The 57,671-nt window shown below is 70.5% G+C and carries 45 protein-coding genes, 5 tRNA genes and 1 other RNA gene (1 of these 51 running past the window's edge); 23 read left to right on the top strand and 28 right to left on the bottom strand.

The genetic code is table 11. The features are described 5' to 3' along the window. From JJ683_RS02450 to dprE1, 4 genes are all read right to left on the bottom strand, one after another. Positions 1–2,399 carry the 5' portion of an arabinosyltransferase domain-containing protein gene (locus tag JJ683_RS02450; RefSeq protein WP_307810639.1) on the bottom strand. The gene continues 883 nt to the left of window position 1, outside the view, so only the first 2,399 of its 3,282 coding nucleotides appear in the window; its start codon is at positions 2,397–2,399; the stop codon falls past the left edge of the window. A 73-nt stretch (positions 2,400–2,472) separates the two neighbouring features. After that, positions 2,473–4,455, bottom strand: a complete 1,983-nt coding sequence (locus JJ683_RS19565; RefSeq protein ID WP_372435223.1) for an arabinofuranosyltransferase — start codon at positions 4,453–4,455, stop codon at positions 2,473–2,475. 112 nt (positions 4,456–4,567) lie between these two features. Beyond that, entirely contained in the window at positions 4,568–5,344 is a 777-nt protein-coding gene (gene dprE2 / locus JJ683_RS02440) for a decaprenylphospho-beta-D-erythro-pentofuranosid-2-ulose 2-reductase (protein ID WP_200171076.1), read from the bottom strand. Continuing rightward, on the bottom strand, positions 5,341–6,813 hold the full coding sequence (gene dprE1, locus JJ683_RS02435) for a decaprenylphosphoryl-beta-D-ribose oxidase (protein ID WP_200171075.1): 1,473 nt from the start codon (positions 6,811–6,813) through the stop codon (positions 5,341–5,343). Before dprE1 ends, dprE2 begins: the two co-directional genes overlap by 4 nt. Positions 6,814–6,904: 91 nt before the next feature. Between dprE1 and JJ683_RS02430 the strand changes: the two genes are divergently transcribed. From JJ683_RS02430 to JJ683_RS02405, 6 genes are all read left to right on the top strand, one after another. Next, a complete protein-coding gene (locus tag JJ683_RS02430) occupies positions 6,905–7,384 on the top strand; it encodes a GtrA family protein (RefSeq protein WP_307810638.1) in 480 nt (159 codons plus the stop codon). A gap of 128 nt (positions 7,385–7,512) precedes the next feature. After that, positions 7,513–9,402, top strand: a complete 1,890-nt coding sequence (locus tag JJ683_RS02425; RefSeq protein ID WP_200171074.1) for a glycosyltransferase — start codon at positions 7,513–7,515, stop codon at positions 9,400–9,402. Positions 9,403–9,586: 184 nt separating this feature from the next. Beyond that, positions 9,587–11,308, top strand: a complete 1,722-nt coding sequence (locus JJ683_RS02420; protein ID WP_200171073.1) for a sigma-54-dependent Fis family transcriptional regulator — start codon at positions 9,587–9,589, stop codon at positions 11,306–11,308. Positions 11,309–11,429: 121 nt separating this feature from the next. Beyond that, positions 11,430–12,938 (top strand): aldehyde dehydrogenase family protein, encoded by a 1,509-nt coding sequence (locus JJ683_RS02415; RefSeq protein ID WP_200171072.1) that lies wholly within the window; start codon positions 11,430–11,432, stop codon positions 12,936–12,938. Between the two features lie 31 nt (positions 12,939–12,969). Then, the gene (locus JJ683_RS02410; protein ID WP_158726799.1) at positions 12,970–14,082 is read left to right on the top strand and encodes an NDMA-dependent alcohol dehydrogenase; all 1,113 of its coding nucleotides are present in this window, start codon (positions 12,970–12,972) and stop codon (positions 14,080–14,082) included. A gap of 89 nt (positions 14,083–14,171) precedes the next feature. Then, a complete protein-coding gene (locus tag JJ683_RS02405; protein ID WP_200171071.1) occupies positions 14,172–14,576 on the top strand; it encodes a YjbQ family protein in 405 nt (134 codons plus the stop codon). A 279-nt stretch (positions 14,577–14,855) separates the two neighbouring features. Here JJ683_RS02405 and glfT1 read toward each other — a convergent pair whose 3' ends face one another. The 4 genes from glfT1 to JJ683_RS02385 all read right to left on the bottom strand — a co-directional run bounded on the left by glfT1 (position 14,856) and on the right by JJ683_RS02385 (position 18,274). Then, positions 14,856–15,806 carry a galactofuranosyltransferase GlfT1 gene (gene glfT1 / locus JJ683_RS02400; RefSeq protein ID WP_307810637.1) on the bottom strand — a complete coding sequence of 317 codons (951 nt, stop codon included), beginning with the start codon at positions 15,804–15,806 and terminating at the stop codon, positions 14,856–14,858. Continuing rightward, complete coding sequence (wzt, locus tag JJ683_RS02395) at positions 15,799–16,626, bottom strand: galactan export ABC transporter ATP-binding subunit Wzt/RfbE (RefSeq protein ID WP_200171070.1); 828 nt, start codon at positions 16,624–16,626, stop codon at positions 15,799–15,801. Before wzt ends, glfT1 begins: the two co-directional genes overlap by 8 nt. 108 nt (positions 16,627–16,734) lie before the next feature. Next, entirely contained in the window at positions 16,735–17,601 is an 867-nt protein-coding gene (wzm, locus tag JJ683_RS02390; protein ID WP_443733831.1) for a galactan export ABC transporter permease subunit Wzm/RfbD, read from the bottom strand. Between the two features lie 64 nt (positions 17,602–17,665). After that, positions 17,666–18,274, bottom strand: coding sequence for a bacterial proteasome activator family protein (locus tag JJ683_RS02385; protein ID WP_200171069.1), 609 nt, complete (start codon positions 18,272–18,274; stop codon positions 17,666–17,668). A 281-nt stretch (positions 18,275–18,555) separates the two neighbouring features. On the opposite strand from JJ683_RS02385, the gene JJ683_RS02380 reads away from it, so the two are divergent. Beyond that, a complete protein-coding gene (locus JJ683_RS02380; RefSeq protein WP_200171068.1) occupies positions 18,556–19,782 on the top strand; it encodes a cysteine desulfurase-like protein in 1,227 nt (408 codons plus the stop codon). A 37-nt stretch (positions 19,783–19,819) separates the two neighbouring features. Here the strand turns inward: JJ683_RS02380 and JJ683_RS02375 are convergent, their stop codons facing one another. The 3 genes from JJ683_RS02375 to JJ683_RS02365 are packed head-to-tail and all read right to left on the bottom strand — an operon-like array spanning position 19,820 to position 23,763. Continuing rightward, a complete protein-coding gene (locus JJ683_RS02375) occupies positions 19,820–21,316 on the bottom strand; it encodes a glutamate-cysteine ligase family protein (RefSeq protein ID WP_200171067.1) in 1,497 nt (498 codons plus the stop codon). A gap of 48 nt (positions 21,317–21,364) precedes the next feature. Then, positions 21,365–22,372, bottom strand: coding sequence for an NAD(P)H-quinone oxidoreductase (locus JJ683_RS02370; RefSeq protein ID WP_200171066.1), 1,008 nt, complete (start codon positions 22,370–22,372; stop codon positions 21,365–21,367). A 59-nt stretch (positions 22,373–22,431) separates the two neighbouring features. Next, the gene (locus JJ683_RS02365; RefSeq protein ID WP_200171065.1) at positions 22,432–23,763 is read right to left on the bottom strand and encodes an arylsulfotransferase family protein; all 1,332 of its coding nucleotides are present in this window, start codon (positions 23,761–23,763) and stop codon (positions 22,432–22,434) included. A 408-nt stretch (positions 23,764–24,171) separates the two neighbouring features. Here JJ683_RS02365 and JJ683_RS02360 point away from each other — a divergent pair. Together JJ683_RS02360 and JJ683_RS02355 are read left to right on the top strand one after the other, a co-directional pair. Further along, positions 24,172–24,256 (top strand) — tRNA-Ser (locus JJ683_RS02360). A gap of 131 nt (positions 24,257–24,387) precedes the next feature. Then, positions 24,388–25,353, top strand: a complete 966-nt coding sequence (locus JJ683_RS02355) for an alpha/beta fold hydrolase (RefSeq protein WP_242474344.1) — start codon at positions 24,388–24,390, stop codon at positions 25,351–25,353. Here JJ683_RS02355 and JJ683_RS02350 read toward each other — a convergent pair. Both JJ683_RS02350 and hisC read right to left on the bottom strand, forming a co-directional pair. Then, positions 25,340–27,025 (bottom strand): bifunctional metallophosphatase/5'-nucleotidase, encoded by a 1,686-nt coding sequence (locus tag JJ683_RS02350; protein ID WP_307810636.1) that lies wholly within the window; start codon positions 27,023–27,025, stop codon positions 25,340–25,342. The genes JJ683_RS02355 and JJ683_RS02350 overlap by 14 nt on opposite strands. 198 nt (positions 27,026–27,223) lie before the next feature. Then, positions 27,224–28,363 (bottom strand): histidinol-phosphate transaminase, encoded by a 1,140-nt coding sequence (gene hisC / locus JJ683_RS02345; RefSeq protein ID WP_307810635.1) that lies wholly within the window; start codon positions 28,361–28,363, stop codon positions 27,224–27,226. Positions 28,364–28,497: 134 nt separating this feature from the next. Here hisC and JJ683_RS02340 point away from each other — a divergent pair. Next, positions 28,498–28,585: transfer RNA gene (locus JJ683_RS02340), tRNA-Ser, on the top strand. 102 nt (positions 28,586–28,687) lie between these two features. Then, positions 28,688–28,760: transfer RNA gene (locus JJ683_RS02335), tRNA-Arg, on the top strand. Between the two features lie 59 nt (positions 28,761–28,819). On the opposite strand, the gene JJ683_RS02330 is transcribed toward JJ683_RS02335, so the two are convergent. After that, positions 28,820–29,497 carry a class F sortase gene (locus JJ683_RS02330; RefSeq protein ID WP_200171062.1) on the bottom strand — a complete coding sequence of 226 codons (678 nt, stop codon included), beginning with the start codon at positions 29,495–29,497 and terminating at the stop codon, positions 28,820–28,822. A gap of 7 nt (positions 29,498–29,504) precedes the next feature. Then, entirely contained in the window at positions 29,505–30,323 is an 819-nt protein-coding gene (locus JJ683_RS02325; protein WP_200171061.1) for a hypothetical protein, read from the bottom strand. Positions 30,324–30,426: 103 nt separating this feature from the next. Here JJ683_RS02325 and JJ683_RS02320 point away from each other — a divergent pair, with 103 nt between their 5' ends. After that, complete coding sequence (locus JJ683_RS02320; RefSeq protein WP_200171060.1) at positions 30,427–31,041, top strand: DUF488 domain-containing protein; 615 nt, start codon at positions 30,427–30,429, stop codon at positions 31,039–31,041. A gap of 29 nt (positions 31,042–31,070) precedes the next feature. On the opposite strand, the gene JJ683_RS02315 is transcribed toward JJ683_RS02320, so the two are convergent. Both JJ683_RS02315 and JJ683_RS02310 read right to left on the bottom strand, forming a co-directional pair. Then, positions 31,071–32,447, bottom strand: coding sequence for an amidase (locus tag JJ683_RS02315; RefSeq protein WP_200171059.1), 1,377 nt, complete (start codon positions 32,445–32,447; stop codon positions 31,071–31,073). Further along, entirely contained in the window at positions 32,444–33,466 is a 1,023-nt protein-coding gene (locus JJ683_RS02310; RefSeq protein ID WP_200171130.1) for a prephenate dehydrogenase, read from the bottom strand. Before JJ683_RS02310 ends, JJ683_RS02315 begins: the two co-directional genes overlap by 4 nt. Positions 33,467–33,555: 89 nt before the next feature. On the opposite strand from JJ683_RS02310, the gene JJ683_RS02305 reads away from it, so the two are divergent. The 3 genes from JJ683_RS02305 (at position 33,556) to JJ683_RS02295 (ending at position 34,835) form a co-directional block, all read left to right on the top strand. Next, positions 33,556–34,122 carry a tRNA adenosine deaminase-associated protein gene (locus tag JJ683_RS02305; RefSeq protein WP_200171058.1) on the top strand — a complete coding sequence of 189 codons (567 nt, stop codon included), beginning with the start codon at positions 33,556–33,558 and terminating at the stop codon, positions 34,120–34,122. Positions 34,123–34,205: 83 nt separating this feature from the next. Beyond that, entirely contained in the window at positions 34,206–34,667 is a 462-nt protein-coding gene (locus JJ683_RS02300; protein WP_200171057.1) for a nucleoside deaminase, read from the top strand. A gap of 83 nt (positions 34,668–34,750) precedes the next feature. Next, positions 34,751–34,835 (top strand) — tRNA-Ser (locus tag JJ683_RS02295). Positions 34,836–34,996: 161 nt separating this feature from the next. Here JJ683_RS02295 and JJ683_RS19560 read toward each other — a convergent pair. Then, positions 34,997–38,884 carry a WD40 repeat domain-containing protein gene (locus JJ683_RS19560; RefSeq protein WP_200171056.1) on the bottom strand — a complete coding sequence of 1,296 codons (3,888 nt, stop codon included), beginning with the start codon at positions 38,882–38,884 and terminating at the stop codon, positions 34,997–34,999. A gap of 217 nt (positions 38,885–39,101) precedes the next feature. Between JJ683_RS19560 and JJ683_RS02285 the strand changes: the two genes are divergently transcribed. Next, positions 39,102–39,467, top strand: coding sequence for a LuxR C-terminal-related transcriptional regulator (locus JJ683_RS02285; protein WP_200171055.1), 366 nt, complete (start codon positions 39,102–39,104; stop codon positions 39,465–39,467). A gap of 27 nt (positions 39,468–39,494) precedes the next feature. Here the strand turns inward: JJ683_RS02285 and JJ683_RS02280 are convergent, their stop codons facing one another. Continuing rightward, entirely contained in the window at positions 39,495–39,743 is a 249-nt protein-coding gene (locus tag JJ683_RS02280) for a metal-sensitive transcriptional regulator (RefSeq protein WP_200171129.1), read from the bottom strand. 286 nt (positions 39,744–40,029) lie between these two features. Here JJ683_RS02280 and tgt point away from each other — a divergent pair, with 286 nt between their 5' ends. Beyond that, on the top strand, positions 40,030–41,223 hold the full coding sequence (gene tgt, locus JJ683_RS02275) for a tRNA guanosine(34) transglycosylase Tgt (protein WP_242474341.1): 1,194 nt from the start codon (positions 40,030–40,032) through the stop codon (positions 41,221–41,223). A 4-nt stretch (positions 41,224–41,227) separates the two neighbouring features. Here tgt and JJ683_RS02270 read toward each other — a convergent pair whose 3' ends face one another. Together JJ683_RS02270 and gluQRS are read right to left on the bottom strand one after the other, a co-directional pair. Then, positions 41,228–41,875 carry a queuosine precursor transporter gene (locus JJ683_RS02270; protein WP_307810648.1) on the bottom strand — a complete coding sequence of 216 codons (648 nt, stop codon included), beginning with the start codon at positions 41,873–41,875 and terminating at the stop codon, positions 41,228–41,230. A 131-nt stretch (positions 41,876–42,006) separates the two neighbouring features. Continuing rightward, positions 42,007–43,026 carry a tRNA glutamyl-Q(34) synthetase GluQRS gene (gene gluQRS, locus JJ683_RS02265; protein WP_200171052.1) on the bottom strand — a complete coding sequence of 340 codons (1,020 nt, stop codon included), beginning with the start codon at positions 43,024–43,026 and terminating at the stop codon, positions 42,007–42,009. A gap of 163 nt (positions 43,027–43,189) precedes the next feature. Between gluQRS and JJ683_RS02260 the strand changes: the two genes are divergently transcribed. Next, positions 43,190–43,966: an MIP/aquaporin family protein gene (locus JJ683_RS02260; protein ID WP_200171051.1), complete on the top strand. Its 777-nt coding sequence runs from the start codon at positions 43,190–43,192 to the stop codon at positions 43,964–43,966. Between the two features lie 101 nt (positions 43,967–44,067). Here JJ683_RS02260 and JJ683_RS02255 read toward each other — a convergent pair whose 3' ends face one another. Both JJ683_RS02255 and JJ683_RS02250 read right to left on the bottom strand, forming a co-directional pair. Next, a complete protein-coding gene (locus JJ683_RS02255) occupies positions 44,068–45,636 on the bottom strand; it encodes a glycoside hydrolase family 183 protein (protein ID WP_242474330.1) in 1,569 nt (522 codons plus the stop codon). A 161-nt stretch (positions 45,637–45,797) separates the two neighbouring features. Continuing rightward, positions 45,798–45,882 (bottom strand) — tRNA-Ser (locus tag JJ683_RS02250). 133 nt (positions 45,883–46,015) lie between these two features. Between JJ683_RS02250 and ffs the strand changes: the two genes are divergently transcribed. Both ffs and JJ683_RS02240 read left to right on the top strand, forming a co-directional pair. Then, positions 46,016–46,110: signal recognition particle sRNA small type (gene ffs / locus JJ683_RS02245), an RNA gene on the top strand. A gap of 87 nt (positions 46,111–46,197) precedes the next feature. Further along, the gene (locus JJ683_RS02240; protein WP_200171050.1) at positions 46,198–47,487 is read left to right on the top strand and encodes an aspartate aminotransferase type Ic; all 1,290 of its coding nucleotides are present in this window, start codon (positions 46,198–46,200) and stop codon (positions 47,485–47,487) included. A gap of 30 nt (positions 47,488–47,517) precedes the next feature. Here JJ683_RS02240 and JJ683_RS02235 read toward each other — a convergent pair whose 3' ends face one another. Further along, positions 47,518–47,730 carry a hypothetical protein gene (locus JJ683_RS02235; RefSeq protein WP_200171049.1) on the bottom strand — a complete coding sequence of 71 codons (213 nt, stop codon included), beginning with the start codon at positions 47,728–47,730 and terminating at the stop codon, positions 47,518–47,520. A 246-nt stretch (positions 47,731–47,976) separates the two neighbouring features. Here JJ683_RS02235 and JJ683_RS02230 point away from each other — a divergent pair, with 246 nt between their 5' ends. Further along, the gene (locus JJ683_RS02230) at positions 47,977–49,206 is read left to right on the top strand and encodes a L,D-transpeptidase (protein ID WP_200171048.1); all 1,230 of its coding nucleotides are present in this window, start codon (positions 47,977–47,979) and stop codon (positions 49,204–49,206) included. A gap of 22 nt (positions 49,207–49,228) precedes the next feature. On the opposite strand, the gene JJ683_RS02225 is transcribed toward JJ683_RS02230, so the two are convergent. Beyond that, a complete protein-coding gene (locus JJ683_RS02225; RefSeq protein WP_200171047.1) occupies positions 49,229–50,218 on the bottom strand; it encodes a formylglycine-generating enzyme family protein in 990 nt (329 codons plus the stop codon). After that, complete coding sequence (locus tag JJ683_RS02220) at positions 50,215–50,790, bottom strand: TetR/AcrR family transcriptional regulator (protein ID WP_200171046.1); 576 nt, start codon at positions 50,788–50,790, stop codon at positions 50,215–50,217. The genes JJ683_RS02225 and JJ683_RS02220 overlap by 4 nt, the downstream gene beginning before the upstream one ends. A gap of 115 nt (positions 50,791–50,905) precedes the next feature. Between JJ683_RS02220 and JJ683_RS02215 the strand changes: the two genes are divergently transcribed. After that, the gene (locus JJ683_RS02215) at positions 50,906–53,260 is read left to right on the top strand and encodes an arylsulfatase (protein ID WP_200171045.1); all 2,355 of its coding nucleotides are present in this window, start codon (positions 50,906–50,908) and stop codon (positions 53,258–53,260) included. 24 nt (positions 53,261–53,284) lie between these two features. Further along, a complete protein-coding gene (locus JJ683_RS02210; protein WP_486398522.1) occupies positions 53,285–53,872 on the top strand; it encodes an SDR family oxidoreductase in 588 nt (195 codons plus the stop codon). Here JJ683_RS02210 and JJ683_RS02205 read toward each other — a convergent pair. Both JJ683_RS02205 and JJ683_RS02200 read right to left on the bottom strand, forming a co-directional pair. Next, positions 53,838–55,436, bottom strand: coding sequence for an ABC transporter substrate-binding protein (locus tag JJ683_RS02205; protein ID WP_307810633.1), 1,599 nt, complete (start codon positions 55,434–55,436; stop codon positions 53,838–53,840). The two genes, JJ683_RS02210 and JJ683_RS02205, sit on opposite strands and share 35 nt — an antisense overlap. Before the next feature lie 231 nt (positions 55,437–55,667). Next, a complete protein-coding gene (locus JJ683_RS02200) occupies positions 55,668–57,296 on the bottom strand; it encodes an ABC transporter substrate-binding protein (protein ID WP_200171043.1) in 1,629 nt (542 codons plus the stop codon). Positions 57,297–57,671 lie beyond the last annotated feature (375 nt).

The raw sequence follows: 57,671 nt of genomic DNA, 5'->3' as shown, positions 1-57,671 counted from the left end.
ACGTACTCCTTGTCCGAGGTGAGGTCGGTGGGGATGCCGTTGGGCCCGAAATTCTCGTTGAGGAATCCGCCGAGCGCGACGGCCGGTGCGGCGCCGATGGGCGTGAGCATGCCGGCGTTGGCGTCCGGCTCGACCAGGATCTGGTCGCCCTGCGCGCAGGGGTTGCCTGTAAGCGCGCGCAGGTTGCCTTTGCCGACGGTGTACGCGGGGTATTGGATGGCCATCCCGGCGGCCATCGACAGCGTCTCGAGGAGCACCATGAACGCGGCCGTCACCGTCAGCGGCGCGGCGAGGAGCCCGTCGAGCCTGCCGCGCAGCAGCCGGCGTGTCCGGGGCTTTTCGCCCCGTTCTCGTGCGGCGAGTATGTACGGCTCGCGGTAGTGCAGGTACAGCGCCACCAGCAGTGAGATCACGGTGAGCGCGATGAAGACCTGGGCGAAGGCGATCCCGGCCAGCTGAGGCTTCTCGCCGCCCCACGGGATGCCGTAGTTGGAGACGTACCACCAGCTGTTCGACGATTCGAAGCTGATCGCCATCACGAACATCAGCGCGGCCACGAACAGCGCGCGGTTGCGCCCGGATCGCAGTGCCGACGAGAGGATGGCCAACGTCGTCAGCGCCGCCAGCGCCCCCGCCAGGCCCGCGTACACGCCGAAGTGGTGGCTCCACTTGGTGGGGTTGAACATCATCAGGGCCAACGACATCGCGGTGATGCCGACGATGCGGCGGCTCGGCCCCAGCGACACCCCGGGGATGGCGCGCTTGCGGTAGAGCATCGCCGCGCAGACGATCAGGCACAGCAGCATCGAGAACACGGCGAACCGACGGGCGACGGAGCCGTCCGGCGAGAACGTCATCAGCGCCTCGTACCGCAGGTACTCCATGTACCACTCCTCGGACGGGCCGAGGTCGGTCTTCATGTTCGTCGCCTGCAGCACGGACTTGATGGTGGTGTCGCCGAAGACGAGGACCAGCACCACGGTGCCCGAGGCCAGCAGCGGCCCCAGCGTAGCCAGCCAGCCCACCTGTTTGGCGCGTCTGATGATGATCTGCAGCATCGGGCGCGAGCCGGCGATGAGCGCGGCGATGCAGATGGTGCCCGTCGGACCGACGGACAGCGTGAACGCGGCGATGAGCAGCGCGGCCGCGATGGGCAGCACGCGGCGGGTGGCGATCGCGCGCTCCACCGAGCACCAGGTGAGCAGCGCACCGAGCGCGATGTAGGGCTCGGGGCGCAGGCCGTTGTTGAACGGCATCCAGAACGCCAGGAACACCAGGCCCGCCGTCCACGTGACGAGGCTGCGCCGCCGCGCAAGCCGTCCCAGGCGTGGGATCACCTCCCGGCTGATGACCATCCAGCACAGGATCCCGGCGATGAGCGCTGGCAGGCGCAGCAGCGGGCTGGCCGTGGAGATGTGCGAGAGCGCCGTGAACATGTAGTACGACATGCCGAACGGGGCTTCCGGGGCGGCGAACCACCGGTAGTAGTTCGACATGTAGCCGGAGTGCTCTGCGGCCCGCGCCATCGTCATGATGTAGCCGTCGTCGGCGGTGTTGGCGCCGATGAAGTGCCAGATCACGAGCACGCCGATGACGAGCAGGTCCTTGAGGTCGAAGCGCCACCAACGCGACGGCAGGAACCGCCGGTGCTTGCGGCCGTCCACGGCGTCGAAGCGGCTCAACGCCACCAGCGACGAGATCGTCAGCGCCACGGCGAAGATCATCGCGAGGCCCTTGAGCAGGGTAGGCGTGGTGGAGTAGCGGCTGTCGATCTCGGCGTCGAAGTGCAGGCCCTGGGGCACCGCGCCGGTCATGTCGGTGTACACGCCGACGATCTGCGGGCGCACGTCGCCGGACACCGTGCCGCTGACCGGCGCCCCGTCCGCGTTCGTCAGCCCGGTGAATGTCCCCACGGTGCGCTCGGGGTTCGAGTCGATGTGCAGCTCGGAGCAGGCCCCCGGCGCTGCGACGGCGTCGACCGGCGCCTGGACGACCAGGTGGTTGCGGGTGCGGACCTGCACCGAGCCGTCGTCGACCGTGACGAACAGTCCGCGCGCGTGCGCGTCCTCGCCCGCCGAAGCGGGTGCGGTGGACAGCGCCACCGCGGTGCCGTCGCGTTCGGCGAGGTCGGCGATCGCGGTGCATGGGATCGTCGCGTCGAGCGTGATGGGCTGGTAGCCGACGGCGGGCGCGCTCACCGGGTTCAGCGAGGAATTCTGCGGCCAGTTCAGGTGCACCGTCGTCTGCGTGACCGGCAGCAGCGGGATGAGCAGGGCGAGCACGAAGCCCGCGAGCCCCGTGACCGCTGCGAGGAGCCTGGCGATGCGCAGTCGTCGGCGCGCGTCGGCGCGCGGATCGTCGCTGGGCGGCTTGTCATTATCGGTCACGGCAGTGGGCACGTCCTGGCATCCTAGTCGGCCTGAAACGGCGCGGACCCCGCGGTGGTGCGGGCCGGCTCAGGGGGTTGAACGGTCATTTCCTCACGATGACGGTGAACGGTCCGATCTCCGTCGTAGTGAACTCCGGGCTGTCGAAGAGTGCGCGGGGGAACGTCACGGTGAAAACCTTGACGTTGGGGTCGTTGGGGTAGACGTCCGCGGACAGGCGGAGGGTGTAGCCGTCGGCGGAGCTGCGCATGATGAACGCCTGTGGCGGCCGCCACGGGACGGAGTCGAGTTCGCTGATGAGCTCCGCGGAACTGTCCGCCCGGGACCACTGCTTGATCGCGTCGGTGCGCGCGGCGAAGTCGCCCAGCGGGTTGGCATAGTGCGACGTGATCGCCTGGAACCCCAGGTACGGGTAGTAGCTGAGGAACGGGAAATCGGTGGTGAGCACGACGGTGTCGTCGCGTGGTGTGTCGACCCGGTCCATGATCGCGGCGTCGACCTCGTCGAAGTAGGCGGCGGCGCCCGGCGGGTACCGGTCGGCGCGTTCGCCGTAGCCGTCGGTGTCGGAGTACGCGACGGAGATCTCTGTCTGCAGCACGTGCGGGATGTTCTGGGCGAACATGATGGCCGCGACGATGCCGAGCACGGTGATCACGGTGCGGGTGCGGCGCGCGCGCACCGCGGCGACGGCGGCCGGCTGGTACAGGCGGGCCCGGGCGACGGTCCAACGGGCGATGTCGACGACGGCGAACACGCCCGCTGCGCCGAGCAGCAGCAGCAGCACAGGCTCGAGGCGGAAACTGAGCAGCGTCGAGCCGAGAACCGTCCACGCCATCGACAGCAGCGTCCACAGGTAGATCGCCGCGACCGCGATGCCCAGCGCCTGGGCCCGCACTGAAGAGCGGAACTTCAGGACGGTCCACAGCAGGCCCAGCAGCGTCAGCGCGCCCAGCAGGCTCACGTTGAACATCGGCAGCGGGAGCAGCGCGCCGGACTCGGGAAGGTAGTGCATGGCGGTCGAGTCGACTGTGGGGTGGTCGAGCATCCGCACCAGGTAGGGGGCCCACACGATCAGGGCGATGAGCCCCGCGACGACCCCGGCCGCGGCGAGCCGCACCAGCGGCGACACTGAAGTGCGCAGGGCAGCGGGGGCCAGCATGCGGCGCCACAAAGGAATCGCAGCAGTGCCGGGGCCTCCAGTGCTCGCGTCCCGGCCGGCCGCGTGCGCGTGCCGATAGGCCGTGGCGACCGCGGCCGCCAGCGCCATGAGCACCACCGCGAAGGCGGCGAACGCCGTGTACAGCGTGTACATGCAGGCGGAGACGCCGAGGAACACCCCGGTGGCGATCACCGCCGCCCATCCGGTGCGGCGGCGGGCGCCCGGGCGCAGCGACGCCCGCAGGCCCGACCAGGCGAGGACCATCACCGGGGGGATGAGCACGGCGACGATGGCGCCGTAGGCCTCCGGCGAGCCGTAGGCCAGCACGATCGCCGCCTGCGCCGTGGCGATCATGACGGCCAGGTCGGCGCGGATGAGGCGGGACCACAGCGCGGCGGCCACGACGATCGCCACCGCGAGCGAACCGATGGCGTACGGCTTGTAGAACTCCCAGCCGGGCATGTCGAGCAGGTCGGCGAGCCGGCCGCCCACCCAGAACCAGCCGGCCGGGTAGTAGGAGGGCAGGTCCGCGTAGTTCATGTCGTGCAGCCCGGCCGTCGCCGTCATACGCGTGAGGAACTGCGTGCGGAACTCCTGGTCGACGGAGATGCCGAACAGGTACAGGCGGGTGGCGGACAGCGGCACCGCGAGCGTCACGGTGGCGAACGCGGACAGTCCGGCCCAGGAGAGCAGCCGGCCGCCGCGGCTGCGCACGTCGCGCCGCAGCAGCAGCACGCCCGCAGTGACCACCAGCAGGGCGGCCACCTGGAGCAGCGTGGTGAGCGCCTGCGCCATGTTGGAGGTGGTGAACGCGGGCAGGTTGGTGCGGTCGATGACGACGAGGCCGGCGCCGGTGACGGCGGCCGCGACGATCCCCGCGCCCGCGAGCGAGCCGAGCGCGCCCCGCACGGGAGCGTCCCCGCGATGCGGCGGGGACGCGGAGGGCGCACCGGCAGTACCGGCGCCGCCGCTGTCGGTGGCGCCGGCCGGATGGTCGTCGCTGGTGGTCGCCGTCACGGCATCACACCGGGAGGCGCCGGAAGATCTTGCGCGGCACGTGCCGCAGCACCATCATCACGTAGCGGAACGTGCCGGGCGCCCAGACGATCTCCTTGCCCTTGGCGGACGCGGACACGGCCAGCTTCGCCACGTCCTCTTTGTCGACGGTGAGCGGGGCCTCGTCGATGCCCGCGGACTTCCAGTAGTCGACGGTGGTCTGCGTGCGCACCTGGCCGGGTCTGATGACGGTGACGTGCACGCCGCCCGGTGCGAGCGCCTCTCCCAGGCCCAGGTAGAACCCGTCGAGCCCGGCCTTGGTGGAGCCGTAGACGAAGTTGGAACGGCGCACGCGCTCGCCGGCCACCGAGGACATGGCGATGATGCGGCCGTGCCCCTGGGCCTTCATGTGCTCGCCGAGCAGCACGCCCACCGACACGGCGGCCGTGTAGTTGACGCCCGCGATGCGCACGGCCTTCGGCTGGCTCTGCCACAGTTCCTCGGCGTCGCCGAGCAGGCCGAAGGCCACCACCGCGACGTCGATGTCGCCGCCGGCGAACGCCTCGTCCATCATCGCCGGGTGCGCCTCGGTGTCGAGCGCCTCGAAGTCGACGATCCGCACGTCGGTGGCGCCCGCGGCGCGCAGCGCCTCGGCGGCCTCCGCACGGGGGGCCTCGGGCCGGTCGGCCAACACCACCCGCAACGGCGCCTTGGCCAGGTACTCGGAGGCGATCGCCAGCGCGATCTCAGAGCAGCCGCCCAGCAGCAGCACGGATGTGGGGTTTCCTACGGCGTCGATCACTTGAGCTCCAGCCTCCTGGCCATATCGGACATGAACACCCCGGTCGGATCCACCTCGCGGCGCACGGAGATCCACTCGTCGATCCGCGGGTACATAGCGTGGAAGGTCTCCGCGGAGGTGCGTGAATCCTTCGCGGTGTACAGCCGGCCGCCGAACTCGAGCACCCTCCGGTCGAGTTCGGTGACGAACTCGTGCAGTCCCGGCTTGATGCGGAAGTCGACGCAGATGTTCCAGCCGGGCATGGGAAAACTCAGCGGGGCCTTGTTGCCCTCGCCGAACAGCTTGAACACGTTGAGGAACGAGTAGTGTCCGGAGGCCTGGATGTCGCGGATGATCCGCTTGAACTCCTCGACCGCCTCGGTGGGCACCACGAACTGGTACTGCAGGAACCCGGCGGGCCCGTAGGCGCGATTCCACTCGCCGAACAGGTCCAGGGGGTGATAGAACTGCGTCAGATTCTGCACTTTGCCGCGGTAGGTGCCGGCCTTGCGGAACCACACCTCGCCGATGGCGCTGAAGGTGTACTTGTTGGCCAGCCCGTCGGGGAATACGTCCGGCAGCGTGAGCAGCGTGGGGGCGTCGAACTTCAACGGATCCTTCTGCAGCTTCTTCGGGAGCTGGTCCAGCGTGGCCAGCGATCCGCGGGACACCGCCGCGCGGCCCAGCTTGGGCGGGGCGGCGATCGCGTCGAACCATGCCGACGAGTAGTCGTACTGGCTCTCGCTGCCGTCGCTGTGCAGGGCGATGGTCTCGTCGAGCGTCTCGGTGCGGTCGCCGTCGGCGATGAAATACGCCGTCTCCGTGCGCGTCATCCGGATCGTGGCGCGCAGGATGATGCCGGTGAGCCCCATGCCGCCGACGGTCGCCCAGAACAGGGCGCCCTTGGGATCGTTCTTGCCGCCGCGGGGCGTGAGCCTGCGCACCTGGCCGTCCGCCGTGAGCAGGTCGATCGCCGTGACATGGTCGCCGAAGCTGCCCGCGCTGTGGTGGTTCTTGCCGTGGATGTCCGAGCCGATGGCGCCGCCCACCGTCACTTGGCGCGTGCCAGGCAGCACCGGGACCCACAGGCCGAACGGCAGCGCTGCCTTCATCAGCTGGTCCAGCGAGACGCCGGCGTCCACATCCACCAGGCGGGTGTCGCTGTCGATCCGGTGGATGCGGCTGAGCGGGGTCATGTCCACCACCAGGCCGCCCGCGTTCTGCGCCGGGTCTCCGTAGGAACGGCCCAGGCCACGGGCGATTATGCCGCGACGCAAGTGCGGCGGCTTGTCGGAGGACCGGTCCGCGGCCTCGGCCACGGCGCGCGCGATGACGTCGACGTCGGGCGTGCTCAGGACCTGCGCCGTACTGGCGGCCGTGCGGCCCCAGCCGGTGAGGGTGCGCTGCGTGGTCGAAAGCCGGCGGGAACGGGCGGCCTCCGCGGACGCCTCCGCGTCGCCGGTGGTGCTGCTGTCAGCGGTTGTGGACATCGGGTAGAGGCTACCGCGTGGTCACGTGGCGACGGCGGCACGTGGGGTGACGCACATGGCGGGCAGGGCCGCTGCGGCTACCCTGTCCCACGTGTCCGAAACCAATCCGAGCGCCCGGGACCCGCATGCGCACGAGTACCCGATGCCTGCGGAGATTCCCGTCACCGACAACGTGGGCGCCACCGACCTGGGGCTGAAAACCCAGATCGTGCGGTTCATCATCACGGGTGCACTGTCGGGGATAGTCGACTTCGGCCTCACCGTGCTTCTCATGCGGCTAGGCATGGGGCACACGCCCGCAAAAGCCGTCGGCTTCATCTGCGGGACCACCACCGCGTACCTGATAAACAGACGCTGGACGTTCCAGGCGCCGCCGTCGACGGCGCGGTTCATAGCGGTGGCGGTGCTGTACGCGGTCACCTTCGTCGTGCAGGTGGGCCTGTTCGACGTGATGTTCACGGCGCTGCCGGAGGGCATCCTTTACACGTTCATCGCATACTGCGTCGCCCAGGGCACGGCCACTGTCATCAACTTCGTCGTGCAGCGGGTCGTCATCTTCAACATCAAATAACGACCTTCAACGTCAAGACAGCGAACTTCAGCATCACAACAGCAGCAAGGCGACGGCGGCATCGGACTGCGACGGCGGAATCAGCGGCGGGCCGGCGGACGGACCCGGAAGACAAGTGAGGCGACAGAGTGCAGACGGCGAACGCGCGCAGGCTGGTGCAGCGCAACCACTTCGCGGGCCCCGAGGACTGGGTCAGCGAGGACCTCTACAGCAAGGTGACGCACGGCGTGGCCCGCAGGCTGCGCTCCGAGATCGCCCTGCAGCCCGGGGCGGAGGCCCACACCAACGCCTACTTCGGCCGCTTCGAGGCCTCCTACTGGCAGCGGTGGACGGGGGTGACCGCCGTGCGCGTGCGGGCCGAGGTGCGGGTGGGCCGGCCGGACTCGGCGGAGCCGGTGGGGGCGCACGGGACCGTGCGGGTACGGGCGTCGGACATCGCGGGCCACGAGCGCACCGTGGACTTCGCGTCCGTCGACGCCGCCCCCGGTGACGGGCCCGTCGCCGTCGAGTTCGACGCACCGATCGACAAGTTCCTCGACGGCGGGGCAATGTGGCTGGAGTTCCGCGCGGGCGACCTGCCGCTCACCGTCGACGGCGTGCACTGGACCGTCGGCGCCGACGACGCGCGCGAAGGGCGGTTGCCGAACGCCGTCGCGATCTGCACATTCAACCGGGCCGACGACTGCGCTGCCACGGTGGCGGCCCTCGCGTCGGACCCGGAGGTGCTGGGCGTGATCGACCACGTCTACGTCACCGACCAAGGCACCGACACTGTCGACTCGCGGCCGGTCTTCACCGGTGCCGCCGCAGTGCTGGGCGAACGCCTGCACTACCTGCGTCAGCCGAACCTCGGCGGCGCTGGCGGATTCAGCCGCGGCATGTACGAGGTGACCGGGCGCGCCGGCCAGGCGAACGTGCTTCTGATGGACGACGACGTCCGCGTCGAACCGGAGACGGTGTTGCGCATGACCGCGTTCGCCGACCACACCGCGTCGCCGATGCTCGTCGGCGCCCAGATGCTGTATCTCTACAACCCCGACTATCTGCTGCTGTCCGCGGAGGGGGACGACCTGTCCGCGCTCAAGGCCGGCCTGCCCGCCGACGCCGAGGCGCTGCACGACCAGTCGGTGATCGACAACGTGCAGGAGCGCCGCATCGACGCCCCTTACAACGCCTGGTGGTCCTGCCTGATCCCGGCGTCGGTGATCCGTGAGATCGGCCTGCCGATGCCGTACTTCTTCCAGTGGGACGACATCGAGTACGGCATCCGCGCACGGGGCCGGGGCTTCCCCACCGTGACGTTGCCCGGCGCGTCGGTGTGGCACGCCGACTTCTACTGGAAGGACGGCGACGACTTCGGGCAGTTTTTCGGCCTGCGCAATTCCCTGATCACCGCGGCAGTCCACAGCGGTTTCGACGTGCGCGATCTGAGCAAGGAACTGTCGCGCCGGGTGCTCAGCACGATCGTCGCGATGCAGTACGGGTTCGCCGAGACGCTGCTGGCGGCCGTCGACGCGTTCCTCGAAGGGCCGGACGCGCTCGCTGACGGCGGCCAGGAGCTGCTGGCCCGCGTGCGCGAGCTGCGGTCCGGCCACCCGGAAACGCAGCGGCTGCCGGTGTCGGCGATGCCCGCCTCCGCCCAGGTGCGCCGGGTCGTCGGGCCGCTGGACGAGGACAAAGCGGACCTGGTGCTGGCCAAGAAGGCGGCGCGTCAGCTGTCCGGGCGCGTCGAGGCGGGCCCGGTGGCGGTCCCGTACGAGGATTCGTTCTGGTGGCACGTGTCCGCGTTCGGCGAGGTGTATGTGACGGACGCGTCGCAGGGAGGAGTGCGCCGCAGGCGCCGGGACGCGGCGCAGGCGAAGGCCCTCACGAAGCGGCTGGCGTCCACCCTGCGGCGCTTCGTCGCAGAGGGGCCCGCCGCGCAGGACGCCTACCGCGCCGCCGTCCCGACGCTGACGAGCAGGGAGAACTGGGCGCGCCTCTACGGGATCGGGCCCGCGGATACTACGGTATCGTGATCCGTATCACGGGGCGTGCGCGGCGCGCACCGTGAGTCGGTCGGCTCATTCCGCAACATGGCCCGTTCAGCAACACGGCCCGTTCAGCGGCGTGGCCGGTCGAGCAGGGTGGCCAGTGCGTCCGGTGCCGTTGGGTCTGCGCGGCTCCCGCGCCGGAGTGCGTCGTCGACGGGCAGGGTGTGTGATGCCAGATCGTCCACTCGGTGGTCCCGCACGCGGCGGGGCGCGGGACTTGCGCGCGGATATCGCGCGGTCGTGGCAGCGCTCGGTCATGTGCGGGTTGGAGCCGGACCACGCCATCACGGCGTTCACCGGCGGCCCCGGATCGGCCGCAGTCCGGCGTGCGGCGGCGCCGGTGCTCGAGGAGCTCGCCCGGCACACCGCCGGTACGGGGGTGGCACTGCTGCTGGGCGACTGCGACGGCGTCATCGTCGACCGCTGGTCCGACACCGGGGCCGCCGAGCGCGCGTTGGAGCGTCGCGGCGTGATCCCCGGCATGCTGTACAGCGAGGAACAGGCCGGAACGAACGGCCTGGGAACCGCGCTGGAGCTCGGGCGCGGCGTGGCCATCCACGGGACCGAGCACTTCCTCGAGTCGCTGAAAGGTTTCAGCTGCTACGGCCATCCCATCCGCCATCCGCTGACCCGCCGGGTCGAGGGCGTCGTCGACATCACCGGGGTTCAGGCCACGGCCAATCCCCTCTACCTGCCGCTGGTGGTCCGCGCAGTCGAGGAGATCGAACGCAGGCTGGTCGAGGGCGCGCGCGTCGAAGACCTCAGGCTGATGTCCGCATACCAGCGGGCCCGTCGACGTTCCCGTTCCGATGCGGCCGTCGTCGGGCTGGGCGCCGAGCTGGCGCTCGCCGATCCGGCCGCGCTCGATCTCGTGGACCCGCGCGACCACCCGATGCTGCGCGGACTGGCACGCGGCCTGGCCGCCGGCCGGCCGTTGACGACGGACGCGGTGCTCGTCTCGGGGGCGCCTGTGCGGGTCGAGATGACGCGGGTCGAGGGCGCGGGCGCGGGCACGGTGTTCCGGATCGAGGCGGTGGCCGGGGCGCCGCGGGCCGCGGCTGTGCCGACAGTGGCGGGACCATCCGAGGCAAGACCATCTGAGGCAGGGCCGGCGGGGACCGTCGCGGTGGTCGGGGAGCCGGGAAGTGGGGTGACGACCGCCGCGCTGCGCCTCATCGACGGTGCGGGCGGGGCGGGGGAACCCGTGGCCGCGGACCTGCTGCGGCTGACGCTTCTCGACGCGGTGGAAGTGGACGCGGTGGAGCTCGGCGCCGACGGCGAGCGAGTCTGGGGCGGCCGGTTCGCGGACGCTCTCCGTGATGCGGAGCGTGACGACGCGGCGGTGGTGCTCATCGAGCACGCCGATCTGCTGCCGGATCGGCTGCTGCGCCGGGTCTCGCGGGCGCTCGCGGGCGGCGCCGGACGCGCGCGCCTGGTCGTCACAGTGCGCACCGGTACCGGCGCCGGCGAGGCGCTGGCCGCGCTGTGCGATCGCCGAGCGGCGGTACCGCCGCTGCGCGAACGGCAATCGGAGTTCCCCCGGATCGTCGCCGGCGTTCTCGCGGAGCTCGACCCGGACGGCGGCGCGCGGGTGCCGCCCGGCGTGGCGACGGTCCTGGCGTCGTATCCGTGGCCGGGGAACATCACCGAACTGCGCGCGGTCCTGGCCGCCGCCGTGCACAGGAGCGGCGGCACGGTGACCGTCGACGACCTCCCGGAGCACGTGCGACGGGGTGCGACGGCGGCCCGGCTGACCGGGATGGAACGCGCCGAACGCGCCGCAATCGTCGCGGCGCTCGCAGCGAAGGGAGGCAACAAGAGGCAAGCCGCCGAGGAGCTCGGGATCAGCCGGACCACGCTCTACGCCCGGATGCGCACGCTGAAGGTCTGAGGCCGGCCGCCTCGGCGCTGGACGGTCGCTCGGGTGCGGTGTCCAGAGTCTGAACACCTGCGGTCGCCGTTCGTGATCGACGATAGGTGTGTTGCAGAACACATCCAGTCGAGGAGGTTTCATGACCGCGCTCATCGAACACGGCCCGCAGTCGGTGGTGCCCGCAGTACGGCGATTCCTGTCCGGCCGCAAGCAATTGCTCATCGGCGGCGAGTGGGCGGACGCGGCGTCCGGGCGCACGTTCGGCACCGAGGACCCCGCCACCGGCAGGGAGCTCGCGCAGGTGGCGCACGGCGAGGCCGCCGACGTGGACCGGGCGGTGCGGGCGGCGCGCCGTGCATTCGACGAGGGTCCGTGGCCGCACATGAAGCCCAACGGGCGTGAGCGGCTGCTGTGGCGGATCGGTGACATCCTCAGCGAACGCGCCGAGGAGTTCGGCCAGCTCGAAGCGCTCGACAATGGCAAATCCGTGGGCATCGCGACCGCCGTGGACGTGGCCTGGGCCGCCGACGTGTTCCGCTACTACGCGGGGTGGGCGACCAAGATCGAGGGCTCGACGGTCAACGTGTCGATGCCGTTCGCGCCCGGCGGACAGTTCCATGCCTACACGCTGCGCGAGCCCGTCGGCGTGTGCGGGCTCATCGTCCCGTGGAACTTCCCGATCCTCATGGCCGCCTGGAAGCTGGCGCCGGCGCTCGCGGCGGGCAACACGGTGATCCTCAAGCCCGCGGAGCAGACGCCGCTGAGCGCGCTGCTGTTGGGCGAGGTGTTCACCGAGGCCGGATTCCCGCCCGGCGTCGTCAACATCGTCACCGGATTCGGCGACGCGGGCGCCGCCCTGTCCGGCCACGACGCAGTCGACAAGATCGCGTTCACCGGCTCCACCGAGGTAGGCAAGAAGATCGTCGACGCCGCCAAGGGCAACCTCAAGAAGGTCTCGCTCGAACTCGGCGGCAAGAGCCCCAACATCGTGTTCGCCGACGCGGATCTCGAGGCCGCGGTGCCGGGCTCGCTCAACGCGTGGCTGTTCAACCACGGGCAGTGCTGTGTCGCCGGCACGCGGATGTACGTCGAGGACACGATCTTCGACGAGTTCACCGCGGCGGTCGCCGAGGCCGCCTCGAAGGTGCGGATCGGCCCCGGCATGGACCCGGCCACCGAACTCGGCCCGCTGATCTCGCAAGAACAGTTCGACAAGGTCACCGGCTACTTGCGCGACGGCCTCGCCGACGGCGCGCGCGCACTCTCCGGCGGCGGGCGCTGGGGCGAAAGCGGCTACTTCGTCGAACCCACCGTGCTGGTGGATGTGCAGCCGGACTTCTCCGTGGTGCGCGAGGAGATCTTCGGGCCCGTGGTGGCGGCGCTGCCCTTCAACGCCGACGAAGGCGTGGTGGCCGCGGCCAACGACTCGATCTACGGGCTGGCCGCCGGGATCTGGACCAAAGACGTCTCCAAGGCCCACCGCACCGCGCGCCAGGTCAAGGCCGGCTCGGTGTGGGTCAACCAGTACAACGGCTTCGACACGGCCATGCCCTTCGGCGGCTACAAGCAGTCCGGCTGGGGACGCGAACTGGGCGCGGGCGCCCTCGACCTCTACACCACCACGAAATCCGTCAACATCGCGCTGTGAGCACCCTCGTGCTCTGACAAAGGAGGACACCATGAAGACCAAGGCAGCAGTGCTCCTGGAGGCCGGCAGGCCGTTCGAGATCATGGAGCTCGACCTCGACGGCCCCGGCCCCGGCGAGGTGCTCATCAAATACACCGCCGCGGGCCTGTGCCACTCGGACCTGCACCTGACCGACGGCGACCTGCCGCCGCGCTATCCCATCGTCGGCGGCCACGAGGGCTCCGGGATCATCGAAGAGGTCGGCCCCGGCGTCACCAAGGTCAAGCCGGGCGACCACGTGGTGTGCAGCTTCATCCCGAACTGCGGCACCTGCCGGTACTGCTCGACGGGGCGCCAGAACCTGTGCGACATGGGCGCCACCATCCTCGAGGGCTACCTGCCGGACGGCACCTTCCGCTTCCACGGCGACGGCAAGGACTTCGGCGGCATGTGCATGCTGGGCACCTTCTCCGAGCGGGCCACGATCTCGCAGCACTCTGTGGTCAAGGTGGACGACTGGCTTCCACTGGAGACCGCAGTGCTCGTCGGCTGCGGGGTGCCCTCCGGCTGGGGCACCGCGGTGAACGCCGGCAACCTCCGCAACGGCGACACTGCCGTCATCTACGGCATCGGCGGCCTCGGTATCAACGCGGTGCAGGGCGCCGTCGGCGCCGGGTGCAAGTACGTCGTCGTCGTCGACCCGGTCCAGCTCAAGCGCGAGACTGCGCTCAAGTTCGGCGCCACCCACGCGTTCGCCACCGCGGAGGAGGCAGCGGCCAAGGTCAATGAACTGACGTGGGGCCAGGGCGCGGACGCCGCACTGATCCTGGTGGGCACGGTGGACGAGCAGGTGGTCTCCGCTGCCACGGCGGTGATCGGCAAGGGCGGGCGGGTCGTCATCACCGGCCTCGCCGACCCGGCCAAACTGACGGTGCACGTCTCCGGCGCGGACCTGACGCTGAACCAGAAGACGATCATGGGAACGTTGTTCGGCTCGATGAACCCGCAGTGGGACATCGTCAAGCTGCTGCGCCTGTACGACTCGGGCGACCTCAAGCTGGACGAGCTCGTCACCAAGCGGTACACCCTCGAGCAGGTCAACGAGGGATACCAAGACCTGCGCGACGGTAAGAACATCCGCGGCGTCATCATCCACGACGCCTGACTGGGCCCCCGCCTGGACAGGGCCCCATGCCCGGCGGACGCACGCAACGTGCGCCCGCCGGGCATGATGGTGCGTAGGAGGTGCATGCAGTGAAATCCGAGACGTTCTCCGTCCACACCGGTGCCGACGAGGTGGTGTACGACCTCACCGGCCGGTGCCGCGAGTTCGCGGCGGGGGACGGCGACGGCCTGCTGCACGTGTTCGTGCCGCACGCGACGGCGGGCATCGCGATCATCGAGACGGGTGCAGGCAGTGACGACGACCTGCTGGCAACGCTGCGCGACCTGCTCCCGGCCGACGACAGGTGGCGGCACCAGCACGGCACACCCGGACACGGCCGGTCGCACGTCATGCCGGCGCTGATCCCGCCGTATGCCACGGTGCCGGTCGTCGGCGGCCGGCTGCTGCTGGGCACGTGGCAGTCCATCACGCTGGTGGACCTCAACGTCGACAATCCGGACCGTGAGGTCCGGCTGTCCCTGCTGCGCGGCTGACGGGGAACGCCGGCGTCGCGTTCGAAGTTCGAAGGGCACGTGTTGTGGCGTTCGAACTTCGGGCGCAAAGTCGGCGTCGCGCCCGAACTTCGAGCGCGACACGGCGTGACGTTCGTTGTTGCGGGGTGCAGTCCGTAACTACGGACCAGTGGGCGCAACTGCGGGCGCGACGTGTCGTCGCGTTCGAACTTCGGGCGTCACGTCCTCGTCACGCCCGAACTTCGAGCGCAACGAAGAGGCCGGCGCCGACGGTCACCCGCAGCGCGGAGGCCCCCGCCGCTACGGCTTGGTGAACCGTTCGCGCCGTCCGAGCCCGCGCAGTCGCATCCACTCGCGGAATCCGGCGATGTCGCGCCGCTGCACCAGGAAGAACCACCCGAACCGCGCGTACTCCTGCGGGAGGAGCCGCCGCATGCCGGGCTGTGCCATGAGGTATCCGCGGTTGCGGTAGGTGAAGAACCGTTTGCCGGGGTTGTCCGGGTACTGGGTGTGCATGCGGCCGCCGAGGATCGGCTTGAACTCGTCGGCGCCGTCGGGATGCAGGTATGCGGCGTCCAGGCAGGTGCCGAACGGCAGCCTGGAACGCACCAGACGCCGGTGCACATCCACCTCGTCTCCGCGGACGAACAGGCGTAGGTCGGGCACCCCTACCGCGTCGATGGCCGCCGCGGTGAACAGGGCGCCGTTGAACAGCGACGCGATGCCGGGCAGCAGGTCGGATTCCGGGTCTTCGGGGTGCCGGAGCGCGCTGCGGTGCCGTCGCCAGGTGAGCCCCCGGCGCAGCGGGAAGGCGAGTTTTCTGGGCTCGGCGATGTCGCACACCACGGGCGAGACCTCGGCCAGCCCGTGCCGGCGCGCGCAGTCGAGCAGGGTGGCCAGCACGTCTGGGCCGTCGGGGCGGCCGTCGTCGTCGGCCAGCCACACTCTGTCCGCGCCTAGCGCCAGAGCGTGCAGCATCCCCAGCGCGAAGCCGCCCGCGCCGCCGAGGTTGTGCCGCGACCCGATGCAGGTGGCCGGGATCGGCTGCGACTCGACGAGCGCGCGCACCTCCGGCTCGTCGGCGTTGTCGATCACCACGAGGTGGTCCAGTGGGCGGGTCTGTGCGGCGAGCACGCGGAGCGACTCGGCCAGCAGCGCGCGGCGCCGGTGGGTGACGACGACGCCGACGATCCGCTCGGTGTCAGGCCGCTTTCCGCCGATGTCAGGCCGCTTTCCACCAGAGTCAGACACGGTCACGGCCACTCTCGGTGGCCTGCTGTTCGCGGCGCATCTCCGCCATCACGGTGCGGACGTGCTGAGCGGCCTCGGGGCCCTCGTAGGCTCCGATGATCTCGTCGATCCCGCCGCGCTGGCGGATTTCGCCGCGGTCGATCCACATCGCGGTGTTGCACAGCTGAGCCAGGAATTCGTTGGAGTGGCTGGCGAAGACAAGGATCCCGGAGCGCGCGACGAGCTTCTGCAGCCGGATGCGCGCCTTCTTCATGAATTCCGCGTCGACCGCGCCGATGCCCTCGTCCAGCAGCAGGATCTCCGGGTCGATGCTGGTGACGACGCCCATCGCCAGGCGCACCCGCATTCCCGTCGAGTAGGTGCGCAGCGGCATCGCCAGGTAGTCGCCCAACTCGGTGAACTCGGCGATGTCGTCCATCCGGTCGTTCATCTGCTTGCGCGTCATGCCCAGGAACAGCCCGCGGATGATGATGTTCTCGTAGCCGGAGATCTCCGGGTCCATGCCCACGCCGAGGTCGAACACCGGCGCCACCCTGCCGCGGACGTCCGCGGAACCGCGGGTGGGCTCGTAGATGCCGGACAGCAGGCGCAGCAGCGTGGACTTGCCCGCGCCGTTGTGGCCGACGAGGCCGACGCGATCGCCCTCGCGGAACGACACGGTGATGTCGCGCAGCGCCTCGATCGTCACCACATTCGAGTCGGTCTTGCCGATGGTGCCGCCGGCCCTGCCCAGCACGGACTTTTTGAGCGACCGGGTGCTGGCGTCGAAGATGGGGAAGTCGACGCAGGCCCCGTGCGTGTCGATGCTGACTGTGCTCATGCGGATGTCCCTGTGCTCATACCGATGTCCCTGTGCTCATGTTGCTGATCCTGTGCTCATGCGGCGGCTCCGGTGGTCGTGTGCGGCAGGCTCTGTCGTGCGACGGGCTCACACCCAGTACGGCACACGCGCGCGGTACTTGCGCATGGCCAGCAGCGCCGCCGCCCAGCCGACGACGGTGAGTCCCAGCACGATGTACCAGTGGTAGGCGGCCGCGGTCTCACCGAGCATGGGCGCGCGGACGATCTCCAGGTAGTGGAACAGCGGGTTGATCTCGGCGAGCTTGGCCCGCTCGGCGGCGCCGGGGCGGTCCGCGAACACCTTGGTGGTCCACACGATGGGGGTGACGTAGAACAGCAGTTGGGTCATGCTGCCGAGTAACGGCGCGATATCGCGGAATCGGGTGGAGACGATGCCGAACAGCATCGTGACCCACACGGCGTTCACGATCAGCAGCAGCATCGCCGGAATGGCGAGCAGCGACGACCAGCCCAGGTCAAGCGACGTCCAGAACACCGCGAGCAGGATCACGTAGATGATGAGGTTGTGCGCCAACAGCAGGACCTGCCGCCACACCAGGCGGTAGACGTGCACGCTCAGCGGGGCGGGGAGCTGTTTGATCAGGCCCTCATTGGCGATGAACACCTCCGAGCCGTCCACGATGGCGCCCTGGATGAGGCCCCAGATGATCAGGCCGACGGTGAGGTAAGGCAGGAAGTAGGCCAGATCCTGGTCGAGGATCAGCGAATACAGCAGTCCCAGCGCGGTGGCCATGACGCCCGTGGCGATGGTGATCCAGAACGGGCCGATGACGGACCGGCGGTACTTCTGCTTGATGTCCTGCAAGCCGAGGATCAGCCACAGTTCACGTTGCGACCAGCCGAGCCGCATGTCCGCGAACGCGCGCGCGAACGTGCGCGAACCCGTGATGCGCGGGGCAGGATCGTGCGGGGCGGTGGTGACGGGATCGGACACGGGAGCCAACAGTACTAGTCGGCCGCCGCCGCGGGCCCGTCGCCGTTCGCGGCGCGGCGGCGGGTCACAGGTACTGGCCGGTGCCCGGCATCTGTCCCCCGTGCGGCCCCTGCTGCGGGGCGGCGCCCGGCGGCAGCGCGTGCCGCATCTGCTTGAGCTGCGCCTGTGCGGCCATTTGTTGGGCCATCAGTGCCGTCTGGATGCCGTGGAACAACCCCTCTAGCCAGCCCACCAGCTGCGCTTGGGCGATCCGCAGCTCGGCGTCGGAGGGGACGGACTCGTCGCCGAAGGGCAGGGTGAGCCGCTCGAGCTCGTCGCGCAGCTCACCGGACAGGCCCTGCTCCAGCTCTCGGATGGAGGTGGCGTAGATCTCGCGCATGCGGCTACGGCTGGCGTCGTCGAGCGGGGCCGAGCGGACCTCCTCGAGCAGCTGCTTGATCATCGTTCCGATACGCATGACCTTGGCGGGCTGCTCGACCATCGAGGTCAGGGCGTTGCCGTCGTCGTCCTCGCCCCCATCGGCCCCCTCGTCCGGGGAGTGCGGCTCGTCCGAAGGCGTCTCGGCGTCGCGTCCGACGATGACGTAGCCGTTCTCGGAACCGTCCCCACTGGAACCGTCCCCACCGGGGCCGCCGCTTCCGGCGCCGGCGCTGTCGCCTGGGCTCTCACTCATACGTTTCCCGTCCTCGCTCGCGTGGTGGCCATTGTGCCCGCCGGGTCCGATTGTGCACGCCCGGTACACCGGCGCGCCGCAGGTCCGGGCGCCCGCCCCCGCCGTTCGACGCGGCTGTCGTCGGGCGGACGGCTGTCCACTACTCTGAGCACGTGGTCGGTGTACATCGAACGGATGAGGTCCGTGCAGCCCGGGGTGCGGGTCAGTACTCGGGTATGCGCGCGATCGGCCGATCGCGCGCGGGTGGAATCAGCGCCCCGCTGCCACATAGTCTGTACGGCATGGAATACGACGTCTGGGGGGTGCGCGGGCTGTTCCCGTCGTTGGGAGACGGCTGGATCCACCTGGACGCGCAAGTGGGGATGCAGATCGCGGACTCGGTGGCGCGCACCGTGTCGACGGCGTTCCGCACCTCGGTCTCGGACCCCTCGGGCGCATACCCCTCCGCGCGGCGCAGTGCGGGGATCCTCGATACCGCGCGCGCCGCGGTCGCCGACCTGGTGGGGGCGGACCCGGCCGGCGTGGTGCTGGGCCCCAACCGTGCGACGCTGCTGGCGCGGCTGGCTGAGGCCTCGCGGCGGCGCCTGGGAATAGGCACCGAGGTCGTGCTCTCCCGGGTGGATGACGAGGAGAACATCACCCCCTGGTTGCGCGCCGCCCACCTCTACGGCTCTTACGTCAAGTGGGCCGAGGTGGACATCGAGAACTTCGAGCTGCCCACCTGGCAGTATGCGGAACTGGTCGGCGAGGCCACGGCTCTTGTCGCCGTCACAGCGGCCTCGTCGACGCTCGGTGTCAAGCCGGAGGTGGCGGCAGTGGCCAAGCTCGCTTCCGCGGCGGGCGCCCTGACAGTGGTCGACGCCGCGTTCCTGGCGCCGTACGAGCCGGTGGACATCCACGAGCTCGGCGTCGACGTGCTGGCACTCGACTCCGCCATCTGGGGCGGGCCGCCCGTCGGTGCGCTGGTGTTCCGCGACCCCGCGGTGATCGACCGGCTCGAGCGCGTCGCGATCGACCCGACGGCCACCGGCCCGGCGATGCTCGAGGTGGGTGCGCACCAGTACGCGATGCTGGCGGGCATGGTCGCCTCGATCGAGGTGCTCGCCGGCCTCGCCTCGTCCCCATCGCCGGGATACCGCGGCGCGGCGGCGCCGGAACCGCGGCGCGAGCGCATCGTGCGGTCCATGTCCGCTCTGCGCGCCCACCAGGCCGGCCTGTTCGACCACCTGGTGGGCTCGCTGCGGTCGCTGCCGCTGGTGATGGTGCTGGGCGCGCGGTCGGCCAGCGTACCCATGCTCAGCTTCACCGTCGCGGGGGTGCCCGCCCACCGCGTGACGCAGCGCCTGGCGGACAACGGCATCTGCGCGCTCACCTCGCGCGGCGGGTCGCGGGTGCTCGAAGCGATCGGCGTCGGCGAGGTCGGCGGCGCGGTGACGGTGGGCCTGGGCCACTATTCGACGGTGCACGAGGTGGACCAGCTGGTGCGGGTGGTCGCGTCGCTGGGGTGAGCGGGGCAGAGAAAGGCGGGGCGGGGGCGAGCGCGCATCACAGCTCCCAGCCGTGCACCGGTGCGCCCTCGCCCATCAGCGTGAGGTAGTCGGCCAGCATCCCGGCCAGGGCCGCGGGGCGGTCGTCGCCCGCCCGTTCCCGCAGTGCGACGGCGCTGCGCTGCCAGTCCGCGCCGGTGCGCCCGGCCAGGCACCGCGCCTCGATGACGCCCAGGTACTTCTCAACCACGTCCTCCGCCACGCCGTAGGCGGCGAGCCCCGCGTGCGCCATCGGCAGCAGCCGGCGCAGCACGAGCTCCTGCGGGCTGACCCACCCCACCTCCGGCCAGTACAGCCTGGCCGAGAATCCGCTGCGCGCCGCCGATTCGAGGTTCTCGCGCGCCGCGTCGAACGACATCTGCGACCACAGAGGGCGATCGGCGTCGACAAGGGCGCGTGCGGTGCCGTAGAAGAACAGCGCGTCCGCGAGGGTGTCGACGACGGTGGGTCCGGCCGGCAGCACGCGGTTCTCCAGGCGGATGTGATGGCCGCCGTCGGTGGTGTCGTAGATGGGCCTGTTCCACCGGTAGATGGTGCCGTTGTGCATGCGCAGCTCGGTGAGCGCCGGGTCGCCGCCCGCGTCGAGCACGGCCAGCGGATCTTCGTCGCTGACGATGGGCAGCAGCGAGGGGAAGTACCGGGAGTTCTCCTCGAACAGGTCGAAGATGGAGGTGATCCAGCGTTCGCCGAACCACACTCGCGGCCGCACGCCCTGATTGACCAGTTCCTGCGGCCGGGTGTCGGTGGCCTGCTGGAACAGCGGCAGCCGTGTTTCGTGCCAGAGGGCCTTGCCGATGAGAAACGGCGAGTTGGCGGCCAGCGACACCTGCACGCCCGCGATGGCCTGGGCGGCGTTCCAGTGCGCCGCGAACTCGTCCGGTCCCACCTGCAGGTGCAGTTGCAGGGAGGTGCATGCGGCCTCGGGCAGGATCGAGTCGAACACGGTCTCCAGGCGCTCGGGGGCGGCCGCGCCCGGCAGGGCGGTGCCGACGATGCGCAACTCGATGTCCTCGCCCCGCGTCTCCAGCATCCGGTTGTTGAGCAGCGCGTAGCGCGGGTTGGCGGAGATCGACTGGGCGGTGAGATCCTCGGCCCGCAGCGTCGGCAGGATGCCGACCATGGCCAGGCGGCTGCCGGAACGGGCGGCGCGGGCGTCTGCGGAGTTCAGCGACGCGCGCAGCGACTCCTCCAAGTCGAACACGTGCCGGTCGCGCAGTCGGTGCGGGGGCATGTTGATCTCGATGTTGAACCGGCCCAGCTCGGTCTGGAAGGCGTCGTCCGCGATGGCCTCGAGCACCTCGGAGTTGGCCATCGCCGGTCGCATCGCGGTGTCGACCAGGTTGAGCTCCACCTCCATGCCGATGCGCGGCTCGGACAGCTCGAACTGGTCGTCGGCCAGCATGCGGGCCATCGCATCCAGACACAGCTGTACCTTCTCGCGGAAGGCGCGGCGGTCTTGACGGGTGAAGACGCGATGCCCGACGTCGTCGCCCATGACGGCCCCTTCCGTCCGTACCGACTCTTCCGCCTGTACCGACCCTGCCTACGGTGCCTCCACACTGGCACGGCTGCCATCGCGCCGCAGCAGGATCTTGCCGAAAACCCCGCCGGATTCGAGAAGCCGATGCGCCTCCGCGGCGTCGGCCATGGGGACGGTGGCGTGCACGACGGTGCGTACGCGCCCATCGGCGTACATCGGCAGCACGTTCCGCGTCACCTCGCGGACGATCTCCGCCTTGCCCGCGGGGCCGTCCAGCGGTCGGCCGCGCAGCCCCATGGCCGTGATGCGGGCCCGCTTGGCGAGCATCGCGCCGATCGGCAGTTCGCCGGTGGCGCCGCCCTGCATGCCGATGATCGTCAGCCAACCGTCCGGGGCGAGCGCCTCGAGGTTTTTGCGCAGGTACTTCGCGCCCATGTTGTCGAGGATGACGTCGGCGCCGCCCACCTCGCCCAGCGCCCCGGCGAAGTCGCCTGTGCGGTGGTCGACGGCGATGGCGGCGCCCAGTTCGCGGCAGCGGGGCAGCCTGTCGGGGGACCCAGCGGTGGTGGCCACCGTGGCCCCCAGCGCCGCGGCCACCTGGATCGCGTGGGTGCCGATGCCGCCGGAGCCGCCGTGCACCAGCAACGTCTGCCCCGCGGACAGTCCGGCGCGCATCACCACGTTGGACCAGACGGTGCAGGCGACCTCCGGAATGCCTGCCGCCTCGACCAGCCCGACGCCCTCCGGCACCGGCAGGAGCTGGGTCGCGGGCACCACGACACGCTCGGCGTAGCCGCCGCCCGCAAGCAGTGCACACACCCGCTGCCCGGGCTCCCAGCCTGTCACCCCGGCGCCCAGCTCGGCGATCGTGCCCGAGCATTCGAGCCCCGGAACGTCGGACACGCCATCCGGCGGCGGATAGTGGCCCTGGCGTTGCAGCAGGTCGGCGCGGTTGACCGCGGAGGCGGCGACGTCGACGAGCACTTCTCCGGGGCCGGGGGCGGGATCCGGCACCTGCGCCCACCGCATCGCGTCCGGGCCGCCGAAGGAGGGAAGCGTGATCGCATACATCCCTCGACGGTAGCGCCGGTGGGGACCGTCCGGGCTCGTCCAGCGCGGCGCGCCCCGGATCAGCTTTCCGCGGACCTGACCGGTTCCGAACGCCCCAGTTCGTTGCCGGCCGCATCGAGTGCCGCCGCCGCCAACCAGGTCTGCGCGTCGGGCACCGGCGCCGCGCTCTCGAACCCGGTGCGCGGCATGTCCGCGACCGCGTGCAGCGCCCCGGGGGCGTCTCCGGTGAGGATGCGCCAGGACGCGACCTCCGTCGCACCGTTCCAGCTGGCGTAGACCGTGACCCCGCCGGTCCGTGCGCGACGTGCGGCGACCGCGGGGGCGTCGTCGGGGGTGCCGGCCCAATCGTCGACGTGGGCGCGATAGCTGTGCCAGGGCTCCGCGATGTGCGCGTCCCACACCATGTTCCCGCTCGCGTCGAAAAGTGACGCGTACGGTGCCGCGCCCCAGCCGACGAAGGCGGAGCCGTCCGGCAGTGTCTGCATGCTGCCCTGCGTGTCGGCGTAGAGCGGGACCGGGTGGTGCAGCCGCCGCCGCAGCCGCACTGTGCGCGCGTCTTCGTCGACGTCGAGGACGAGGGCACTCGAGGCCGGTGACGGTGCTCCCGGGGACGGCGGGGTGCGCAGGCTGTTGTCGAACAGGGACAGGGTGCCGTCGGCGTGCTGGACGGCGCAATGCTGCCAGGAGAAGGAGGCGTCGGGCGGTACCGGGAAATCCGAGCTCTTGCCGCCCAGTCGCCACAGCACGCGCGAACCGTCCCGCGCGATCTTGTAGACGGTGCCGGTGTGGCGGCACGAGATGACGATGTTCCCGTCCGGCGCGACGCGGGCGGAATTGATGTGCAGGTAGTCGTAGGGATCGTTGTGCGCGCCGTGGCCTCCGAGCGGGAAGTAGGAGTCGGCGACCGGGATTTCGGCGAGGCTGCGCCACTCCATGAGCACCGCGCCGCTGTCGATGGCGATCTCCTGTACGACGCCCTCGTACACCCACCCGTCGGCCGGTCCGCCGATCGGGCCGAGGTCGGCCTGCCGCGTCGAATACGCCAGGAGCAGCATCGTGTCGTCGTCGGTGATCGTGACCTCGTGCAGGTCCGCCTGCTCGCCGTTGCCGGCGTGCACCTCGGTGATCAGGTTGTAGTGCTCGTCGAGGACGGTCACGCTGCCGTACCCGTGCGAGTAGGGGATGCGGCCGTGCCACCATGCCAGCACCGGCCTGCCGCGATAGGTCTGCGGGTGGAAGCCGATGTTGAACTCCACCCCGTCGCCCGGGTGGATCCACACCGGCTCGCCCGCACCGTCGACGATGAGCGGCCCCTGCCCCGGCCCCGGCACCCCCACCTGCTTGGGGGCGAGGAACACGTGGCCGAGCGGCGGGGCGCCTCCGGGTGCCACGGTGATGGCGGGCGGTGCCAGGTCGGGGCGCGTGACGAACCGCGGGGCGGGGGCGGGTCCTGGCGACCCGGAACCCGTCGAGCCGAGGGAGCCCAGGCTGCCCAGGCTGCCCTCGGCGTACGCCGTGCCTGCGCCGAGGGGGGATGCGACGACGGCGCCGACGATGCCGGCACGGCGGAAGAAGGCGCGTCTGGTCAGATCGGGTGCGATGGTGTCCTCCTCGGATTACCCGGCGCCGGCGGGAGCCCGGCGTTTCTGAAGGTATTGAGTGGGTAGCGGCCACCATACGATGCCGCGGCCCCGTGCGCCCGGGAACCCCGGGGCCGGCCCGGCGGTGGGGCTGCGTGCGGGCCTGCGGGACCCGGTAGGCTACGGGGCGCTGCGGGCGGCACCGGCCGTCGGCGGCGGGGAAGCGTGGCAGAGCGGCCGAATGCACTCGCCTTGAAAGCGAGCGTCCTTAACCGGACCGGGGGTTCAAATCCCTCCGCTTCCGCAATTCCGGCTGGTTTTTTGCGCCGATCCGCGCGCCGCGTGCACCGTCCGAGCGCCGATTCCCGGGCGATCCGGTGCAAAGCGTGCGCGGCGTGCCGGGGAGCCGCGGCTACCCTGGGCGGCGTGGCGGCGATGGCGAGCAGGCGACCCGATTCCCAGTGGCGATTCGCCGGATCCGACGGTATCCACCGCTTGCACGTGGACCAATGGGACCCGCCGGGTGAGCCGCACGCCGTCGTGCAGATCGTGCACGGCATGGCAGACCGGATCGCGCGGTACGGGGAGCTCGCGGCGCATCTCACGGCAGACGGCTTCGCGGTGCTCGGCGCGGATCTCCTCGGCCACGGCGAGACGGCGCTGGGCCCGGGCGAACTGGGCTTCTTCGCGGCGGAGGGAGGCTGGGAGACGGCGGCCCGCGACGTGTGCGCCCTGCGCAGGATCGGCGCGCGGCGGTTCCCGGGGGTCCCGTACTTCCTGCTGGGCCACAGCCTGGGCTCGATGCTGGTGCGCCAGCACCTCGACGACCATCCGGCGGGGCCCGACGCGGTGGACGGCGCGATCCTCTCCGGCACCACCTACATGAACAAGCCGATGGCGGCGGCCGGTATCGCGGGACTCACGGTGGCGATTCGTGCGCGCGGCCGTGGGGGAAGCCGGGCCGTCAGCCCGCTGGTGGAGCATCTGGGCGGCCGCCTGGGCCGGAAGTTCACGCCGCAGCGCACCGGCAGCGATTGGCTCAGCCGCGACCCGGATTACGTCGATGCCAACCTGGCCGATCCGCTCTGCGGCTTCCCGGCGACGCTGTCACTGTCCCGCGATCTCATGGTGGGGTGCCGCAACGTGGGCGGGGTGGCGGCGCTGCACCGGCTGCGCACGCCGGTGCTGTTCGTCTCAGGATCCGAGGACCCGCTGGGCGGCCGGCCGGCGCTGCGGCGGATCGTGCACGAACTCGAGGCGGCGGGCCACCCGGACTTCACCGCGCTGGTGTACCCGGGCGGGCGGCACGAGATGTTCGGCGAGATCAACAGGGCCGAGGTGTTCGACGACGTGGCCGCCTGGCTCGACGCGCGCACGTCCACCCCGCTCACCGGACGGTGATGCGGTCCCGGTCCGGCGGTGTGACCGGCGACCGGCCGTGCAGGTGGTCGGCCAATGCTTCGGTGTCGAGGACTCCGATGACAGGGTCGGTGCCGAGGGTGAAGGCACTGAACCCGTCGCCGCCCTCGGCGAGGAAGGCGTTGACGGTGACCCGGATCGGGGCGTCCGCCGGCAGGACGGTGCCGTGCAGACGGATGTCGCTCACCCGGTGCCCGAGGGGAGCCGCCGGGTCCACGGTGTAGGTGAGGCCGGCGGACGGTTGCAGCACGATCCGCGTGCGGCCATTGCCGTCGGGGTCGTCCCCGCCGGCGGGCCGGAACTGCTGCTCCAGCGCCGCGTCGAGCTGCGCCCCTGTGAGGGTGAGCGTGTGCAGCCGGTTGCGGAAGGGCTGGGCGGAGAACACATCCGAGTACGTGATCCGCCCGGCCGGCAGGTCGGCGCGGATACCGCCCGGGTTGGTGAGCGCCACCTGCGCGCCCGCACCGCGGGTGGCGGCCAGCTGGGCGTCCGCGATGAGCTCGCCGAGGGTGGATTCGCCGGCGGCGTCGGTCTTGCGGGTGAGCGCGACCGGCGCGGCGCCCACCGTACGGCGGCCGTTCTCGGCGGCCATCGCCGTGGCACGGTCGACGAGGGCGACGGCGGCCGGATCCGGAGAGATGTCGTGGCGCACAACCTGGTTGAAGGCGCTGACGCGGTCTCGCAGGACGTCGCCGGTGGCCGGGTCGATGGTCACGTCCGCGACGGCCACGCCGGTGCCGCCGGGCGTCGCCTGGACCACGGTGCGCGGGCGGTTGTCCGGGTCGAGGAAGGTGCACGCGAACGACTGGGACGAGCCTCCGGTGAAGATGATGTCCACCGCGGGCGAGGCGTTGTCGATGATGGGACGCGCGGGTCCGGTGGCGCGGGCACACCCGTCGGCGGTGTCCGCGGGGACCTCGAGATCCTCGTGCATGAGCAGCACGATGGCGCGCACGCCCAGGAATCGCAGCAGTTCCGCGGTGCGGTTGATGGTTTGCAACGGGTCGGCCACGGTGACGTCGGCGATCCCGGCGGGGGCGACCCGTGTCGCCAGGTCTTTCTGGGTGATGGCGATGGTGCCGACCGGCGTGGACCCCGCGTAGCTCACGGCGAACGGGAGCGTCGCGGGAAGGCCGCTGTCGAGCTTCAGATTCGAGCCCACCATGGGGAACGCGGCTCCGGAGAACTGCGGGGTGAACCGGCAGCCGTCGACGGGATGGCATCCGCCCGTCTGGAGCCGGCGCAGTTCCGCGAACCCGTGGTCGAGGTCGTGGTTGCCGATCGCCGACGCGGTGAGCCCCTGGGAGTTGAGGAACTCTATCGACGGCTCGTCGTGGAAGTAGGCCGACTCGAACGGGGTGTCGCCGACGTTGTCGCCGGTGGAGAACAGCAGCGAGGCGTCGGCCGCACCGCGCAGTTGGTCCAGGTAGGAGGAGAGGTATCCGGCGCCGCCCGTGTCCCCGGGTGGACGGAGATTGCCCTCGAAGCCGTTGATGGCCATCATGCGGACCTCGGTGTGGTCCGCGGGTGCGGCGGCTGCAGCGGGCATGGCCGCAGACGGTGCGACGGCTGCAGTGGCCAGGGCCAGCGCGGCGGCGGCAGCGACGCGTAAGGGACGGCCCATGCGCCTGCGCACATCATCGCCTGCCGTCACGTCGCTCCTGTTCTCCTGGACGCTGATTTCCTGGATTCCCCGGGGCCCGCGCGGACGCCGGACGAGCCTCAATCACCATGCACCGTCGAGGTCACGAACTGGTCACCGATCGTACGTCCGTAGAACACGTTTCGGTCACGTTTTTCAGGGCCGATGAATCGTGGCAGGTGCGGCGCGGCGGAGGCCGGCGCCGGGCCCTCACATCCCGGCGATGCGCAGTGCCTCGGCCCCGGTGGCGAACGCGAGGAAAGCGTCGTTCTCCTCCGGAGTGCCCACGGTGATGCGCACCCCGTCGTCGCCGTAGGGGCGGATGATCACCTTGGCGTCGGCGCTGCGGCCCGAGTACTCGGCGGAACGGGCGCCCAGAGGCAGCCACAGGAAGTTCGCGGCGCTCGGAGCCACGAGGTAGCCGGCGCCGGCCAGGGCCGCGGCCATCCGACCGCGTTCCGCCACGACGTGCCCGGTGCGCTCGAGCAGCTCCTCCTCGGCGTCCAGGCAGGCGAGGGCGGCGGCCTGCGCGAGTGTCGACACGCTGAACGGCACGAAGACCTTGCGCAGGGCCCCGATGAGGGAGGGGTGCCCGATCGCATAGCCGACACGCACCCCGGCGAGGCCGTACGCCTTGGAGAACGTGCGCAGGATGAGCACGTTGGGGTGCCGCCGCGCGAGGGCGAGCGAGTCCGGGACGGCGGCATCCGGCAGGGCGGGATCCGGCGTGTCGGTGCGCCCGTCGCCGGGCCGAGCATACTCGATGTAGGCCTCATCGAGGGCCACCACCACGTGCGGCGGGATCTTCGCGAGGAACTCCTCGATCGCCTTCTCACCCACGAACGTCCCAGTGGGGTTGTTGGGGTTGCACAGGAACACCACCCTCGTGCGGTCGGTGACCGCGGCGGCCATCGCGTCGAGGTCGTGCGCGTCGTCGCCGTCCAGCGGCACGGGGACGGGGGAGGCCAGCGCCACCTGCGTGACGATCGGGTACGCCTCGAACGAGCGCCACGCGAAGACGACCTCGTCGCCCGGGGCGCAGGTGGCCTGCACGAGCTGCTGGCACAGGCCCACCGAACCGCAGCCCACCGCGACGCTGCCGGGCGGCACCCCGGCCCGGGCCGCCAGCCGGGAGGTCAACTCGGCGGCGCCGCTGTCCGGGTAGCGGTTGGCGGTGGCGGCGGCCTCGGCGATCGCCCGCGCCACGCTGGGCAGCGGGCCCGCAGTGGTTTCGTTGCTCGCGAGCTTCACCGCGCCGGGCACCGTCCGCCCGGGGACGTAGGGGGGCAGCGCGTCGAGGTCGGGACGGGTGCGGGGCAGCGCGGGTTCAGTCACGGCCGGTTCAGTCACGTCCTCCAGTATGTCCGCCGCCGCCATGCCGTCGCACCAGCACCCGCCGTCGAGGCGTTTTGCCAAGCGTCGGGCGCGCTGTGTAGGCTCTCGTGCTGGTGGCCGTGCGGTCACCGCGGGGCCCGCGGGCCTCAGGAGGCGTGCCAGAGCGGCCGAATGGGACTCACTGCTAATGAGTTGTCCTCTATCCGGGGACCGGAGGTTCAAATCCTCTCGCCTCCGCGGGGCCGGTTTCGTCGCCGGCCGCAGGGTGGACTATAGTTCTTCACGGAACTTCGGTTCGGCCGAGCGCAGGGATACACCTGTACGGCCACAACACAATACGCGCCCGTAGCTCAACGGATAGAGCATCTGACTACGGATCAGAAGGTTAGGGGTTCGAATCCCTTCGGGCGCACAATCCGCAGAACCCCGGACGGTTGCCGTCCGGGGTTCTGCGGTTCATCGCGCGTCGGTTTACCCCGGGCGCGTATCGACGAGCGAGGCGAAGACCACGATGTTGTCCTCGTAGTTGCGGCTTCGCGCGTCGAATGCCCCGCCGCACGTGATCAGCCGTAGTTCCGGGGCCTCGGTGTTGCCGTACACGCGCAGCGTCGGAAACTCCGCCTTGGCGAACTGCCGCACTTCCGTGATGTCGAAGACCGCCATGGTGCCGTCGGCGCGGGTGACGTCCACAGTGTCGCCGGGCCTCAGTGCTCCGAGGTCGAAGAACACCCCCTCGCCCTGCTCGGCCGAGTCGACGTGCCCGACGATGACGGCGGGGCCGGGCGCGCCGGGCGCAGGCGAGAGGGTGTCCCACCCGGGCACGTCCACCTGGTCGAGAGGCGGCACCTGCAGGGTGCCGTCCGGGTTCCGGCCCAGTCGCATCAGCGCGTGGTGCACGTCGATGGCGGGGACGTCGATGGCGACGGGGGCTGGTACGGGCGCGGCCGGCACAGGCGTGACCGGAGCGGGCCGAGCCGCGGATGCGGTGGACGACGGTGCAGCAACCGATGCCGCCGCCGCGGCCGGCGGTTGCGGCGGCGATTCCTGCAGCGTCGCCCCGACGGCGGCCGCCGCGATCCCGATGGCCGCGAGGAGGACGGCGGCGACCGCCGCCGCCCGTCGCCGTCGTCGTCCGTTCCGGTCGGTCATGGCGCCGTCACCCGCGGTGTGCGCCGTCGCGCCGCCTGCTCACCGCGAGCGCGCCGCCTGCCGCCACGAACGCGGCGCCACCCACACCGAACACCCAGCCGTACTCGACGCCGGACGTCGCACCGCCGCCGGTGTCGACACCGCCTCCGGGCACCTGACTCATCTGAGAGGCGGTGATCGTCCCGCACAGTGCGGGCGCGGTCGCGGCCAGCGGCAGCTCCGGTGCGAGATTGCTCTTCTCGCCCTGCGCCTGCGGGGACAGGGTGGCGGGGTCGAGCCCGTGCACCACCGCGACGGCACTGCCGTCCTTCATCGCATTCAACGTCTCCGGTGAAAGCGTGATTGTCCGTTCGTACTTGAAGCTGCCGCCGCTGGGAGCGGTCGTGATGTCGGTTGCGGCCTTCGCGCTGGTGTCACCGGTCGTGGTCAGCGTGGTGTTCACGGCGCCGTAGGCCGGTTTGCCTTCGGCCGTGTCCACGATGCCGTCGCCGTTCGTATCGGCGCCCGGAGCGGGGCACGTCCCCTGGCCGCCGATGTGGATGTGCTGGACGTGCGGGTACGGCCCGTTTTGGAATGTTGCGGCGAGGCCCTGCACATTCTCCGACACCCAGGCCTGATCGCCCTGCACTTTGATCATCAGCTGCCCCTTGCCGCCGGAGCCGTTGAGGGGGTTGAGGATCGCCTGGTAGTAGGTGCCGCCCCCTCCGCTGTCGGCGGGCGTATCGGCGGCGGCTGTCGCCGGGATGCCGATGGCCAAGGGGACTGCCGCGAGTGCCGCCGTGGCGGTCAGCTGCAGCGTCCTGCGCATGGTTTCGTTCGTGCGCATCGTTACCAACTCCTCACACTCGGGGCGAGAGGTCTTCCCGTCCGTCTTGTACGAGGTATTCGGTGCGACGTGGCTCACGGATCGGTGGAGATAGTGTGGATCCATGGCAGCTGGATCCGGTGCCGGTCACGGCGATGCGGGCAGGGCGGACTGCGCAGTGGGCGCAGGCGCCGGCCTCACCGTCTACACCGTCGGGCATTCCACGCACGCCTCCGGGGAGTTCGTAGCGCTGCTGCGGGCGCACGGGGTGCAGAGGATCGCGGACGTGCGCACCATCGCCAAGTCGCGCCACAACCCGCAGTTCGGGGAGGACACGCTGGCGGCGACGCTGCGCGACGCCGGGATCGGATACGTGCGGATGAAGGAACTCGGCGGGTTGCGGCACACGACGAAAGCGTCGGTCAACGGGGCGTGGCGCAACGCCTCGTTCCGCGGCTACGCGGACTACATGCAGACCGCCGCCTTCGCCGAGGGCATCGACCGCCTGCGCACGATCGCTGCGGAGGCTCCGGTGGCTGTGATGTGCGCGGAGGCTGTGCCCTGGCGCTGCCACCGTTCGCTGATCGGCGACGCGCTGCTGGTGCGTGGGGACACGGTCCTCGACATCATGAGCCCCACGCAGGCCAAGTCGCACAGGTTGACGAGCTTCGCGGCGGTGGACGGCCTCGCGATCACCTATCCGCCGGAAGAGACCTATCCGTCGGAAGAGGAAGAGTAGGCCCCGCCCGCCTGCCTCTGTCTTGCCCCTCAGCCGCCGACGGCGAGCCCGAGTCCGAGTGCGATGGCCTCGGCGGGGTGGGTGCCCGGGATCCGTTCCCCGCCCGGCGGGACGCCCAGGCCGGCGAGCTGGATCCCTGCGGGCAGCCCGGGGGCGTCTGGCGCGGGGACCGAGACGGCGGGGATGCCGAGCAGGTTGAACGGGACGCACATTCGCAGCAGTTCGGAGCGCACCGACAGCCCCGGACGGCCGTCGGCCTGCGTCGTCGTGTCCTGTCCGAGGCGGGTGGCGCGGATCGGCGTCGTCGCGCAGATCAGCCCGGACAGGCCCCGCTCGCGGTGGAGGGTGTGAAGGGCCTCGCCGCGCATGCGCCGCACCGACCGCAGCGCGCGCAGGTAGTCGACGGCCGGCCTCCCCGCCTGGGCGCGCACCCGTCCGGCCACGCCGGGCGTGTACCGCTCGATCGCAGCGTCGGGCAGCACGCCCTGCGGATCCGTGTGGGTCTCGTAGGCCTCCGACCCGACGATCACCGGATACGCGGCGGACAGTTCGGCGGCGTGCGGCAGCTCGACGTCCACCACCTCGGCGCCGGCCCCGGTCAGTGCCGCGCACGCCCGGTCGACGGCGTCGGTGATCACCGGGTCGTGCGTTTCGAATACCGCGCCGCGCAGCCGTCCCACCCGCATGCCGGCCACCGGCCACGGGGTGCGCGCGACGCCGGGGATCGCGCCCCAGGCCAGCCCGGCATCCACGACGTCCCCGGTGAGCAGGCCGATGTGGTCGAGCGTCGTCGACAGCGGGAATGCGCCCCGGGTGGGCAGGGCCGATATGCCCGGCTTGAACCCCACCACGCCGCACAGCGCGGCCGGGGTGCGCACGCTGCAGCCGGTGTCGGTCCCGACGGCCAACGGCACGGTCTTGCGCGCCACGAGGGCGGCCGAGCCCGAGGACGAACCGCCCGTGATGCGCGCCGGGTCGTGCGGGTGGGCGGAGGGGCCGTCGGCGTTCTCTTCCCCGGTGCAGCCGTAGGCGAATTCGTGCAGGTGCGACTTGGCGACGACGATCGCGCCGGCCTCGCGGAGGCGGGCGACGATGTCGGCATCGCGGTCGGCCGGCGGCGCGTCCTCGAGCGCCGCGCTGCCGCAGCGCGTGGGCAGCCCGGCCACGTCGATGTTGTCCTTGACCGCCACGGCCACCCCGTGCAAGGGGCTGCGCCAGCGGTCGGCGGCGATCTCGGTGTCCAGCAGCGCGGCCTCCGCCAGCGCGGCGTCGTCCCTGCGCGCCGGCACGAGGTTCTCCCACGGGGTCCCGGAGAGCCCGTCGAGCGCGCGCAGCACCTGCTCGACGTGCGCGGTGACGGTGACCTCTTTGCGCGCCAGCGCCGTGGCCAGTTCCCGCAGGCTCATCCGAGGCCTCCGTCCGGCAGGTCCGTCCCGTCCGGGCACGACCACACTCCGCCCGCGCGTCCCGCGTCGCGGAGCTGTTCGATCCACCCGGGCACCCCCGGCTGCAGCCCGTCTATGCGTGAACGGCGGGTGTGCTCGTACTCGCGGCGCGCCACATGCCCGCGGCCCGCCAGGTCGGCGATCCCGTCCCCCGCGGCCAGGGCGTCGCGCGCCGTGGTGAGTAGTGCCAGGGTCTCGTCCAGCGCCGCCACCAGCGCGTCCGCGTTGCCCTCGCACATCGCGCGCACCAGCAGCGGGTCCGTCGCGGCCACGCGGGTACCGTCGCGGAACGACCCGGCGGCCAGCGAAAGCGCAAGCTGGTCGCCCGCTCCGGCGACCGCGAGGGCCTCGGCGAGGACGTGCGGCAGGTGCGAGATCCGGGCGACGGCGGCGTCGTGCTCCGCGGACCCGGCCGGCACCACCACCGAGCCGCAGTCCTCGGCCAGTACGGCCACCCGGGTCCACACGTCGGGGTCGGCGCCGTCGTCGGCTGCCACCACCCACACCGCGCCATCGAAGAGTGCGCCGTCGCCGGCGGCCCACCCGGATTGCGCCGTGCCGGCCATGGGGTGGCCACCCACGTAGTGCGCGTCGAGACCGTGGGTGGCCAGTGCGTCGGCCACCGGCTGCTTGACACTGACCACGTCGGTGATCGGGCAGTGCGGGGCGTGCAGCGCGATGGCGGCGGCGATCCCGTCGACGGCGGGCAGCGGCACCGCGATGACTATCAGCGCCTGCGCGGCGGCCGCGCGGCGCAGGACCGCCGGAAGGTCGCCCGACACGTCGTAGCCCGCCTCCGCCGCCTCGCGCACCGCCTCCGCGGAGCGGTTCCACCCCCACACGGTGCGGTCGGCCGCGGCGGCCGCACGCAGCAGCGATCCTCCGATGAGGCCCAAACCCAGTACGCACACCTCGGGGCGGCCCGGGGGTCCGTCGGCCCGGTCCGGGTCGCCGGCCGCGCGGCCGGCGACCGGCGGCATGTCGGCTTGCGATGGCGTCGTCACGGTTCCAGGTTGGCACATACGAGGCGGGGGTCGTAAACGGTGCCATCAGCGGCTACCGTTGCGGCATGGCTGCACAGGGTGTGGACACGGACGCCGAACGCGGGTCCGTCGACGGCGCGGGGGACTCCGCGGACGGTTCCGACGAGCTGTACGGCTTCGCCGTGGCGGTGGTGTACGACGACGGCCGCTGGTCGTGCACGCCGATGGGCGACGATGCGCGCGAGAGCCTCGATGCGGCTGTGACCGAGCTGCGCGGCATGCGCGCCGCGGGGCCGGTGTTCGGCCTGCTCGACGTCGACGAGTCCTTCTTCGCCATCGTGCGGCCCGGCCCGGAGACGGTGCACCTGGCGCTGTCCGACGCGGTCTGCGCCATCGACTACGACCTGGCCGCGGACATCCTCGACGTGCTCGGCGTGGACGTCCCGGACCTCACATCCGACGAGGTGGACGATGCGGATCCGTGGCCGGAGGGCGACCTCGCCGTGCTGGCCGACCTGGGCCTGCCGGAGCCGGTGCTCAGCGTGATCATGGACGAGGTGGACCTGTATCCGGATGAGCAGCTGGGCACCATCGCGCAGAACCTCGGATTCGCCGACGAGTTCGCCGCGGTGCTCGACAGGATCGACCACTGAACGACCGGCCGCTGAACGAACGCAGGCCGGTGCGTGGGCCGGAGTCGGCGCCGCGGGGCGGCCCCGGGCGGCGCGACGAGGCGATGATGCGGACTGCCCTCGACGCGGCGCTCGCCGGTAGAGCCGTGGGGGGCGGTAGTGCTGTGGGCGGCACCGACGTCCCCGTCGGGGCCGTCGTCTTCAGCGCCGACGGGCGGGAGCTGGCGCGCGCGGTCAACGCGCGCGAGGCCCTGGACGATCCCACCGCGCACGCCGAGATCCTCGCGTTGCGGGAGGCGGCGCGCGTGCACGGCGACGGATGGCGCCTGGCCGGCACCACGCTCGCCGTCACTCTGGAACCGTGCACCATGTGCGCGGGCGCACTGGTACTGGCGCGGGTGGACCGCGTGGTGTTCGGGGCGTGGGAGCCCAAGACGGGGGCCGTCGGGTCGCTGTGGGACGTGGTCCGCGACCGGCGGCTCACGCATCGCCCCGAAGTGCGCGGCGGCGTGCTGGAGCGCGAGTGCGCCGGCGTGCTGGAGCAATTCTTCCACGAGCGTCGCTGAGGCAGGGTGCCTACACGGCAGTGTCTATGCAGGTCACGGCGTCGGTTGTGTGATGACCACGGTGTCCGTGTACAGTACTTCCCGGTGGCGTGACCGAGCGGCCGAAGGAGCTCGCCTCGAAAGCGAGTGAGGGGCAACCCTCCGTGGGTTCAAATCCCACCGCCACCGCGCCGGAGGTGCCGGGGCCCCGTATGGACGGGGCCTCGGCACTTTTTTCTTGCGGCAGCCCGGCACCCCTGCGCAGCCCGAACGGCGGATCCCGGGGTGTCGGTGGGAAACGGTGCTCGGATCGGGGTAAGGGCGATCCGCTCATCCAAGCCGGACCGCTCTCATCCGCACAGCGGTTGCCTGGGCACCCCGGGCAGGTAGCGGTCCCATTCGTCGGCGGTCAGCGGCGTGCCGCGGGTTGCGCAGATCTCTGCGGCGGCCGCGACGGGGTCCGTCGCCCACAGCCGTACGGTGCCGTCGGGCCCGCCCGCCGCGAGCAGCCCGTCGCGGCCGAATTGCGCGTCGAACGTCCTGCCCACGTAGGCGGTGAGCTTCGCTGCGATGGTGGGCATGGCGGTGCCGTCGACGTTCCACATCCGCACCGTGCCGCTGCTCGACGCCGCGACCAGCCGGGTGCCGTCGACGTTGTAATCGAGCGAGTAGACGGCGCCGCCGGTGTCCGGGAGCGCGCCGATCTCCTGCGGGGAGTCGATGTCGCTGACGTCCCATTCGCGCACGGTCTGGTCGGCGCCGCCCGCGGCGAGCAGTGTGCCGTCCGGGCTGAATGCGACGGCCTGCGCGTATGTGGTGAACCCGGTGAGGACGGTGCGCAGGACAGGATGCGCGGGCGCCGAGATGTTCCACAGTTCCACCGTGTTGTCGGCGGTCGCGACCGCGACCGTGCCGCCGGCGGGGGAGAACGCTATGGACTGCGGGTAGTTGGCGGCGTCGAACCGCCCCACTGGGCGCGGGCGGGCCGGGTCGGTGACGTCGAGCAGGTGCACCGTCTTCGCGGACTGGTCGGACACCGCCAGTAGCCGGGCGACTGGGCCGAACGACATCACGGCCACGATGCCGTCGACGACCCCGCCCAGCCTGCTGAGCTTCAGCGGGGTGTCCGGCGTGGTGACATCCCACAGGTACACCGCCCCGGTGGCGGCTCCCACCGCGGCGAGCCGGCGTCCCGCCGCGGTGGTGCCCAGAGCGGTGGCGCCGGTGAACCGGTCCTCGCCGTCCGGGGCCAGGTCGGCCAGCCGCCGCGCCGCGTCGGGTGCGGATATGTCCCACAAGTGCTGGCCGGGGTCGTGGGCGCCCGCGCCCACCAGCAGCACGGTGCCTGTGGCGTCGATGGGGTTGGTGAAGATCGTGTCCTCCGCACCCCCGAGCACCGGGCCGGGCAGCGGCCACAGGCGGGTTACGCCGTCCACTCCGGCGCTCAGCAGCCGCGCGCCGTCGGACATGAACCGTGTGGAGGTCACGACGGAACGGCCGGACAGCGTGTCGGTGAGCGTGTCGTCCACGGTCGACCAGATCCGGATCGTGTTGTCGGAACTGCCCGCCGCCACCTGCATCCCGTCGGCGCTGACGGTGACGGAGTTGACGTAGCTTGTGAAACCCGTCAGAGGTGGCAGGAGCTGCGGGGCCTGCGGGTCGTTCACCGACCAACGCTCCACCCGGCGAGCCGTGGTCCCCGCGAGCAGGGTGGAGCTGTCGGGTGTGAATACGAGAGACAGCCTGGCGTCGGTCGACTGCGGATCGGGGGGGATCTCGAAGAGCGGAGCCCCCATGTCCGGCTCCGCGATGCGGGTGGCGTCCCAGATGCGCAGCGTGTCATGCGTGCCCCCGGTGGCGAGGAGCCGACCGTCGGCGCTTACCGCCAGCACCTCCCGCCCGCTGCCGGGGACGGTGACCGCGGGCAAGGCCCGTGGGCGGACGGGGTCGGTGATGTCCCAGCGCAGCAGCGCGGAGCCGCTCGTGCCCGCCAGCAGGTGCCGGCCGTCGGGGGTGAATTCGAGGTCCTGGACGGCCCCGTCGGCAGGCGGGTTGAAGCCGGCGAGCAGCCGGGGGGATGCGAGGTCGGACACGTCCCACAGCTGGGTGCCGCCCTCTCCGCCCACGGCGGCCAGGTCGCCTGACGGGCCGACCGCCAGCGCGTACGGCGGCGCGGCCGCGTCGAACGCATCTAGCACGGACAGCGGCGCGGGGTGGGTTCCACTGTCGGCCGTGCGGTAGATGCGCACGGCGCCGTCGGACGTCGCGGTGGCGAACCAGGTGCCGTCGGGGGCGGGCACCGCCGTCATCCCCCCGGCCGTGCCCACGATGCGGGTGGCGGAATGCACCGCCGTGGCGTCGAGAAGCGCGGACCGTGCCTCGAGCACCGGCGCCACCCGGTACGACGCGAGCGCCATCTGGGCGGCCAGGGCCGGATCCGCGGAGCGCAGCTTCTGCGACTCGGTGGCGATCTGACGGGCCATCGCCTCGTTACGCGCGGTGACAGCCGCGCCGCGCGCGCTGTTGGCCTGGTATTGCGACACCCCGGCGACGACGGCGGCCGTGACGGCGACGATGGAGACGACCGCCAGGGCGACGACCAGTCTGCGGAGCACCAGGAAGCGGCGGTGATCCTGGTCGGCGCGCGCGTTCTCCTCGGCGGTGGACGCATCGAGGTACTCGCGTTCGGCGGGGCTGATGACTTGTGCAGACCCCACCGCATCGGACCATTCGCGCATGATCGCCAGCCGGTTGTCGGACAGCAACGCGCCCGGGTCGCGGCCGGAGTCCAGCCACAACCCGGCCGACTCGGTCAGCTGGCGGCGGAGGACGAGCCCGGCTCTGTTGTCGTCGATCCAGTTGTGCAGGCGTCGCCACGCGGTGAGCAGAGCCTCGTGGGAGAGCTCGATCGTGTCGTCGCCGACGGTGAGCAGCCTGCGCTCGACGAAAGCGTCGATCACCTCGCCGGCGTCGCCGTAGCCATCTGAACCGTGAGCGCCGCCGGCGAGTTCGCCGAGCGTGGCGCGCCTGCGAAGTACGATGTCGGCGTCCTCGCCGATGGTGATCAGGCGCAGGAACACGCGTTGCGCCGTTCTCCGCTGCGCAGGGCTCAGCGTGGCGTAGACCGACTCAGCGCTCATCTCGACTGCGCCGCCGATGCCGCCGGACGCGAAGTAATCGGCGACGGTGAGCGTCTTATGCCGTGACCTAGTCCAGGTGATCAGCAGCGCGTGTGACAGCAGCGGAAGCATTCCCGGGCGTCCGGCGCCTGGGCCGGAGCCGGCCGGACGCGATTCGTCGATGAGCAGCTGCACCAGTGCCTCATCGACGGCGGCCCCGGCCTGGCGCGCCGGTTCGGCGATGATTTCGCGGAGCTGGTCGTCGGTCATCGGACCCACCACCACCGGCGACTCGAGCGCGGTCACCAGTGCAGGCTCGGCGGCGGCGTTGCCGTAGAAATCGGCCCGCAAGGCCAGCACGACTTGCACGGGGGGCCGGTCGGACGTCGTGGTGAGCGCACTGATGACCTCCGCGCGCGCGGATTCGGACGGCCCGAGGGTCCAGAGCTCCTCGAACTGGTCGACGATGAGCACGGGGTCGGTGGCCGTACGGGCACCGGCACGCACCTCGGCCCGGATCCCGGCCAGGGCCTCGAGTGCGTGCTGTGGCGTCGTCACCGTGACCTCGCCTGCAGGGCCCGTTGCCGGGTTCCGGAGGAGGGGAGCCACGCCGGCGCGCAGCACCGACGACTTTCCGGAGCCGGACGGACCGATGACGATGACAGGGGTGCCGTCGTACACGGCGCCGCCGAGACGGTCGACGATCGTCCACGTCAGCTCCGAACGGCCGAAGAACCACTCGGCGTCGATCTCCTGGAACGGCTCCAGCCCGCGGTACGGCAGGGCGGGCTGCGGCGCCCGGCGCAAGCGACCCCCGCGGGCGCGGGCGACGGCGTCGTGCCATCGGGCCTGCCCGGCCTCGTCGGTAACGCCGCACGCGCCGAGTACGGCGTCGAACATGGCGAAGCTCGCTTTGTTGGGCAGGTGCTGACCGGACAGCCACCCGGAGATGGTGCCGTGCAGGCCGCCGGAGCGGGCGACGACCTCCCGGACGCTCAGCCCCGCGGACGTCCGCAGCACGGTGAGCGCCGCGGCGAGATCGGCCCGTGAGGCGACGCCCTCGGGTGCGGCGGGGGCTCCGTGGTGCGTGTCCGCAGACGTATGGCCATACGATGTCACCTGTTCAACATTAAAGAATTACCGACCGGTATACCAAGGAAGGCACTGGTCGTGGCGGTGTATGGGGATGGGGTCCGTATGGAGTTAGTACGGGTACGCCGCGGGATGCCGAAGTTGTCGCCCCCATGGGCAACGATGAAGGCGTCCGCCTTTGAATCCGGTGAATTGCAAATGCGCTTGCGCCTGCGCGACGGGGCGGAAAGGGATGGGAGTGGGCATGACTGTGAACGGATCGATTGCGCGAGGCGTTTCCGACGGGCACGCTCTCCCGGCCGGGGGCGGACTACCTGACGGTTGCGAGGAGCGGCGGCTGCGGCTGGTCGGCGGCGAGCCTGTCACGGCACCGGCACCGGCACCGGCCCCGGCGCTCTCGGCGCGCGAGGTGGAGGTGCTGCTGGCCTGGTTCCGATCGGAATCCAAGGTGGAGGCCGCACGGGAACTCTATATCTCCGTGGGCACGCTGAACACCCATCTGGCCCGGGTGCGCACCAAGTATGCGAAGGCCGGGCGTGTCGCCTCCACCAAGGCCGCGCTGGTGGTGCGCGCGCTGCAAGATGGCCTCGTCTCGCTCGACGATTGGTGAGCGCGCGCCGGGGGCAGGAGGCGGCAGTCAGGAGCGCACGAGCCGCCGGATCGCGGCGGTGGCCTCGTCGAGCTTCTCGTCTGCGTTCTCGCCGGAGGAGATCGCGTGCGAGACGCAGTGGTGCAGGTGGTCGTCCAGCAGTGCGAGGGCGACGGATTCCAGGGCGCGGTTCACGGCGGAGATCTGGGTGAGCACGTCGATGCAATAGGTGTCCCCCTCCACCATGCGCTGGATGCCGCGCACCTGCCCCTCGACGCGGCGGAGACGTGTGCGCATGGCCGCCTTGTCCGCCGCGTAACCCGGCGTGCCGGCCTTGCCCGGGGTATCGGCCTTGCCTGGCGTGCCGGGGACTTCGTCGGTGCCGGCCGCGTCGGTGGAGTGCGTCATGTCGTTGCCTGGCCTTCCGTCCGGTCCCGGGGCGGTTCTCCGCGGGGGTTCTCCTGTGCACTTCATGGTACCCACTGGGGGTATGACGGGCCACTCCCGCGGTCGACGGCCTGTGTGCGTTTGGTTTGATGTCCCGGTGACCGACACCGGCGATCTCTTCAGCGTCCGCACCCGGATGGAATCGGGCCTCGGCCGCACCGGCAGGATACGCACGCCGCACGGCGACATCCGCACGCCCGCCTTCATCGCCGTCGGCACCAAGGCCACGGTCAAGGCGGTGCTGCCGGAGGCGATGACGGAGCTCGGAGCGCAGGCGGTGCTCGCCAACGCCTACCACCTCTACCTGCAGCCGGGGTCGGACATCGTCGAGGAGGCCGGCGGACTGGGCGCGTTCATGAACTGGCCGGGCCCCACGTTCACCGACAGCGGCGGCTTCCAGGTGCTGTCGCTGGGGGCGGGGTTCAAGAAGGTGCTCACCATGGAGTCGGTGGCGATGCAGGCCGACGACGTGATCGCGGCGGGCAAGGAGCGCCTGGCGCACGTCGACGACGACGGAGTCACGTTCAAGTCGCACCTCGACGGCTCGCGCCACAGGTTCACCCCCGAGATCTCGATGGGCATCCAGCACCGGCTGGGGGCCGACATCATTTTCGCCTTCGACGAGCTGACCACGCTGATGAACACGCGCGGCTACCAGGAGGGGTCGGTGGAGCGCACCCGACGGTGGGCGCAACGGTGCCTCGACGAGCACCACCGGCTCACCGCGGAGCGTTCCGGCAGTCCACGTCAGGCGCTGTTCGGCGTGGTGCAGGGCGCGCAGTACGAGGACCTGCGTCGGCAGGCGGCCAAGGGGCTCGTCGCACTGGAGGACGCCGACGGCGGCGGGTTCGACGGGTACGGAATCGGCGGTGCGCTGGAGAAGCGGAACCTGGGCACCATCGTCGGCTGGGTGAGCCAGGAGCTACCGGAGGACAAGCCGCGGCACCTGCTGGGCATCAGCGAACCGGAGGACCTGTTCGTCGCTGTCGAGAACGGGGCCGACACGTTCGACTGCGTCCAACCGTCGCGGGTGGCGCGCAACGCCGCGCTGTACGCCCCCGACGGCCGATTCAATATCACCACGGCGCGCAACCGGCGCGACTTCGGCCCCGTCGACGCCGACTGCGACTGCTACACCTGCGCGCACTATTCACGCGCCTACCTGCATCACCTGTTCAAGGCCAAGGAGCACCTGGCGGCGACGCTCGCGACGATCCACAACGAGCGCTTCACCGTGCGGATGGTCGACGGCATCCGCACGGCCATCGACCGCGGCGAGTACGCGGAGTACAAGCAGGAGGTGCTCGGGAGGTTCGCGGGCGGGAAATGACGGGTCAGCCGTCGCCGCGGGGACGGACGGCGTAACTGGGCTCACGCGCCTTGAGCGCCGCGATCACGCGGTAGGTGACCGGCATGAGCAGCACCTCGACGGCGGTCTTGTAGACGAAGCCGAGCACCACGTAGGTCGTCATGTCGCCTGCCCCGCTGAGCCCGATGGCGCCCGCCGCGATGAGGCAGAACACCAGCGTGTCCGCGAGCTCGCCCACCACCGTGGAACCGATCAGGCGCGCCCACAGGTGGCGCTCGCGCGTGACCTCCTTGATACGGACCAGGACGTAGGCGTTGAGCGTCTGGCCCACCAGGTATCCGGCCAGGCTGGCGGCAAGGACCTGGAAGTACGCCTGGGTGACGGTGTCGAACGCGTCCTGGTTCGCATAGAAGTCCGCGGCGGGCAGGATCGACGTCACCCAGAAGGCCAGCGCGCCGAGTGCCGCCACGCCGAATCCGAGGAGGATGGCGCGGCGCGTGGCGCGGAAGCCGTAGACCTCGCTCAACACGTCGCCCAGCACGTAGGCGAGGGGGAAAAGGAAGAAGCCGCCGTCGGTGATGATCGACCAGTCGCCCACGATCGGGCCGAACGCGACGCCCTTGGTGGCGCAGAGGTTGGAGATCAGCAGCAGGGGCGCGAAGATCGCGATGATCGCCGGATAGTACGAGCGGGTGACCGCGGCGAAGGCCGCCCCGCCGGCGGCGCGGTCCGCGGGGCCGGGCTCGGCCGGGGTCGCCGGCGGGACGCGGTCGGAGGAAGTCACGTGGTCAATTGAAACACCCGTCAGGCCGGGTGATACACCCACGGCCCGCGGGGGAGCGACGACGGGGAGAAGCGTGCGCGCAGCGTCTCCACGGTGACCGCCTCGCCGGGTTCGGCCAGGCGCAGGGAGACGGCGATGGAGGACAGCGCCCGCGCGGCGACGGCCCCCGGCTCCGCACCGGCGTCCGAGTCTGCGGCGGCGAGGTCGGCGAGGGTCACGGCGCCATCGCGCTTGGCCAGGCGTTTGCCCAGCGGGCCCAGCACCAGCGGCACGTGCGCGTACTCGGGCACCGTGAGCCCCAGCGTCGCGGCGAGGTGGGCCTGGCGCGGGGCCGAACTGAGCAGGTCGTCGCCCCGCACCACCTGGTCGATACCCTGCGCAGCGTCGTCCACCACCACCGCGAGGTTGTAGGCCGGGGTGCCGTCGCCGCGGCGCAGCACAAGATCGTCGACCATCCCCGTGTACTCGCCGTGCAGGACGTCGGTCACCGTGTACTCGGCGACCCCCGACCGCAGCCGCAGTGCGGGGCAGGGGCGTGCCGCGCGGCGCTCCGCCCGCTGCACCGGGGTGAGGTCGCGGCAGGTCCCGGGGTACGCGCCGTCCGGCGCGTGGGGCGCGGACGGGGCATGCAGGATCTCCCTGCGTGTGCAGTAACACTCGTAGACGAGTCCCGCCGCGGCCAGCTTGCCGATGGCCTCGTCGTAACCGACGCGGCGCTGCGATTGGTGTGACACCGGCCCGTCCCAGTCGAGCCCCAGCGCGCGCAGGTCCGCGAGCTGGCGATCCTCGGCGCCCGGACGCACGCGGTCGAGGTCCTCGACCCGCAGCAGGAACCCGCGGCCGGTGGTGCGGGCGAACAGCCACGCCAGCAGTGCGGTGCGCAGGTTCCCCATGTGCAGGTCGCCCGACGGACTGGGGGCGAACCGGCCCGCCGCGGGGCCGTCGTGCGGCGGGGCTGCGCCTTCGGACTGCGGGGCTGCGCCTTCGGACTGCGGGCCGGGCTCGGACTGCGGACGGGGGTGGGAGCGGTGCGGGGGCATCGCCCACGATTGTGCCCCGCGCTGAATACGTCCGTGCGCTGCGGCGCGTCGCACAGGTGATCCGTCCGGTTGTCAATACGGTGTGAACTGCCGGGACGTCCGTCGCCGGCCGCCGGGCCGCTATCCGGCTCGGCGTTCCCGTTCGGACGGCAGGAGGCCGAGTATGGATCCGAGAAAGCTGTTGGCGGAGGCGCTGGGCACCGCGCTTCTGGTGTTCGTCGGTGTCGGAGTGGCGACGTTGTCGTTCGGCTTCGGGCTCACCGGGCAGTCCCCGGCCGCCGGGATCGTAGCCACCGCACTGGCGTTCGGCCTGATCATGCTGATCATGGCGTACGCGATCGGTCCGATCTCGGGCGCGCACATCAATCCGGCGGTGACCCTCGGCTTCGTCGTATCCGGAAGGATGCGGATCACCGAGGCTGTCGCCTATTGGGTGGCGCAGATCGCCGGCGGCATCATCGGCGCGGGCGTGCTGCGCGGGATCTTCGCCACCACGGACTTTTACAGCACCGACAAAGTGGGCCTGGGAACCAACGGGTGGGGCGAGGGCGTCTCGTTCATCGGAGTCGACTGGGTCGGTGCGTTCTTCATCGAGATCGTGTTGACGTTCATCTTCGTCTCGGTGGTCCTCGCCGTGACGACGAAGGTCGGTTCCACGGCGGCTTCGGGCGCGGCGATCGGGTTGGCGCTGGCGACGGTGCACCTGGTCGGCGTCGCGGTCACCGGCACCTCGGTGAACCCGGCCCGCAGCATCGGCCCGGCGATCTTCGTCGGCGGGGACGCGCTGAACCAGCTGTGGCTGTTCATCGTCGCACCGCTGATCGGTGGAGCGCTCGCGGCCGTCGTGGTTTGGTTCCTCTACTCGAGCAAGCCGCTCGACGTCGGAGAGGACCTCATCGAGCAGGACGTGGTCGAGGGGCCCGCTGGGGGTGGTGCGTAGCGCGGATCGGACGGGCAGGGCGCCGGGGTGGACATGTCGCCCCGGCGCCCTGCCCGTCCGTGTTCGTCCGCGTGTGCGGGTCGGTGTCAGTCGCGTCGGTGTCAGTCGCGCAGTGCGCTGAGGTCGGTGCGCAGCAGCATCACGTTGTAGTCGGACCACGTGGTGCCGGTGAAGTACAGGTACCTGCTGTCCGAGTCGCTCGACTCCGGATGCATGAACGCGCCGTAGAAGGCCGGTACCTGGAGAGGGCTGATGAGCGTGGTCGTGCCGCTCCACGGCCCGGTGAGGCTGTCCGCGGTGCGCACGACGAGGCCCTTGACCGGGTGGGTGTACATGGCGATGTACTTGCCCAGGTAGGTGTTGTAGGCGACGGAGAGTTCGCTCACCTTGCCGTCGATCACCACCGCGGCCTGCTCGGGCGTGGCGGCCCAGCCGGCGCCGTCCCAGTAGGTGTAGGCGGCGGCGTTTTCGATGTCCTTCTGCTGCACGCGAGACAGGCGCGCCGAGCCGCTGCGCCCGGACGGCGTGCCGAAGAAGTACACGTAGCTGTCCGGGTCGCCCACGTCGGCGTCGTGCGTGCGGACGAAGGCGCCCATCTGGAAGTTCGCATTGCCGCCGGCGTTCAGCCGCACGGACGACATCGCGGCCGTGGCGGTCCTCAACGCCTTGGCCCCGGTGCCGGGAGCGGCGGCGTCGCCGAGCATGTCCGGGACGGACCCGAAGGTGGGCGTGACCCAGTTCTCCCCGTTGTCGTCCGAGTAGGCCAGGGCCGAATAGTTGGTGGTCCACTCGCCGGGTGCGCCCCAGCTCTTGACCGACATGAACTCGACGTACTGGCGGAATCCCCCGGCGGCGCCGGCGTGCGGCACGGCGATGCCCGCGGTGGGGATCACGGTGTGCTCGACGCCGGGCACTTTGAGGCTCGGCAGGATCTCCTTGGCCTGGCCGGGGGAGGCCATCGCCGCGCTGTCGATGCTCATCCCGTCGGAGAGGTCGTCGTCGTCGCTGCGCAGCAGCACGTTGGAGCGCCAATGCCCCACGAGCCCGTTGCAGACGGGGTCGTCGTTGGCGCCGGTGGTGTCGCCGAAGGCGAGCAGCGTCTGCCCGCTGCCGTTGTCCCACATGATGCCCAGGTCGGTGCCGATCACGTTGAACCGGGGCACGGTGCTGTTGGTGCCGGACGGCCCGGTGATGTGCGCGACGGCCTCGGTGATGCCGTTCACCTGCGGCAGCATCCCGTCCTGTCCGTTGAGCCAGGGCACCGAGTGCATGGGGCCGCCCGAGGAGCCGACGCTGCCGCTGCCAGTCACCCCGGTGCTGCCGAGCGCGCAGCCGAGCGAGCCGCCGCCGAAGCTGTCGCTCAGACCGGTGCTGGCCAGGCTGGACAGGCTGCCGCCGCCCTCGAGCGGGGCGGTGAGTGCGCCGAGCGCGCTGCTGCCCGCGGTGCTGAGGCTTCCTGCGCTGCCGAGGCTCTGGGTGCCGTTCTCGCCGAGCGGCGTGCCGTCGAGGCTCGATTGGTCGGTGATACTGCCCATGGAGCCGTTGTCCACGGGGGCGGCGCCGGCGGGCGCCGCCGACAGCGCTGCGCAGGTTCCGAGGGCGACGGCCCCGGCGAGCAGTGTGGCCGGTCGGCGGACAGTGCGGCGGGGTGCGTACGGATGATCCGGCATGAAAGCCCTTCTTCTTCGACGGTATGTCGGCGGCAGTAATCCTATGCAACGGAACTCGCCGTCCCGGAACCGTCAGGATCGCATGCGCCCTGCCTGTGCAGGGCCGCGAACGCGAAAACGCCCGCGGACCGTGTGCACGGTCCGCGGGCGTCGTTCATCGGCGGAGGATAGGGGATTCGAACCCCTGAGGGCGTTAACCCAACCCGCGTTCCAGGCGAGCGCCATAGGCCACTAGGCGAATCCTCCGCGAGAAGCATAACCGGTGGGCCGCCGCGAATGCACATCGCCCCGCGGTGGCCGCGCGCCAGTGTTTCCACCTGCGGCTATCGCGTAGAAGGGGGTGCGGGTGTTCGCGCGCGCACGGGCCCGTTAGACTGTCCTCGGACCCCGCGCGGCGTCCATCCTGTGAACTCCCCCAGGGCCGGAAGGCAGCAAGGGTCAACGGGCTCTGGCGGGTGCGCGGGGTCCTTCACTTTGTATGCTTCTGCCCCCTTAAGTCCGGGTGCTGACGGCACTCGCCTCGCGGTACGCATGTGTGTCTGGCCCCGGGAAAGGCTCCCCATGTGGATCGATTCACTCGGTCGTGACGAACTCGTCGTCGAGCATCAGCGCCAGAGCGCGAACTACGAGGCCCTCGTGGACGCCGAGCTCGCGCTGAACCTCACGCGGGGCAAGCCGTCGCCGGAGCAGCTGGACTTGGCCAACGGTCTGCTTGCGCTGCCTGGTGAAGAGGACTATTCGGATCCGGACGGGACGGACTGCCGCAACTATGGCGGAGTCGAGGGGTTGCCTGCGCTGCGCGCGATCTTCGGCGAGCTGCTGCACGTGCCCACCGCGAACATCATCGCCGGGGGTAACGCCAGCCTGGAGATCATGCACGATCTCATCGTGTTCTCCCTGCTCAAGGGCGCGCACGATGCGCCGCGCCCGTGGTCGCAGGAGCCGGGTGTGAAGTTCCTGTGCCCCAGCCCGGGGTATGACAGGCACTTCGCCATCTGCGAGCAGTACGGAATCGAGATGATCCCGGTTCCCATGCTCGAGGACGGCCCCGACATGCACCGCGTCGCCGGGCTGGTCGCCTCGGACCCGTCGATCCGCGGCATGTGGGCCATCCCCAACTACTCCAACCCCACCGGCGCCGTCTATTCCGAGGACGTGGTGCGCGAGCTCGTGTCGATGCCCGCCGCTGCGCCGGATTTCCGACTGTTCTGGGACAACGCCTACGCGGTGCATTCTCTGGTGGGCGAGCCCGCGCCGGTGCTCGACGTGCTCGGCATGGCCGCCGAGGCCGGCAACCCCGACCGCCCCTACGTGTTCGCATCCACCTCGAAGATCACCTTCGCCGGCGCGGGTGTCGGGTTCTTCGCCTCGTCCGCCGCCAACCTGGAGTGGTATCTGGGGCTGGTGGGCAAGAAGACGATCGGGCCGGACAAGGTCAATCAGCTGCGGCACCTGAAGTTCTTCGGCGACGCCGACGGCGTGCGGACGCACATGGAGCGGCACCGGGAGCTGCTCGCGCCCAAGTTCCGTGCCGTGATCGAGATCCTTGAGGACCGGCTGGGCGCCAACAAGGCGGCATCCTGGACGACGCCGGAGGGCGGCTACTTCATCAGCGTGGACGTCGCGGAAGGCACCGCTCGGCGCGTCATCGACCTGGCCGCGGGGGCGGGGATTGCGCTTACGGCGGCGGGATCCGCCTTCCCGTACAAGAACGACCCCACCGACAGCAACATCCGCCTGGCACCCAGCTACCCGTCGCTCGGCGAACTGCGGACCGCGATGGACGGCGTGGCCACCTGCATCGTGCTGGCCGCAGTGGAGAAGGCGCTGGCCCGGCACGACAAGAGCTGACGGCCTCGGCGCGGTTCGGCGCGCCGGCCGTCACGCGCCGAACTGATCGACGCGCAGGAGCATCGAGCGGGCCGAGAGGAAATCCGCGAGCGTCGTCCTGTGCACGTCGCAGGCGGCCCAGATCTTCTCGCGGTCCGGGGTGTGGATCCGAGGGTTGTTCCAGACCACCGCCCACCGCGCGGCCTCCCGGCAGCCGCGGGCGGAACAGAGGGGCTCTTGCTCGGAATCGGAGAGGTGTGCCACGGGTTCCAGTCTGGGCCCTCGGGTGCGCGAGATGCGACATATGACCGGTTCGGTTCGGGATCCCGGCCGGTGGAACTCCGGGCGGGCCGGTAATCTTGTCCGGTAAGGCGATCACCCTGGGACGGCCGTGCGGTGTGCGGGGGCACCGCGCGTAACCGGGGTGGGTGCTGCGTGCGGAAGCAAGTGCGGGCGCCGCCGAGTGCAGTGCGCTGCGCACAGTGGGCGGACCGCGGGCGAGGAGTGAAGATGCGGGCGTCCCGGCGGATGTTTTTCGGGCTCGTGTGCGCGCTGTTGGCGGTGGCGACGCTGGCGGGATGCACGATCGGCGGAGCGGGCGGTGGCGGAGCCGCCGGCGCCACAGAGGCGCCGCCGCCGACCAGTGACGCGCGGATCACGGTGAACCCGGGACCGGACACCCCTGTCAACCCCACCGACCCGGTCGTGGTGAAGGTGGAGCAGGGCTCGCTCACCGACGTCGTCATGACCAACCCGGAGGGCGAGAAGGTCGAGGGGGTGATGACCCCGGACAAGATCTCGTGGAAGACCACCGAGCCGCTGGGCTACGCGAAGAAGTACACGATCCAGGCGACTGCGGTGGACGCGAAGGGCCTGTCGACCGACGTCACCAAGACCGTCACGACCCTCACTCCCAGCAACAAGACCAAGCTGTACTTCGAGACGACGGGCGGCGGGGCGATGCAGGACGGCGCCACGTACGGCGTCGGGATGGTGATCGTCGCCCACTTCGACGAACCCATCGAGGACAAGGCCGCCGCGCAGAAGACGCTGACCGTGACGACGAGCCCGCATGTGGACGGCGAGTGGAACTGGGTGAGCGATTCCGCCGCGCACTGGCGTCCCAAGGACTTCTACGCGCCCGGCACCAAGGTGACGGTGGACGCCAAGCTGTACGGCGTCGACGTGGGCGGCGGGATGTACGGCCAGGAGGACGAGTCGATCTCGTTCACCATCGGCGACGCCCACATCTCGGTGGCGGACGACAACACCAAGGTGGTCACTGTCAAGAACAACGGTCAGGTGGTCCGCACCATGCCGACGTCGATGGGCATGGGCGGCACACAGACCGTCAACGGCCAGACGTTGTCATTCTGGACCCAGCCGGGTACCTACACCGTGCTGGGCAAGGCGAATCCTGTGGTGATGGACTCGTCGACCTACGGCCTGCCGATCAACTCGCGCCTGGGCTACAAGGAATCGATCAACTGGGCCACCCGGATCTCCAATGACGGGATCTACCTGCACGCCCTCGCCTCCACCATGTGGGCGCAGGGCAACACGGACACCAGCCACGGCTGCTTGAACCTCTCGCCGTCCAACGCGGAATGGTTCTACAACTTCTCCCGCATCGGCGACGTGGTCAAGGTCATCAACACCGGCGGGTCGCCGCTGCAGCTGTGGCAGAACGGCGACTGGTCCGTGCCGTGGGACACCTGGGTGGCCGGCAGCGCGGTCTGAGCCGCGCGGTGGTCACCTGGGCTCACGCGTCGTTGGCGCAGCGGAATCCCAGGTTGGCCGAGGCCGAGTCCGGTGTGTTCGACGAGCGCGCCGCCACCCGGTAGCGGTTGCAGTAGGAGTCGTGGCACAGGAACGAACCGCCGCGCATCACCCGCGCGCCGGTGGCCTCGAGCGGGCCCCGCGGATCGTGCCGGGGCGCATACGCATAATAGCCGGGGTCGAAGTGGTCCGCGCACCATTCCCACACGTTGCCGGCGGTCCCCCAGAGCCCGTATCCGTTGGGACGGTAGGACTTGACCGGGGCGGTGGTCAGGTGTCCGTCGTCGCACGTGTTGACGTCCGGGAACCGGCCCTGCCAGATGTTGCAGCGCCACTCGCCCCGCGGCGTGAGCTCGTCGCCCCAGGCGTACCGGCGCCCGGTGAGCCCGCCGCGCGCGGCGTACTCCCACTCCGCCTCGGTGGGCAGCCGTTTGCCGGCCCACGCCGCATACGCTGCGGCGTCGTTCCACGACACGTGTACCACCGGATGGTTCGAACGCTCGCCGACGGATGACCGCGGGCCTTCGGGATGCCGCCAGTCGGCACCCCGCACGGCGACCCACCAGTAGGTGGTGTCGAGCCGGTGCAGGATGTCCTCCGGGCCGGCCTCGACGGCGAGGTGGAACACCGCGGACACCCCGAAGCGCTCGGACTCGGTGACGTATCCGGTGGCGCGGACGAACCTGGCGAAGGCTCTGTTGGTGACGGCCGTCTCGTCGATGTGGAACGGTGCGAGCTCCACGGCGTGCACGGGGGTCTCGCCGTCGTCGGGGTATCCCTCGTCGAAGTGGTCGCCCATCGTGAACACGCCGCCGGTCAGCGGCACCTGCCCCTTCGTGCTCCGCGGGTTGCGGGTGACGCCGCCGGCGGGTCCGCAGGGGGCGGGTCCGCCGGGCACGGTGGCGGACCCGGCTTGTGCGCGCGCCGCGCAGCAAGGGCGCGGTGTTGCGGCCGCGGGGGTCGGGTCGGTCATGGATTCGCCACCTTCTCCGGAGCTGTCAGTGCGGCGAGCAGGTCCGCGATACGGTGCTCGAACTCGCCGCGGCGGTCCTCCTCCACGTCGAAGGCGGAGAGCATCTCGCGGCTGAACACCGACCAGCCGTAGATGACGGTGAGGGCGATCATCAGCCGGGCGTCCCGGTCCGGATCAGTGTCCGGTGCCCCGCGCACTTCGGCGATGGTGCGGTGCGGGGCGGATGCGAGCGGCGACGCGCCGTCGGGGCCGCGCTCGAGGGCCATCCACGCGATCATCCGGACGAAGTCCGTCTGCGTGGTGGAGTCGAGGAACATCGACCGCACGGCCCCGTTGGCGGCGACGTGCCGCGTGCTCGATTCCAGCGTGTCCTCGATGACTTCGCTGATCAGCTGTTCCTTGCGGCCGAAGTGCCGGTGGATAAGTCCGGCGTTGACCCCGGCGGTCGCGGCGATGTCGCGCAGTGCGGCGCGGGGCCCCTCCCGGGCGAAGTGGTGTCGCGCCGCGCGGAGGATCGACCGGCGTACCGCGTCACGGCCGGTGGGGCGTTCCGGCTCTGGTCTCGATTGCACGCCTCCGACTGTAGTCGACCGGCTACAGTGGTTGTGCTCGCGCTTGTAGCCGTCTGACTACAGTGCAGTGCCCCGCAGTCTCTACACTCCTTCCACGACACGAAAGCGAGCCGCCGTGGTCAACCGGTACTCCATCCCGATCGAAACACCAGAATCGGCGACCCCCGCCGCCGTCGACTACCGCAGCCAGAATCCGCCCTTCCGGCGCCCCGACCCGATCCGCCCGCCGGCGGGTGCCCCGAATGTGCTGCTGGTGATGATCGACGACGTCGGCTTCGGCGCAGCGTCCGCCTTCGGCGGCCCCTGTCGGACCCCCGCTGCCGAGCGGCTGGCCGAGGGCGGGCTCACATACACCCGGTTCCACACGACCGCGCTGTGTTCGCCCACCCGCGCGGCGACGCTGACGGGGCGCAACCACCACAGCGTCGGCTTCGGCGTCATCGCGGAGATGGCGGGTCAGGCCCCCGGATACAACGGGACGCGGCCCGCGTCCGCGGCCACCGTGGCCCGCGTGCTGCAGGGCAACGGGTATGCCACAGGCGCGTTCGGCAAGATGCACCAGACGCCGCCGTGGGAGATCAGCCCGGCAGGCCCCTTCGACCGCTGGCCGCTGCGGGAAGGGTTCGAGAAGTTCTACGGGTTCCTCGGGGCGGAATCGGACCAGTTCGAGCCGGTGCTCTACGACGGTTTCCGCACCGTGGACCCGCCGGCCACGCCGGAGGAGGGCTACCACCTGTCCGAGGACCTGGTCGACCGTGCGATCGAGTGGATCGACTCGGTGGAGACGATGGACCCGGACAAGCAGTGGATGTGCTATCTGCCCTTCGGCGCGTGCCACGCCCCGTTACAGGTGCCCGACGAATACCTGGACAAGTACCGTGGCGCATTCGATCACGGCTGGGACCGTCAGCGGGAGATCACCCTCGCCCGGCAGAAGGAGTTGGGCGTTGTGCCGGAGGACACGGTGCTGGCGCCGTGGGCCCCGGGCCTGCCGCACTGGGACGAGCTGGACGACGACCAGCGCACCGTCGCGGCGCGGTTCATGGAGGTCTACGCAGCGTTCCTGGAGCACACCGACGACCAGGTGGGCCGCATGGTGGATGCGCTGCGCGAGCGCGGCGACCTCGACAACACGCTGGTCATCTACATGATCGGCGACAACGGCGCCTCCGCGGAGGGCGGCATGGAGGGGGCGTTCAATTACCTGGCGAACCTCAACGGCTACCGCAGCGGCACACAGGAGTCGCTCGAGCGGATCGACGAGATCGGCCGCCCGTCGAGCTATGCGCACTTCCCCTCGTCGTGGGCGCTGGCGCTGGACACGCCCTACCAGTGGGCAAAGCAGGTGGCCTCCCACTACGGGGGCACCCGTAACGGGCTGATCGTGCATTGGCCCCAGGGGATCGCCGAGCCCGGGCTACGGCACCAATGGCACCACTGCGTCGACATCACCCCGACGATCCTCGAGGCCGCGGGCATCCCGGCGCCGCAGAGCGTGGACGGGGTACGGCAGAAGCCTATGGAGGGCACGGCGATGAACTATTCGTTCAACGCGCCCGACGCCGAGGACCGGCATGTCACCCAGTACTTCGAGATCTTCGGCAACCGGGGCATCTACGACCACGGCTGGACCGCGGTGACCGCGCACCGTGCACCGTGGCTGATGGCCACGCCGGTCAAGGACCTGCCCTCCATGGACGAGGACCGGTGGGAGCTGTACGACACCACCGTCGACTGGTCGCAGGCCCGGGACCTGTCGGCGGAGCATCCCGGCAAGCTCGCCGAACTGCAGGGCAAGTTCCTCGCCGAGGCGGCGCGCCACCAGGTGCTGCCGCTCGACGACCGCACCGTGGGCCGCTACCCGGACCCGGCGTCCGGCCCGCCGCATCCGTTGCGCGGCCGCACAGCGATCACCCTGTACCCGCACATGGACGGGCTGGTGGAGAAGGCGGCACCGAACTTCTTCAACCGTTCCTTCACACTCACCGCGGCCCTGGCGCCGGGCTTCGAGGGCGGCGCCGGCGCGCAGGGGCTGCTGGCGAGCATCGGCGGCCGGTTCGCCGGATTCGCCTTCTACGTGCTCGAGGGTCGGCCGGTGTTCTGCTACAACTTCGTCGGCCGGGAACTCACCCACATCCGGGGTGACGACGTGTTGCCTGCGGGCGCGCGGACAGTGTCCGCCGACTTCGTCTATGACGGGGCCGGATTCGGCAAGGGGGGAGAGCTGACGCTATCCGTCGACGGAGCGGCCGTCGCATCGGGCCGGATCGCACGGACGGTGCGCGCCATGTTCAGCATGAACGAGCAGTTCGACGTGGGGCGCAACCGCGGCAGCGCGGTGAGCCCCGAGTACGCGGGCCGCGGGCCGTTCGCCTTCGGCCCGGCGCTGCGGCACGTGCACGTGGAGCTGCCGCAGGCGCGCGACATCTCACCGACCGAGAAAGCGCGGATCGCGATGGCCACCCACTGACCGGATAGCCGGGACAGTTCGGAGATGTCGACGCCCGATCAGGCAGGCGAGAGCGGGCACAGATGGGAACACTCGACGGGCGCGCCGCCATCGTCGCCGGCGGCGCGATCGGCATCGGCCGGGGCATCGCGCACACATTCGCCCGCGCACGCGCTGCGCACCGATGTCAGCAGCACCGATGTCAGCAGCACGGACGACGTGCACGCGATGGTGGACGTCGTTGTGGAAAGGTTCGGTCGTCTCGACATCCTGGTCAACAACGCGTGGAGGCCAAGCGGATACGCGCGGCTCGAGAACATCACCGACGAACAGATACGCGGCGGTTTTCGAGATGGCGGCCAGCATGGATTCGGCGAACCCGACGGGGAGGATCGGCGGTCGACGACATCGGGCCGGCGACGGAGTTCCTGGCCGGCGACGGTGCCCGCTACGTCACGGGCAATACGATCCACGCCGACGGCGGCGGGCACCCCAAAGGTGTCCAGCGGGCGACTGAAAGCGGCGACACGCGAAGGGCGGATGCTCCGTAAGGAGAGCACCCGCCCTTCGCGTCGCCGGGACCGTTGTCAGCGCAGAGTCACTGCTGGATCCAGGTGTTGCCCAACAGCATGATGCCGTCGTTGCTGGGCATCGCGCCGTAGACGTTCGGCTTCCAGGCGACGAAGTTCGAGCCCCAGCCGAGGTTCAGATACGGCACGTCGTTGTGGATCTTCTGCTCGATCGCCTTCAGTGCCGCCTTTTCGGCGTCGTCGGTGGTGGCGTGCTGGGCCGTGTCGAGCAGCTTGTCCATCTCGGGGCTGTTGTAGCCGAGGATGTTGTTGGACGAGTCGCTGCGCAGCGCGGCGTCCAGACGCATGAACGGCACCGCGTCGGAGATGCTGTACGACGAGTAGGTGATGTCGAAATCGTGGTCGACGTAGAGACGTTTGACCATGTCGGTGACCGTGGCGGTGTATTGGACGTCCACGTTGAAGCCCACCGCGTTGAGCATTGCCTGGGTGGAGGTGGCGATCGCCTGCGACACCGGGTTGTTCACTGTGACGTAGGTGATGTTGCCGTCGAATCCGTTCGCCTTGGCGGCGTCGACGAGCTGCTTGGCCTGGGCGGTGTCCTGGGTGAACGCGGGCACGTCGTTGTGCCACTTGGACCACTCGGCGAACACCTTGGTGGTCGGGTGGCCGTCGCCGCCGAAGGCGCGCTGGTTGATCACGTCGGGGTTCATCGCCAGCGCGATGGCCTTGCGGATGTTCGGATCCGCGCCCGGACGGCCTTCGCGGTTGTTGATCTGGAGGACGTCGGCCGCGTTGAGCGGCTCGTAGAAGCCGGGGTATTTCGCCTTGGCAGCGGTCACCCACTCCGGCGAACGCAGGAAGGTCATCTGGACGCCGCCGGAGTCCATCGCCTGGATGCGCGGCTGTCCGCCGGCGATGTCGACGAACTTCAGGGTGTCGAGGTAGGGCTTGCCGTCCCAGTAGTCCTCGCGCGGTGCGAGCTCCAGTGAGCGCGCGGGGGCGAACTCGGTGACGGTGAAGGGTCCGGCGCCGATGGGCTTGAAGTCGTTCGGGTCGGCGTAGGCGGCCGGGGCCAGGATCATGCCGTAGCCGAAGGTGAGCACCGCGGGGAACTCGGACCACGGTGCGTTGAGTGTGACTGTGACCGTCTGCGGGTCGGTGGCCTCGATGCTCTTGACGCCGGCCTTGAACTGCTGGCTGTTGGCGCCGCGGTTCTCGGTGTAGCGGTTCATGCTGTCCACCACGGCCTGGGCGTCGAGCGGGGTGCCGTCGGAGAACGTCACCCCTTCACGCAGGCCGATGGTCCACGTCAGGTGGTCGTCGCTTTCGGTGAGCGACTTCGCCAGTTGCGGCACGTACTGCTGTTTGTCGGCGTCGTAGCGCACGAGCAGGTCGTAGATGTTCGCCATTTCCGTGCCGCCGGTGGAGCCGGCGGGCTGGGTCTTGGTGGGGTCGAGGCTCGACGGCATCGAGTAGCCGGCGAAGCTCAGAGTGCCGCCGCTGACGGGGTCCCCGGCTTCCGGCTGGTCGCCGATGATGCCCGCTTGGGTAGCATCACTCGATCCTCCGCCCGAGCTTCCGCTTTCGCCGCCGGAACCGGAGTCGCCGCCACTGGCGCAGCCCGCCAACAGCGCGGTGCTTGCGAGCATCGCGGCGGCGGCCACTCCTATCCTTCTGGCCCGAAACGTGCGTGCCATGGGTTCCTCCCGATCGCCTGAGTCTTCGACGGACGTGCCGACCGTCTCCGATGTCACAGTCTGTGACGAGGTGCACAGCGATACGTGCCGGGTCCCACTGGCCGGGAACTTTCGGCTGCCGACGCACGCCGGCGTGGCGACCGGGGGATCCCCGACCGCCACGCCGGCGGAAGCGACTGCTGCGACGTCAGCGCAGAGTCACTGCTGGATCCAGGTGTTGCCCAGCAGCGTGATGCCGTCGTTGCTGGGCATCGCGCCGTAGACGTTCGGCTTCCAGGCGACGAAGTTCGAGCCCCAGCCGAGGTTCAGATACGGCACGTCGTTGTGGATCTTCTGCTCGATCGCCTTCAGTGCCGCCTTTTCGGCGTCGTCGGTGGTGGCGTGCTGGGCCGTGTCGAGCAGCTTGTCCATCTCGGGGCTGTTGTAGCCGAGGATGTTGTTGGACGAGTCGCTGCGCAGCGCGGCGTCCAGACGCATGAACGGCACCGCGTCGGAGATGCTGTACGACGAGTAGGTGATGTCGAAATCGTGGTCGACGTAGAGACGTTTGACCATGTCGGTGACCGTGGCGGTGTATTGGACGTCCACGTTGAAGCCCACCGCGTTGAGCATTGCCTGGGTGGAGGTGGCGATCGCCTGCGACACCGGGTTGTTCACTGTGACGTAGGTGATGTTGCCGTCGAATCCGTTCGCCTTGGCGGCGTCGACGAGCTGCTTGGCCTGGGCGGTGTCCTGGGTGAACGCGGGCACGTCGTTGTGCCACTTGGACCACTCGGCGAACACCTTGGTGGTCGGGTGGCCGTCGCCGCCGAAGGCGCGCTGGTTGATCACGTCGGGGTTCATCGCCAGCGCGATGGCCTTGCGGATGTTCGGATCCGCGCCCGGACGGCCTTCGCGGTTGTTGATCTGGAGGACGTCGGCCGCGTTGAGCGGCTCGTAGAAGCCGGGGTATTTCGCCTTGGCAGCGGTCACCCACTCCGGCGAACGCAGGAAGGTCATCTGGACGCCGCCGGAGTCCATCGCCTGGATGCGCGGCTGTCCGCCGGCGATGTCGACGAACTTCAGGGTGTCGAGGTAGGGCTTGCCGTCCCAGTAGTCCTCGCGCGGTGCGAGCTCCAGTGAGCGCGCGGGGGCGAACTCGGTGACGGTGAAGGGTCCGGCGCCGATGGGCTTGAAGTCGTTCGGGTCGGCGTAGGCGGCCGGGGCCAGGATCATGCCGTAGCCGAAGGTGAGCACCGCGGGGAACTCGGACCACGGTGCGTTGAGTGTGACTGTGACCGTCTGCGGGTCGGTGGCCTCGATGCTCTTGACGCCGGCCTTGAACTGCTGGCTGTTGGCGCCGCGGTTCTCGGTGTAGCGGTTCATGCTGTCCACCACGGCCTGGGCGTCGAGCGGGGTGCCGTCGGAGAACGTCACCCCTTCACGCAGGCCGATGGTCCACGTCAGGTGGTCGTCGCTTTCGGTGAGCGACTTCGCCAGTTGCGGCACGTACTGCTGTTTGTCGGCGTCGTAGCGCACGAGCAGGTCGTAGATGTTCGCCATTTCCGTGCCGCCGGTGGAGCCGGCGGGCTGGGTCTTGGTGGGGTCGAGGCTCGACGGCATCGAGAACCCGGCGAAGCTCAGAGTGCCGCCGCTGACGGGGTCCCCGGCTTCCGGCTGGTCGCCGATGATGCCCGCTTGGGTAGCATCACTCGATCCTCCGCCCGAGCTTCCGCTCTCGCCGCCGGAACCGGAGTCGCCGCCACTGGAACAGCCTGCGAGCAGTGCGGCGCTCGCGAACAGTGCGACTGCGCCGGTCCCGAGCCTTCTCCGCCTTGATTGTGCCATCGACTTCCTTTCAGTCAGCCGCTGCGGACATGCATCGACCCCGACCTGCGGTCCCTGCGGCATTGAATTCGATGAAGTGATTTATAGCACAGCGGAGGGGCGTTATGGACTGGATCTCGTCCTGCGGTGGGACGCGAGAGGGGCGTACGAGGAATCCTCGTACGCCCCTCTCGCGGGAACGGGCCGTCCGGGGCCCGAGCCGTCTCAGCCCTGCGGACGGCCGGATGCGCGCGTGGCCCTGCGGCGGCCCTGCGGCTGCCGGGACGGGTTCTGCGTCTGCCGGGACCGGCTCTGGCCCTGGCGGGCGGCGGACTGCTCCCCGCCGCGACCTGAGCCGGCGGCGCCGGACCGAGGGCCGCCGGAACGCCCGCCGCT

The sequence above is a fragment of the Tomitella cavernea genome, from assembly GCF_016599145.1.
Taxonomy (GTDB): Bacteria; Actinomycetota; Actinomycetes; order Mycobacteriales; family Mycobacteriaceae; genus Tomitella; species Tomitella cavernae.
This window is presented reverse-complemented; position numbering and strand designations above follow the sequence as displayed.

Coding starts and splice junctions, on each gene's coding strand:
- JJ683_RS02305 (WP_200171058.1), top strand. CDS start 33,556: ATGGCTGCACAGGGTGTGGACACGGACGCCGAACGCGGGTCCGTCGAC.
- JJ683_RS02315 (WP_200171059.1), bottom strand. CDS start 32,447: ATGAGCCTGCGGGAACTGGCCACGGCGCTGGCGCGCAAAGAGGTCACC.
- JJ683_RS02310 (WP_200171130.1), bottom strand. CDS start 33,466: ATGCCGCCGGTCGCCGGCCGCGCGGCCGGCGACCCGGACCGGGCCGAC.
- JJ683_RS02325 (WP_200171061.1), bottom strand. CDS start 30,323: ATGCGCACGAACGAAACCATGCGCAGGACGCTGCAGCTGACCGCCACG.
- JJ683_RS02380 (WP_200171068.1), top strand. CDS start 18,556: ATGGAATACGACGTCTGGGGGGTGCGCGGGCTGTTCCCGTCGTTGGGA.
- JJ683_RS02300 (WP_200171057.1), top strand. CDS start 34,206: ATGATGCGGACTGCCCTCGACGCGGCGCTCGCCGGTAGAGCCGTGGGG.
- JJ683_RS02415 (WP_200171072.1), top strand. CDS start 11,430: ATGACCGCGCTCATCGAACACGGCCCGCAGTCGGTGGTGCCCGCAGTA.
- JJ683_RS02375 (WP_200171067.1), bottom strand. CDS start 21,316: ATGGGCGACGACGTCGGGCATCGCGTCTTCACCCGTCAAGACCGCCGC.
- wzt (WP_200171070.1), bottom strand. CDS start 16,626: ATGAGCACAGTCAGCATCGACACGCACGGGGCCTGCGTCGACTTCCCC.
- JJ683_RS02230 (WP_200171048.1), top strand. CDS start 47,977: ATGCGGGCGTCCCGGCGGATGTTTTTCGGGCTCGTGTGCGCGCTGTTG.
- dprE1 (WP_200171075.1), bottom strand. CDS start 6,813: ATGTCCACAACCGCTGACAGCAGCACCACCGGCGACGCGGAGGCGTCC.
- JJ683_RS02370 (WP_200171066.1), bottom strand. CDS start 22,372: ATGTATGCGATCACGCTTCCCTCCTTCGGCGGCCCGGACGCGATGCGG.
- JJ683_RS02210 (WP_486398522.1), top strand. CDS start 53,285: ATGTCGACGCCCGATCAGGCAGGCGAGAGCGGGCACAGATGGGAACAC.
- JJ683_RS02320 (WP_200171060.1), top strand. CDS start 30,427: ATGGCAGCTGGATCCGGTGCCGGTCACGGCGATGCGGGCAGGGCGGAC.
- JJ683_RS02240 (WP_200171050.1), top strand. CDS start 46,198: ATGTGGATCGATTCACTCGGTCGTGACGAACTCGTCGTCGAGCATCAG.
- JJ683_RS02280 (WP_200171129.1), bottom strand. CDS start 39,743: ATGCGCACACGTCTCCGCCGCGTCGAGGGGCAGGTGCGCGGCATCCAG.
- JJ683_RS02420 (WP_200171073.1), top strand. CDS start 9,587: ATGCCAGATCGTCCACTCGGTGGTCCCGCACGCGGCGGGGCGCGGGAC.
- JJ683_RS02385 (WP_200171069.1), bottom strand. CDS start 18,274: ATGAGTGAGAGCCCAGGCGACAGCGCCGGCGCCGGAAGCGGCGGCCCC.
- JJ683_RS02200 (WP_200171043.1), bottom strand. CDS start 57,296: ATGGCACAATCAAGGCGGAGAAGGCTCGGGACCGGCGCAGTCGCACTG.
- tgt (WP_242474341.1), top strand. CDS start 40,030: ATGGAATCGGGCCTCGGCCGCACCGGCAGGATACGCACGCCGCACGGC.
- JJ683_RS02225 (WP_200171047.1), bottom strand. CDS start 50,218: ATGACCGACCCGACCCCCGCGGCCGCAACACCGCGCCCTTGCTGCGCG.
- JJ683_RS02260 (WP_200171051.1), top strand. CDS start 43,190: ATGGATCCGAGAAAGCTGTTGGCGGAGGCGCTGGGCACCGCGCTTCTG.
- JJ683_RS02355 (WP_242474344.1), top strand. CDS start 24,388: ATGGCGAGCAGGCGACCCGATTCCCAGTGGCGATTCGCCGGATCCGAC.
- gluQRS (WP_200171052.1), bottom strand. CDS start 43,026: ATGCCCCCGCACCGCTCCCACCCCCGTCCGCAGTCCGAGCCCGGCCCG.
- JJ683_RS02330 (WP_200171062.1), bottom strand. CDS start 29,497: ATGACCGACCGGAACGGACGACGACGGCGACGGGCGGCGGCGGTCGCC.
- JJ683_RS02285 (WP_200171055.1), top strand. CDS start 39,102: ATGACTGTGAACGGATCGATTGCGCGAGGCGTTTCCGACGGGCACGCT.
- JJ683_RS02410 (WP_158726799.1), top strand. CDS start 12,970: ATGAAGACCAAGGCAGCAGTGCTCCTGGAGGCCGGCAGGCCGTTCGAG.
- JJ683_RS02255 (WP_242474330.1), bottom strand. CDS start 45,636: ATGCCGGATCATCCGTACGCACCCCGCCGCACTGTCCGCCGACCGGCC.